Annotated in this window: 38 protein-coding genes and 1 pseudogene; 19 read left to right on the top strand and 20 right to left on the bottom strand. The window is 67.7% G+C overall.

The genetic code is table 11. The features are described from left to right. Positions 1–186 precede the first annotated feature (186 nt). From glgA to DBV14_RS18135, 5 genes are all read right to left on the bottom strand, one after another. Positions 187–1,665 (bottom strand): glycogen synthase GlgA, encoded by a 1,479-nt coding sequence (gene glgA / locus DBV14_RS18155; RefSeq protein ID WP_124460622.1) that lies wholly within the window; start codon positions 1,663–1,665, stop codon positions 187–189. 41 nt (positions 1,666–1,706) lie between these two features. Continuing rightward, positions 1,707–3,020, bottom strand: a complete 1,314-nt coding sequence (gene glgC / locus DBV14_RS18150) for a glucose-1-phosphate adenylyltransferase (protein ID WP_124460621.1) — start codon at positions 3,018–3,020, stop codon at positions 1,707–1,709. A gap of 80 nt (positions 3,021–3,100) precedes the next feature. Next, positions 3,101–5,179 (bottom strand): glycogen debranching protein GlgX, encoded by a 2,079-nt coding sequence (gene glgX, locus DBV14_RS18145; RefSeq protein WP_124460619.1) that lies wholly within the window; start codon positions 5,177–5,179, stop codon positions 3,101–3,103. A gap of 28 nt (positions 5,180–5,207) precedes the next feature. Beyond that, complete coding sequence (gene glgB, locus DBV14_RS18140; protein WP_124460617.1) at positions 5,208–7,382, bottom strand: 1,4-alpha-glucan branching protein GlgB; 2,175 nt, start codon at positions 7,380–7,382, stop codon at positions 5,208–5,210. Positions 7,383–7,387: 5 nt separating this feature from the next. Then, positions 7,388–9,067, bottom strand: a complete 1,680-nt coding sequence (locus tag DBV14_RS18135; RefSeq protein ID WP_124460615.1) for an alpha-glucosidase — start codon at positions 9,065–9,067, stop codon at positions 7,388–7,390. Positions 9,068–9,271: 204 nt separating this feature from the next. Here DBV14_RS18135 and DBV14_RS18130 point away from each other — a divergent pair, with 204 nt between their 5' ends. From DBV14_RS18130 to DBV14_RS33945, 3 genes are read left to right on the top strand one after another with little or no spacing between them, the layout of a single operon-like run. Then, the gene (locus tag DBV14_RS18130; RefSeq protein WP_124460613.1) at positions 9,272–10,729 is read left to right on the top strand and encodes a SidA/IucD/PvdA family monooxygenase; all 1,458 of its coding nucleotides are present in this window, start codon (positions 9,272–9,274) and stop codon (positions 10,727–10,729) included. Positions 10,730–10,738: 9 nt separating this feature from the next. Beyond that, complete coding sequence (locus tag DBV14_RS33950; RefSeq protein WP_124460611.1) at positions 10,739–11,260, top strand: CMD domain-containing protein; 522 nt, start codon at positions 10,739–10,741, stop codon at positions 11,258–11,260. After that, entirely contained in the window at positions 11,257–11,853 is a 597-nt protein-coding gene (locus tag DBV14_RS33945) for a peroxidase-related enzyme (protein WP_124460609.1), read from the top strand. Before DBV14_RS33950 ends, DBV14_RS33945 begins: the two co-directional genes overlap by 4 nt. Here the strand turns inward: DBV14_RS33945 and DBV14_RS18115 are convergent, their stop codons facing one another. Beyond that, positions 11,854–12,933: an NAD/NADP octopine/nopaline dehydrogenase family protein gene (locus tag DBV14_RS18115; RefSeq protein WP_124460607.1), complete on the bottom strand. Its 1,080-nt coding sequence runs from the start codon at positions 12,931–12,933 to the stop codon at positions 11,854–11,856. Beyond that, on the bottom strand, positions 12,926–13,900 hold the full coding sequence (locus DBV14_RS18110) for a tripartite tricarboxylate transporter substrate binding protein (RefSeq protein ID WP_124460605.1): 975 nt from the start codon (positions 13,898–13,900) through the stop codon (positions 12,926–12,928). The genes DBV14_RS18115 and DBV14_RS18110 overlap by 8 nt, the downstream gene beginning before the upstream one ends. 160 nt (positions 13,901–14,060) lie before the next feature. Between DBV14_RS18110 and leuS the strand changes: the two genes are divergently transcribed. From leuS to gshB, 8 genes are all read left to right on the top strand, one after another. Further along, positions 14,061–16,691, top strand: coding sequence for a leucine--tRNA ligase (gene leuS / locus DBV14_RS18105; RefSeq protein ID WP_124460603.1), 2,631 nt, complete (start codon positions 14,061–14,063; stop codon positions 16,689–16,691). 11 nt (positions 16,692–16,702) lie between these two features. After that, on the top strand, positions 16,703–17,242 hold the full coding sequence (lptE, locus tag DBV14_RS18100; protein ID WP_124460601.1) for an LPS assembly lipoprotein LptE: 540 nt from the start codon (positions 16,703–16,705) through the stop codon (positions 17,240–17,242). A gap of 32 nt (positions 17,243–17,274) precedes the next feature. Further along, complete coding sequence (gene holA / locus DBV14_RS18095) at positions 17,275–18,348, top strand: DNA polymerase III subunit delta (RefSeq protein ID WP_124460599.1); 1,074 nt, start codon at positions 17,275–17,277, stop codon at positions 18,346–18,348. Positions 18,349–18,422: 74 nt separating this feature from the next. Further along, positions 18,423–19,715 carry a glutamate-5-semialdehyde dehydrogenase gene (locus DBV14_RS18090; RefSeq protein ID WP_124460597.1) on the top strand — a complete coding sequence of 431 codons (1,293 nt, stop codon included), beginning with the start codon at positions 18,423–18,425 and terminating at the stop codon, positions 19,713–19,715. A gap of 95 nt (positions 19,716–19,810) precedes the next feature. After that, a complete protein-coding gene (gene gshA, locus DBV14_RS18085) occupies positions 19,811–21,127 on the top strand; it encodes a glutamate--cysteine ligase (protein ID WP_124460595.1) in 1,317 nt (438 codons plus the stop codon). 167 nt (positions 21,128–21,294) lie between these two features. Beyond that, positions 21,295–23,163 (top strand): potassium transporter Kup, encoded by a 1,869-nt coding sequence (locus tag DBV14_RS18080; protein ID WP_124460593.1) that lies wholly within the window; start codon positions 21,295–21,297, stop codon positions 23,161–23,163. 21 nt (positions 23,164–23,184) lie between these two features. Continuing rightward, positions 23,185–24,471 (top strand): benzoate/H(+) symporter BenE family transporter, encoded by a 1,287-nt coding sequence (locus DBV14_RS18075; RefSeq protein ID WP_124460591.1) that lies wholly within the window; start codon positions 23,185–23,187, stop codon positions 24,469–24,471. Continuing rightward, entirely contained in the window at positions 24,471–25,424 is a 954-nt protein-coding gene (gshB, locus tag DBV14_RS18070; protein WP_124460589.1) for a glutathione synthase, read from the top strand. The genes DBV14_RS18075 and gshB overlap by 1 nt, the downstream gene beginning before the upstream one ends. Here gshB and DBV14_RS18065 read toward each other — a convergent pair. From DBV14_RS18065 to DBV14_RS18045, 5 genes are all read right to left on the bottom strand, one after another. Further along, on the bottom strand, positions 25,417–26,685 hold the full coding sequence (locus DBV14_RS18065) for a PepSY domain-containing protein (protein WP_124460588.1): 1,269 nt from the start codon (positions 26,683–26,685) through the stop codon (positions 25,417–25,419). The two genes, gshB and DBV14_RS18065, sit on opposite strands and share 8 nt — an antisense overlap. Then, on the bottom strand, positions 26,685–28,889 hold the full coding sequence (locus tag DBV14_RS18060) for a TonB-dependent siderophore receptor (RefSeq protein WP_124460586.1): 2,205 nt from the start codon (positions 28,887–28,889) through the stop codon (positions 26,685–26,687). Before DBV14_RS18060 ends, DBV14_RS18065 begins: the two co-directional genes overlap by 1 nt. A gap of 119 nt (positions 28,890–29,008) precedes the next feature. Further along, on the bottom strand, positions 29,009–29,773 hold the full coding sequence (locus tag DBV14_RS18055; protein ID WP_124460584.1) for a class II glutamine amidotransferase: 765 nt from the start codon (positions 29,771–29,773) through the stop codon (positions 29,009–29,011). Between the two features lie 98 nt (positions 29,774–29,871). Then, the gene (locus tag DBV14_RS18050; RefSeq protein ID WP_124460582.1) at positions 29,872–31,014 is read right to left on the bottom strand and encodes an ABC transporter substrate-binding protein; all 1,143 of its coding nucleotides are present in this window, start codon (positions 31,012–31,014) and stop codon (positions 29,872–29,874) included. A 77-nt stretch (positions 31,015–31,091) separates the two neighbouring features. Then, positions 31,092–32,609 carry a DHA2 family efflux MFS transporter permease subunit gene (locus DBV14_RS18045; protein WP_124460581.1) on the bottom strand — a complete coding sequence of 506 codons (1,518 nt, stop codon included), beginning with the start codon at positions 32,607–32,609 and terminating at the stop codon, positions 31,092–31,094. 139 nt (positions 32,610–32,748) lie between these two features. On the opposite strand from DBV14_RS18045, the gene DBV14_RS18040 reads away from it, so the two are divergent. Further along, positions 32,749–34,116, top strand: coding sequence for a putative zinc-binding metallopeptidase (locus DBV14_RS18040; protein WP_124460579.1), 1,368 nt, complete (start codon positions 32,749–32,751; stop codon positions 34,114–34,116). Here DBV14_RS18040 and DBV14_RS18035 read toward each other — a convergent pair. Together DBV14_RS18035 and DBV14_RS18030 are read right to left on the bottom strand one after the other, a co-directional pair. Next, on the bottom strand, positions 34,107–34,337 hold the full coding sequence (locus DBV14_RS18035) for a cysteine-rich CWC family protein (RefSeq protein WP_124460577.1): 231 nt from the start codon (positions 34,335–34,337) through the stop codon (positions 34,107–34,109). The genes DBV14_RS18040 and DBV14_RS18035 overlap by 10 nt on opposite strands. Continuing rightward, positions 34,337–35,599 (bottom strand): 6-phosphofructokinase, encoded by a 1,263-nt coding sequence (locus tag DBV14_RS18030; protein ID WP_124460575.1) that lies wholly within the window; start codon positions 35,597–35,599, stop codon positions 34,337–34,339. The genes DBV14_RS18035 and DBV14_RS18030 overlap by 1 nt, the downstream gene beginning before the upstream one ends. Positions 35,600–35,804: 205 nt before the next feature. Here DBV14_RS18030 and DBV14_RS18025 point away from each other — a divergent pair, with 205 nt between their 5' ends. Then, positions 35,805–36,698 carry a DUF4261 domain-containing protein gene (locus DBV14_RS18025; protein ID WP_124460573.1) on the top strand — a complete coding sequence of 298 codons (894 nt, stop codon included), beginning with the start codon at positions 35,805–35,807 and terminating at the stop codon, positions 36,696–36,698. 39 nt (positions 36,699–36,737) lie between these two features. Here the strand turns inward: DBV14_RS18025 and DBV14_RS18020 are convergent, their stop codons facing one another. Both DBV14_RS18020 and DBV14_RS18015 read right to left on the bottom strand, forming a co-directional pair. Then, complete coding sequence (locus DBV14_RS18020; RefSeq protein ID WP_124460571.1) at positions 36,738–37,541, bottom strand: enoyl-CoA hydratase-related protein; 804 nt, start codon at positions 37,539–37,541, stop codon at positions 36,738–36,740. Between the two features lie 32 nt (positions 37,542–37,573). Continuing rightward, positions 37,574–37,897 (bottom strand): DUF2917 domain-containing protein, encoded by a 324-nt coding sequence (locus DBV14_RS18015; RefSeq protein WP_124460569.1) that lies wholly within the window; start codon positions 37,895–37,897, stop codon positions 37,574–37,576. Between the two features lie 82 nt (positions 37,898–37,979). On the opposite strand from DBV14_RS18015, the gene DBV14_RS18010 reads away from it, so the two are divergent. Continuing rightward, positions 37,980–38,915 (top strand): LysR substrate-binding domain-containing protein, encoded by a 936-nt coding sequence (locus tag DBV14_RS18010; RefSeq protein ID WP_124460567.1) that lies wholly within the window; start codon positions 37,980–37,982, stop codon positions 38,913–38,915. A 34-nt stretch (positions 38,916–38,949) separates the two neighbouring features. On the opposite strand, the gene DBV14_RS18005 is transcribed toward DBV14_RS18010, so the two are convergent. Further along, entirely contained in the window at positions 38,950–39,528 is a 579-nt protein-coding gene (locus DBV14_RS18005) for a fasciclin domain-containing protein (protein WP_124460565.1), read from the bottom strand. A gap of 416 nt (positions 39,529–39,944) precedes the next feature. Here DBV14_RS18005 and DBV14_RS18000 point away from each other — a divergent pair, with 416 nt between their 5' ends. Both DBV14_RS18000 and DBV14_RS17995 read left to right on the top strand, forming a co-directional pair. Then, entirely contained in the window at positions 39,945–40,172 is a 228-nt protein-coding gene (locus DBV14_RS18000) for a hypothetical protein (RefSeq protein ID WP_124460563.1), read from the top strand. Next, positions 40,165–40,944, top strand: a complete 780-nt coding sequence (locus DBV14_RS17995; protein ID WP_124460561.1) for a hypothetical protein — start codon at positions 40,165–40,167, stop codon at positions 40,942–40,944. Before DBV14_RS18000 ends, DBV14_RS17995 begins: the two co-directional genes overlap by 8 nt. A 12-nt stretch (positions 40,945–40,956) precedes the next feature. On the opposite strand, the gene DBV14_RS17990 is transcribed toward DBV14_RS17995, so the two are convergent. Then, positions 40,957–41,979, bottom strand: a complete 1,023-nt coding sequence (locus DBV14_RS17990) for a hypothetical protein (RefSeq protein ID WP_124460559.1) — start codon at positions 41,977–41,979, stop codon at positions 40,957–40,959. A gap of 46 nt (positions 41,980–42,025) precedes the next feature. On the opposite strand from DBV14_RS17990, the gene DBV14_RS17985 reads away from it, so the two are divergent. Continuing rightward, positions 42,026–42,466, top strand: a complete 441-nt coding sequence (locus DBV14_RS17985) for an EamA family transporter (RefSeq protein WP_124460557.1) — start codon at positions 42,026–42,028, stop codon at positions 42,464–42,466. Here DBV14_RS17985 and DBV14_RS17980 read toward each other — a convergent pair. Beyond that, on the bottom strand, positions 42,456–43,676 hold the full coding sequence (locus DBV14_RS17980) for an MFS transporter (protein ID WP_260397106.1): 1,221 nt from the start codon (positions 43,674–43,676) through the stop codon (positions 42,456–42,458). The genes DBV14_RS17985 and DBV14_RS17980 overlap by 11 nt on opposite strands. 256 nt (positions 43,677–43,932) lie before the next feature. After that, on the bottom strand, positions 43,933–46,107 hold the full coding sequence (locus DBV14_RS17975; RefSeq protein WP_124460553.1) for a malate synthase G: 2,175 nt from the start codon (positions 46,105–46,107) through the stop codon (positions 43,933–43,935). Positions 46,108–46,407: 300 nt separating this feature from the next. Between DBV14_RS17975 and hisC the strand changes: the two are divergent. Further along, positions 46,408–47,391: pseudogene (gene hisC, locus DBV14_RS17970) on the top strand (histidinol-phosphate transaminase); the annotation flags it as partial. An 80-nt stretch (positions 47,392–47,471) separates the two neighbouring features. Continuing rightward, positions 47,472–48,455: a Bug family tripartite tricarboxylate transporter substrate binding protein gene (locus tag DBV14_RS17965; protein WP_311732843.1), complete on the top strand. Its 984-nt coding sequence runs from the start codon at positions 47,472–47,474 to the stop codon at positions 48,453–48,455. The last annotated feature ends 61 nt before the right edge of the window (positions 48,456–48,516 follow it).

The raw sequence follows: 48,516 nt of genomic DNA, 5'->3' as shown, positions 1-48,516 counted from the left end.
TGGTGTACCGCTGATCAACGACCACTCTGATGACGCTCACGCGGATGGTGTGCTCTGCGCAGCGAAATAAAGGAGGAGCGAAGCGGGGGACATTCGCGGAGCAGAGCACACCGTCGGCGTGGGCGTCGCCCTGAAGAACAGCAGCCCTGGAGCCGAACACAACGCGGCGAACAGAAGAGCAGGAAGTCATCCCAAGGCCCGCCGATAAACGTCGACGTACTGCGCTGCGGCCGTAGCCCAGTCGGCCGGCTGTCGCATGGCGTTGCCGCGTACACGGCGCCAGTCGGGCGCCCGGTCGTACAGCGCAAAGGCGCGGCGCAGGGCGCGTGCGTAGTCGGCATCGGTGAAGTGGTCGAACACGAATCCCGTGGCCTGGCCGCTTGCCATGTCTTCCAGCGTGCTGTCCACCACCGTGTCGGCCAGCCCGCCCACGCGGCGCACCAACGGCAGGCTGCCGTACTTCAGGCCGTACATCTGCGTCAGGCCGCAGGGCTCGAACAGCGATGGAACCAGCGTCACGTCGCCGGCACCGAACAGCTGGTGCGCCAGCGTCTCGTTGTAGCCGATGGTCACGCTCACCGACTGCGGCGCCGCCGCCGCGCGTTGGCGAAAAGCTTCCTCCAGCCACGCTTCGCCGCTGCCCAGCAATGCCAGTTGGCCGCCCTGCGCCAGCAGCGTGTCGATGCCGCCCAGCACCAGGTGCAGGCCCTTCTGCTCGGTGAGCCGGCTCACCACGATGAACAGTGGCGCGTCTGGCCGCTCGGCCAGCCCGAGCTGGTGTTGCAGCACCGACTTGCAGCGCGCCTTGCCGGCCATGTGGCGGCCTTCGGGCGTGTGATAGCCCTGCACCAGCGCGGTGTCGGTGGCCGGGTTCCAGACCTGGTCGTCGACCGCGTTGAGGATGCCGCCGAGCACGCCGCTGCGCTGGCGCAGCAGGCCATCGAGGCCGCAGCCCTGTTCGGGCGTCTGGATCTCCTGGGCGTAGGTCGGGCTGACCGTGGTCAGCCGGTCGGCGTAGCACAGGCCGCCTTTCATGAAGGAGATCTGGCCGTGGTACTCGAGCCCGTTCATCTGGAACGCCGGAGCGGGCAAGCCCAGGTCGGTGAAGTTCCACGGCGCGAAGAGGCCCTGGTAGGCCAGGTTGTGCACCGTGAAGACGGTGCCCACGCGCGGGCCGTGCCACTGGCCGGTCTCGCGCGCGAAGTGCAGGTAGGCCGGCGCCAGCGCCGCATGCCAGTCGTGCGCATGCACCACCTCGGGCTGCCATTGCGGATCGAGCCCTTGCGCCAGTTGTGCCGCGGCCCAGCCCAGCAGGGCAAAGCGGCGGTGGTTGTCGCCGTACGGCTGGCGCGACGTGTCTTCGTAAGGGTTGCCGGGGCGGTCGTAGAGCGCCGGCGCGTCGATCACGTAGGCCGGAATCGGCGGCGCGCCGTCGATGGCGACGTGCCCCGCGCGCAGGCCGAAGCGCTCGCCCCACGGGGCCGTGAATTCGGCCAGCGGGGCCAGGTCGCGCACGCCCGCCACGATGGCCGGAAAGCCGGGCAGCAGCACGCGCGCGTCCTGCCCGGCGGCCATGAGCGCGATGGGCAGGGCGCCGGCGATGTCGGCCAGGCCGCCGGTCTTCAGGAGGGGAAAGAGTTCGGCACTGACCTGGAGGATTCGCATGGATGAAGGAAGGAGGGCGGGCGGTATCGGTCGTCGATCGGTCAGGCGGCAGCGGGTTCCGCCGCGAGCCGCTTGAGCATTTCGCGCGTGACCAGCACCACGCCGGTTTCGGTGCGCTCGAAGCGGGCGGCATCGGCCGCGGCATCTTCGCCGATGACCATGTCCTCCGGTATGACACAGGCGCGGTCGATGACCACCTTGCTCAGCCGGCAACCGCGCCCCACTTCGACGTCGGGCAGCAGCACCGCCTGCGAGATCGTGCAGAACGAGTGGATGCGCACGCCCGAGAACAGCACCGAGTCGGTCACCGACGACCCCGAGACGATGCAGCCGCCCGAGACGATGGTGTTGGTCGTGAGGCCCGGCTTGCCGTCGCGCCCGAACACGAACTTGGCCGGTGGCAGCTGGCGCTGGTAAGTCCAGATGGGCCAATTGGTGTCATAGATGTCGAGCTCCGGGGTGATCGAGGCCAGGTCGAGGTTGGCTGCCCAGAATGCATCAATCGTGCCCACGTCGCGCCAGTAGGCCTTGGCGTCCGGTCCGCGGGAGGCCCGCGTGACGCACGACATGCTGAACGGATGCGCCAGCGCACGGCCCTGCGCCACGGCGCGCGGAATGATGTCCTTGCCGAAGTCGTGGCTCGAATCGGGGTTGAGGCTGTCTTCCTCGAGCAGTTGGTAGAGGTAGTCGGAGTCGAACACGTAGATGCCCATGCTGGCCAGCGCCAGGTCGGGGTGGCCGGGCATCGCGGGCGGGTCGGCCGGCTTCTCGAGAAAATCCGTGATCTGGCGCCCATCGTCGATGGCCATCACGCCGAAGGCCGTGGCCTCCATGCGCGGCACCTCGATGCAGCCGACCGTGCAGCCCAGGCCGCGCTCGGCGTGGTCCTTCACCATGATGGAGTAGTCCATCTTGTAGATGTGGTCGCCGGCCAGCACCACCACGTAGTCGTGCGGGGTCGAGCGGGTCTGGATGATGTCGAGGTTCTGGAACACGGCGTCGGCCGTGCCGCGGTACCAGTGCTCGTCGCCCACGCGCTGCTGCGCGGGCAGCACGTCGACCATTTCATTGAGCTCGGCGCGCAGGAAGCTCCAGCCGCGCTGCAGGTGGCGCATGAGCGAGTGCGACTTGTATTGGGTTACGACCGCCATGCGCCGGATGCCGGAGTTCAGGCAGTTGGACAGCGCGAAATCGATGATGCGGAACTTGCCGCCGAAGTACACGGCCGGCTTGGCGCGCCGGTCGGTCAGTTGCTTGAGGCGGGAGCCCCTGCCACCGGCCAGCACCAGGGCGATGGTGCGGCGGACCAGTTGATGCGCCTGCAGGGGTTCCTGCGTGGTGAGCTGCTTGTCCATCCTGTGTCTCCGTTCGTTCGTTGGAATTCGGTCGTCAGAGTTTCTGCATCGAGACTAGCACCGCGCTGTGCCGCTGGCTCCTACGTTCTTGCAATCCTGAGGCTCGATGCGGGCACTTCCGCCGTGTCGCCAAGGGCTCGCGTTGCGTCGCCGTGGTCCTGTTCAGGGTCGGTGGCTAGGCAGCAGCGCCAGGCCCCCGGAGGCAGCCTGAAAGACACGGCCTCGGGCCCCGCATTCAGCAGCACCAGCCATGCGTCCGCGTCCTTCATCGCGGTGCTCTCGAACAGGACTGCAAGGGCCGTGCCCGAATGCCAGTCGCCCGAAGCCATCGGCTGGCCATCGGGGCGCAACCAGTGGATGCCGGGCGTTCCCCGTGGCGGCTCGGCCGGCCACCAGCGCGTGCTGCGCAGCGCCGGAGCCTCGCGGCGCAATGCCGCGAGCCGCGCCACGAAGTCGCGCGTGCGCGCCATCTCGCTGGCGGGGTCGGAAGCGCCGATCCATGCCAGCCAGGTGGTCTCGTTGTCCTGGCAATAGGCGTTGTTGTTGCCCTGCTGGCTGTGGCCCAGTTCGTCGCCTGCCAGCAGCATCGGCGTGCCCTGCGAGAGCAGCAGCGTGGCGAGCAGCGCGCGCTGCAGGCGGCTGCGTTGCGCCTGCACGGCGGGGTCGTCGCTCGGGCCTTCGACGCCGCAGTTGTTGCTCAGGTTGTGGGCATGGCCGTCGCGGTTGTTCTCGCCATTCGCCAGGTTGTGGCGTTCTCCGTAGCTCACGAGGTCGCGCAGCGTGAAGCCATCGTGCGCGGTGATGAAGTTGACACTCGCCGTCGGCGCGCGGCCGTGGTGTTCGAACTGCGTGCTCGAGGCCGCGAAGCGGTGCGCGAATTCGCCGAGACCCACAGCGCCTTCGCGCCCTTGCCGCAGCCAGAAGCCGCGCTGCGTGTCGCGGTAGCGGTCGTTCCATTCGAGCCATCCGGGCGGGAATTCACCGAGGCGGTAGCCGCCGGGCCCGATGTCCCACGGCTCCGCGATCAGCAGCGTGCGAGACAGCACCGGGTCTTGCGCGATGGCGGCGAAGAACGGCGCGCGCGGATCGAACCCGGTGCGCGCATTTCGCCCGAGCACCGGGGCAAGGTCGAAGCGGAAGCCGTCGACGCCGAACTCGCAGGCCCAGTGCCGCAGGCTGTCCATCGCCAGTTGCAGCACGCGCGGCTCGCCAAGGTTCAGGCAGTTGCCGGTGCCGGTCCAGTTTTCGTAGAGTGCGCGGTCGTCTTCGCGCAGGTGGTAGTACAGGGCGTTGTCGATGCCGCGCATCGACAGCGTGGGGCCCAGCTCATCGCTCTCGGCGCTGTGGTTGTAGACCACGTCGATCACCAGCTCCATGCCGCGCGCATGCACCGCGTCGGCCATTGCACGGAACTCGCTGGCAGGCGTGGTGCCGGGGCGGCCGCTCCAGTAGCGCGCCTCGGGTGCGAACCAGCCGATGGTGTTGTAGCCCCAGTAGTTGCTCAGGCCCATCGCCAGCAGGCGCTGCTCGTCGGCGCGGTGCTGCACGGGCATCAGGCTCAGCGTGGTGATGCCGAGGTGTTGCAGGTGGTCGAGCACCGCAGGTTCGGCAAGGCCTGCATAGGTGCCGCGCAATGCGGCCGGCACGCCAGGGTGCAAGCGCGTCCGGCCGCGAACGTGCAGCTCGTACAGCACGCGCTCGCCGGCCGCGACGCGTGCATGGCCTGGCGGAGTTGACGTGCCCGTGGCCGCCACCACTCGGCCCTTGAGTGCGATGGCGCCGTTGTCGCGCCCGTCCCGCTGGCCTGGCCGCGACGGGTCGTGTCCCAGGAACAGATCGCTCCCGTCGTAGCGACCCACGATCTCGCGCGCATACGGATCGAGCAGCAGCTTGTCGGGATTGAAACGTTGCCCTTCATGCGGCGCCCACGGACCGTGCACGCGATAGCCGTAGACCAGCCCCGCGCGCCCGCTGGGCAGCAGCCCGTGCCAGACGCCATCGGTGCAGGCAGGCAGCCGCAGGCGTTGTTGCTCGCTCTGGCCGGTGCCATCGAAGAGGCAGAGCTCGACGGCTTGCGCATTCGGCGCCACCAGCGCGAAGTTGACGCCGGCCGGAGAAAGCGACGCACCCAGGGGAAAGGGCGATCCGGTACTCAGCATGACCATGCGAGCGCGGAGGCCGCGGACATCAAGCCAGCACCCACATCACAGTCCCCAGCGGTGGCACGCTGACGGCAATCGAATCCGCCTTGCCGTGCCAGGGCACGGGCGCGCTCTCGACGACGCCGTTCCCCACGCCGCTGCCGCCATACACGGCGCCATCCGTATTGATGATCTCCCGATACGACCCCGCACGGGGAACCCCGAGCCGGTACGCATGACGCGGCAGGGGCGTGAAGTTGCACACCGCGATCACGAACGACCCGTCGCGCGCGCGCCGGACAAAGGCAAACACCGACTGGTCCGCGTCGTCATGCACGATCCACTCGAAGCCCGCGCCTTCGTTGTCCAGCTCGTGCAGCGCAGGAAAGTGCCGGTACACGTTGTTCAGGTCGCGCACCAGCCGCCGGACGCCCTGGTGCGGCGCGTGTTCCAACAGGTGCCAGTCGAGCCCGTGGTCCGCGTCCCATTCGGCGTACTGCGCGAATTCGCCCCCCATGAACAACAGCTTCTTGCCCGGGTACGCCCAGAGGTAGCCGTACAGATTGCGCAGGCCCGCGAACTTCTGCCATTCGTCGCCGGGCATGCGCCCGATCATCGAGCCCTTGCCGTGCACCACCTCGTCGTGCGACAGCGGCAGCACGAAGTTCTCGGTGTGCGCATACATCAGCCCGAAGGTGATCTGCTGGTGATGGTGCTTGCGGTACACCGGGTCGGTGCCGGCGTACGCCAGCGTGTCGTTCATCCAGCCCATGTTCCACTTGTAGTGAAAGCCCAGGCCGCCGTCTTCGGGTGGCCGCGTCACGCCCGGGAAGCTCGTGGATTCTTCCGCCAGCGTGACGGCGCCAGGCCGCTCCGTGCCCACCACCCGGTTCATGCGGCGCAGGAATTCGATGGCTTCGAGGTTCTCGCGGCCGCCTATCGAATTCGGTATCCACTCGCCCGCCTTGCGGCTGTAGTCGCGGTACAGCATCGATGCCACCGCGTCGACCCGCAGGCCGTCGACGCCATAGCGCTCCAGCCAGTACAGCGCATTGCCGACCAGGTAGTTGCGCACCTCGGTGCGCGCGTAGTTGAAGATCAGCGTCTGCCAGTCGTTGTGAAAGCCTTCGCGCGGGTCGGCGTACTCGTACAGCGCCGTGCCGTCGAAGCGGCCCAGGCCATGCGCATCGGTCGGAAAGTGCGCGGGCACCCAGTCGAGGATCACGCCCAGCCCCGCCGCATGCGCGGCTTCCACGAAATGGCGGAAGTCGCTCGGCGTGCCGAAGCGCGAGGTCGGCGCATACAGCCCGATCGGCTGGTAGCCCCACGACCCGTCGAACGGATGCTCGGTGATGGGCAGCAGCTCGATGTGCGTGAAGCCCATGTCGCGCGCATAGGGCACCAGCGTGTCGGCCAGCTCGCGGTAGTCCAGCCACTCGTGGCCGTTCTTGCGCCGCCACGAGCCCAGGTGCACTTCATAGATGCTGATTGGCGCATGGCGTTCGTTGGCCTGCGCACGGCCTTCGGGCATGGCCACCGGTGCCGGCAGCAGCGCCACGACGCAGGCGGTGTCGGGCCGCAGTTGCGATGAAAACGCGAAGGGGTCGGCCTTGCGCAGTACCTCGCCCTGCGACGACAAGATCTCGAACTCGTAGGCATCGCCCGTGGCCACGTGCGGCGCAAAAATTTCCCACACACCGCACTCGCGGCGCAGCCGCATCATGTGGCGCCGGCCGTCCCAGTTGTTGAAGTCGCCAACCACCGACACGCGCCGCGCGTTGGGCGCCCAGACCGCGAAAGCCACGCCCTTGACGCCGTCCATCTCGCGCAGGTGCGCGCCCAGCCGTTCCCAGGGCCGAAGGTGCGTGCCCTCGGCCAGCAGCCACACGTCGGTGTCGCCCAGCACGAACGGAAAACGGTAAGGGTCTTGCAAGCGCGAGCTGTGCGTGCCCCAGTCGACCTGGAACGAATAGCCCAGCCGGGCTTCCGCCGCCGGCACCAGTCCGCTGAACACGTCGGAGTCTTCCTGCCGCGTGAGCAGGGCCAGCGGCCATCCGGTGCGCGAATGCATCACGGCCACGCTCTGCGCGCCGGGCATCAGGGCGCGCACCAGCAGGCCTTCGCGCGTCTCGTGCGGGCCGAGCACGGCAAAGGGATCGCCGTGTTCGGCGCGCATCAGCGCGCGGACTTCGGATTCGGGCAGCAGCGGCTTCGAGCGCATGGTGGTCAGATTTGCTTTTCGCCGGCGGGTTCACCGAAGAAGACGCCATACGGCGCCAGCACCAGCATGCGCTTTTCGCCATCGGCCTGCACGCCGGCGGTCGATGCCAGCGGCTGGCCGGCGATCGGCACCAACCCGACGGGCAGGGGCATCGACACCGGCGCGCTTCCCAGGTTGAAGATCGCGTGAAGCGACCGGTTGCCGTCGCGCCGCTCGAACCACAGCACCGGCTCCGGCGCATCGAAAAACGCGATGCCGCCTGTGCGCAGCAGCGGCTGCGTGCGGCGCCAGGCCAGCAGCGCCTGGCTGAAGGCGAGCATCGAGCCGGCGTCGGCTGCCTGGCGTTCGACGGCCAACGGCAGGTGAGGGCCGTACAGCGGCAGCCAGGGCCTGCCGGTGGTGAAGCCGCCGTTCGGCGCGTCCGCCGTCCAGGGCATGGGCGTGCGGCAGCCGTCGCGGCCCTTGAACTCGGGCCAGAAGGCGCGGCCATAAGGGTCTTGCAGCAATTCGAAAGGCACTTCGGCTTCGGGCAGTCCCAGTTCTTCGCCTTGGTAGATGCTGGCGCTGCCGCGCAACGCCAGCAGCAATGCCAGCCAGAGCCGGTCGCGCCGTGTGTCGGTGGTGCCACCGTCGCTCCAGCGCGTGGCGACGCGTGGCACGTCGTGGTTCGACACTGCCCAGCAGCCCCAGCCGCCGGTCGGCGCCAGGGCGTGGTCGAGCGCCTCGACCTGATGGCGCAGGTGCTTCGCGCTGTGCTCGGCCGTCAGCAGGCTGAAGCTGTAGGCCAGGTGCAGGCGCTTGCCAAGCTCGGTGTACTGCGCCATGACGGGCGGGGCGTTCTCGTCGCCGACCTCGCCCAGCGCCACCGCGCCGTAGCCGTCGAGGAGCCGGCGCAGGTTTTCGAGAAAGGCCAGGTTCTCGGTCTGGCTCTTGTCGTACAGGTGCTGCTGCATTGCATAGGGGTTGTCCGCGCGCACCGTGCTGACCTCGCCCTGCGATTCCACCGAGGCCGGGGGGTTGTCGCGCAGCAGCGCGTCGTGGAACTGGTGGTTGCAGGCATCGAAGCGGAAGCCGTCGACGCCGCGTTCGCACCAGAAGCGCACCTCGCCCAGCAGCGCGTCCTGCACGGCGGGGCAATGGAAATTCAGGTCGGGCTGCTCGCTGAGAAAGCTGTGCAGGTAGTACTGCCTGCGGCGCGAGTCCCATTGCCAGGCCGAGCCGCCGAAGACCGACAGCCAGTTGGTGGGCGGCGTGCCATCGGGCTTGGGGTCGGCCCACACGTACCAGTCGGCCTTGGGGTTGTCGCGGCTCGCACGGCTTTCGACGAACCACGCGTGCTGGTCGGAGGTGTGCGAGAGCACCTGGTCGATGATGAGCTTCAGGCCCAGCGCGTGCATGCGCGCCAGCATGGCGTCGAAGTCGGCCAGCGTGCCGAAGATCGGGTCGACCGCGCGGTAGTCGGACACGTCGTAGCCGAAGTCCTTCATCGGCGAGCGAAAGAAGGGGGAGACCCAGACCGCATCGACGCCGAGCGCCGCCACGTGGTCGAGATTGGCGGTAATGCCGGGCAGGTCGCCGATGCCGTCGCCGTTGCTGTCCATGAAGCTGCGCGGGTAGATCTGGTAGATCACCGCGCCGCGCCACCATTCCCTGTTGCCGCCGTTGCCGCTGTCGCTGCTGCCCATGCCTGCCCCTGTGGTCTGAAAATCATTGTGGCATGCGAAATCCGGGCCAGTGGTACGCGCTTGCAAGTGGCCGCTTGCGCATCGCGACACCGTGAAGCTTTCTACACTGTGGGTCGTTTTGCATGCCCGCGCGCGCCTCTCGCCTCTCGCCTCTCGCCTCTCGCCTCTCGCCTCTCGCCTCTCGCCTCTCCCGATTTGATCCAGATGACTCCAGACCCCGTTTCTTCCCTCGCCGCGCTCGAAGCCCGGCTCGCCCAGGACCTCGAATACCTCGGCTGGCCCGGCCGCCAGTGGATGCCCGCGCAGCAACGGGGCGCTGACGGCGAAGCCGTGCTCGACGTGGTCGTCATCGGTGGCGGCCAGGCTGGCCTGGCCGCATGGGTCGGGCTTGCGCAGCAGGGCATTCGCGCCGTGGTGTTCGACCGTGCGCCCGCCGGCAACGAAGGCCCGTGGGCCACCACGGCGCGCATGGAAACGTTGCGCTCGCCCAAGGAGCTCACCGGCCCCGCGATGGGCCTGCCGGCGCTCACCTTCCGCGCCTGGTTCGAGGCCCGGTTCGGCCTCGAGGCCTGGACGGCCATGGACAAGATTCCGCGCCTGCAATGGATGGACTACCTGGTCTGGTACCGCCGCGTGATGTCGGTGGACGTGCGCAACGAGACCGCCGTGACCGGCATCCACCCGTTGCCCGATGCAACGGCGGTGCGCCTGGACCTGCGCACGCCCGAAGGACCGCGCAGCGTGCTGGCGCGCCGCGTCGTGCTGGCCACCGGCCGCGACGGGCTCGGCGGGCCGGCCATTCCCGCTTTCGTGAATACCCTGCCGCGCGGCAAATGGGCGCATTCGTCCGACGAGATGGACTACGGCCAGCTGCGCGGCCTGAGCGTGGGCGTGGTCGGCGCGGGTTCATCGGCCATGGACAGTGCGGGCACCGCACTGGAAGCCGGTGCGCACAGCGTCGAACTGCTGATCCGCCGGCCCGACCTGCCGCGTGTCAACAAGGGCAAGGGCGCAGGCGTGCCGGGGCTCACGCAGGGCCACTACGACCTGCCCGACGAACTGAAATGGCGCATTCGCCACTACATCAACGTGGCGAACGTGCCGCCGCCGCACGGCAGCACGCTGCGCGTGTCGGGGCATTCCAACGCCTTCTTCAATTTCGGCTGCCCGATCCTGTCGGCCGCGCCCGAGGGCGATGCGATGCGTGTATCGACCCCCAAGGGCGACTTCGTGTTCGACTTCCTGATCGTCTCGACCGGCTTCAAGGTCGATTGGGCCCACCGCCCCGAGTTCGACGGCATCGCATCGCACGTGCGAACCTGGAAAGACCGCTTCGTGCCCGCGCCCGGCGACGAAGACCAGGAACTGGCCGACTCGCCCGACCTGGGGCCGGTGTTCGAGTTCCAGCAGCGCGTGCCGGGCGCATGCCCGGGGCTCGAGCGCATCCATTGCTTCTGCTATCCGGCGGCGCTGTCGCACGGCACCGTGTCGGGCGACATTCCCGCCATCAGCGAAGGCGCCAAGCGGCTGGCCAGCGGCATCGCGAGCCTGTTCTACCGCGAAGACTTCGACTACCACTACGCCAACCTCGAGGCCTACAGCGAGCCGGAACTGTTCGGCGACGAATGGGTGCCCGCGCCGCCGCCGTCCGAACGAGGCTGAATGAACTTCATGACAAACACCACCGCTTCATTTCCCGCCGTCGACGTGATCGACGCCGCCGTGCCGTTGGCGCCGGCGCAATCCACCTGGGCACTGCGCCGGCAGCGCGAGAAGGTCGTCGCCGCGACGCAGGGCAGCTACGACGCGATGTTCGCTTCGACGGTCGAAGGCCTGTCGGTTGCCGAGCGCCTGCTGGTCGCGCTGCATGCCTGCCGCGTGTCGAAGGCCGGCAACCTGGCCGCGCACTACCGCGAACGACTCGTGGCGGAGGGGGCCGACGGCGGCGTTGTTTCCGCCGTCGACAGCGGCCAGCCCATGGCGGACGCGCGCCTTGCCGCGGTGCTGGCCTTCACCGGCAAGCTGATCGAGCGGCCCATCGAAGGGGACAGGGCCGCAGTCCAGTCGCTTGCCGACAGCGGCCTGCCGACACCCGCCATCGTTGCGCTGAGCCAGCTCATCGCGTTCCTGTCGTACCAGATCCGCGTCGCCGCGGGCCTGCAGGCGCTGGCGGCTGTGGAGGTGCCGGCATGACCGCACCGACCCGCATCAAGGGCTTCACCAACGAGGTGCTCAGCTGGAAGCCGTGGCTGGACATGGTGAATGTCGACAGCGCCACGCCGGCCCAGCTGGCCGCGCTGGACGAGATGAGCCCGCAGGCGCGCACATCGCCGTACTTCCTGGTGCTGGCGCACCAGCCCGAAATATTGCTGCAGCGCTCCATTGCCTTCAACGCGATCATGTTTGCGCCGGGCGGCATGCCGCGTGCCGAGCGCGAGCTGGGCGCCACGGTGGAATCGCGCGTCAACGGCTGCGTGTACTGCGCCTCGGTGCACGCGCAGCGCTTCGAGCAACTGGCCAAGCGCAACGACGTGATTTCCCAGGTGTTCGAGGAGCCGTCGTCCGCCGGCACCACGCCGCGCGAGAAGGCCATCGTCGCCTTCTCGGCGAAGCTGGGCGTCGAGCCGGACAAGGTGTCGGCCGACGACATCCGCGGGCTGAAGGAGGTCGGGCTGAGCGAGCTGGAAATTCTCGACCTGGTTCACTCGGTGGCACTGTTCGCCTGGGCCAACCGGCTGATGCTCAACCTCGGCGAGCCGATCTTCCCGGCGGACGCTGCGACGTAGCTACAGGCGCCCGAGCAGGCCGGCGACGGTTTCGTTCGCCAGGCCGAGCGGGGCCAGCAGGTCGTTCTCGCGCCGGAAGTCGATGCCGTTCACCAGCGAAGCGGCGTCCACGATGGTGCGCGTGGCGGGCGTCGGCACCCCGGCGATGTTTCCCAGCGCCTCGATGAACGCGAGGCCGTAGGGCATGTCCTCGGTCACGTATCGGGTGCCGGTGTCGATCGGGCCGGGCGGGCCGCCGCGCTTGGCGTGCAGTTCGGCGGCAATGTCCTCGAGCCGGGCCGATGCGGTGCCGAACGAGCGCGCGAAGTGTTCCTCGATGCCGCCCACCTCGATGCCGAAGGCGCGGGCCACGGCGCGCCGTTCCAGGTCCAGCGCCTCGATCGCCCGGGACACGCCGGGCGTCATGCAGTGGTACTGCGGCCAGTTCTCGGCACGCTCGATGCGCGTCCAGTTGAATACCGCGAGCGGGCCGTGCGATTGCGGGTTGACGTTGGCCAGGGCGCTGGCGAGCGCGCTGCCCTGCGGGTAGAAGCCATCGCCGAAGAGCGAGGTGCACAGCGCCACGGCCTCCGCCATCTGCGCGCCCGGCAGGGCCGACACCCCGACGGCCTTGCGCCGTGTCATGACCTTGACCTGTGTGCCGGATTCGCGGCGCGCCGTGAGCACGGTCGTGCCGAAACTGACGACGGTCAGCCGTTTGCCGGCGTTGCGGGCATTTTCGAAGAGGTAGAGCGACGAAAGCGATGCCATCGAACTCACGATGACGGCCTGCCCGTCGCGCAGGAACGGCAGCAGCGCATCCATCACAGGCCGATGGCCGTTGACGGGCAGGGCGAGCAGCAGCACGTCGGAGGCGTGGCACAGCTGCCCGGCGTCGTCGGCCACGTCGACCGTCACGCTGCACGGCTGCACGCCGCTGGCCTCCAGCGCCTGCGTGCGCAGGGCCTCGGCGCCCTGGCCGCCCGGCGACCAGAGCGTGACGGCGTGGCCCGCGTGGCGCAGCCAGGCCGCGCTGGCCAGCGCAATGGCGCCGGTGCCCGCGATGCCGACCCGTTGAATCTTTGTCGTGGTCTCAGTCAACTTTGATGGCACCTTGCTTGATCACCTTGGCCCAACGCTGGCTGTCTTCCGAAATCACCTTGCCCAGCGCCGCCGCGTTGCCGCAGGTATTGACCGCGCCCAGTTGTGCGAACCGCTGCTTCGTTTCCGGCAGGTTGCAGACCTCGACCAGCGCGGCGGAGAGCTTTTCGACGCTGGCGGCCGGCATGCGCGCGGGCGCCATCACGCCGACCCAGACCGGCACTTCCATGCCCGGCAGGCCGGTCGCGTCGCCGACGGTCGGGGCCGAGCCCATGCTGGGCAGCGCCACGCGGGAGAAGGTGCCGAGCACGCGCGCCTTGCCGCTGACGACCATCGGCTCGATCGAGGCCACGCTGGTGACGATCAGTGCCACCTGCCCGCCGAGCAGGTCGGTCAGCGCCGGCGCGGCGCCGCGGTAGGGCACGTGCAGCAGGTTCACGCCGCCGGCCTGGGCCAGCAGCGCACCCGTCAGGTGCGACACCGTGCCATTGCCCGTGGAGGCGTAGGTAACCTGCCCCGGCTTGGCCTTGGCGTCGCGCAGCACGTCGGCCAGTGTTTTGTAGGGACTTTCGGTGCGTACCGACAGCGTCATGGGCGTGTCGCCGACCAGGGCCACGGGCACCAGGTCGTGCACCGGGTCGTAAGGCAGCTTGGCCTGCAAATGCGGCGCGATGGTGATGGCGCCGCCCGTGGCCAACAGCACGGTGGCCCCGTCGGTCGCCTTGGCCACAGCGTCGGCGGCCACGATGCCGCCCGCGCCGGCCTTGTTGTCGATGATCACCGGCGCACCCAGCTTGTCGGTGAGCTTGGCGCCCAGGTAGCGGGCGATCACGTCCTGCGCGCCACCGGAGGCAAAAGGCACGACGATGCGCAAGGGCTTGTCGTTCTGCTGGGCCCACAGGGGCGTGGCGGCAAGGCCGACAGTGGCCGCAAGGCCCAGTACAAGGTGTTTCAGGCGCAGTTTCATGGTGATCCAGGGGGTGCGAAAACATGCCGGAGGGCAGGCGTTACCCGAGCAACACGCAGGTTACGTGCCCCAAGTCTAGAGTCTGGCGGCCGGACACTCGCCTGAAAGCGATAATCCGCCTTCCCCGGTGCGCCCCGCGCCGGGCTCTTGCCGAGCCGACATGAACCCCAGCTACAAACCCAGCGACGTCGAGTCCGCTGCCCAGGCGCAATGGAGCGCCGCCGATGCCTACCGCGTCACCGAAGACGCGAGCCGCAAGAAGTACTACGCCTGCTCGATGCTGCCGTATCCCAGCGGCAAGCTGCACATGGGCCACGTGCGCAACTACACCATCAACGACATGCTCACGCGCTACCTGCGCATGAGCGGCTACAACGTGCTCATGCCCATGGGCTGGGACGCCTTCGGCCTGCCGGCCGAGAACGCGGCGCTCAAGAACGGCGTGCCGCCGGCCAAGTGGACCTACGAGAACATCGCCTACATGAAGGGCCAGCTCCAGGCCATGGGCCTGGCCATCGACTGGAGCCGCGAGATCGCCACCTGCGATCCGAGCTACTACAAGTGGAACCAGTGGCTGTTCCTGAAGATGCTCGAAAAGGGCATTGCCTACCGCAAGACCCAGGTCGTCAACTGGGACCCGGTCGACCAGACCGTGCTGGCCAACGAGCAGGTGATCGACGGCAAGGGCTGGCGCACCGGCGCCACGGTCGAGCGCCGCGAGATCCCCGGCTACTACCTGAAGATCAGCGACTACGCCGAGGAACTGCTCGAACACACGCAGCACAAGCTGCCGGGCTGGCCCGAGCGCGTCAAGCTGATGCAGGAAAACTGGATCGGCAAGAGCGAAGGCCTGCGCTTCGCCTTCACGCACGACATCAGGGATGCGAGCGGCAAGCTCATCCAGGACGGCCGCATGTACGTTTTCACGACGCGTGCCGACACCATCATGGGCGTGACCTTCTGCGCCGTGGCGCCGGAACATCCGCTGGCCGCGCATGCCGCCACGCTCGATCCGAAGGTCGCGGCCTTCATCGAGGAATGCAAGAACGGCGGCACGACTGAAGCCGAGCTCGCCACACAAGAGAAGAAGGGCGTGCCCACGGGCCTGACCGTCAAGCACCCGATCACCGAGGAGCAGGTGCCGGTGTGGGTGGGCAACTACGTGCTCATCGGCTACGGCGACGGTGCCGTGATGGGCGTGCCCGCGCACGACGAGCGCGACTTCGCCTTCGCCAACAAGTACGGCATCGAGATCATCCAGGTGGTGCTGGTCGACGACGAGCCGCACTTCGACTATCACAAGTGGCAGGACTGGTACGGCGACAAACAGCGCGGCGTGACCATCAATTCCGACAACTTCAGCGGCATGGGCTACAAGGAGGCCGTGGCCGCCGTGGCGCATGCGCTGGGCCAGAAGGACCTGGGCGAACTGCAGACCACCTGGCGCCTGCGCGACTGGGGCGTGAGCCGCCAGCGCTACTGGGGCACGCCGATCCCGATCATCCATTGCGATGAACACGGCGCGGTGCCGGTGCCCGAGAAAGACCTGCCGGTGGTGCTGCCGACCGACTGCGTGCCCGACGGTTCCGGCAATCCGCTGAACAAGCACGAAGGCTTCCACGCCGGCGTGGTGTGCCCCGTCTGCGGCAAGGCCGCGCGGCGCGAGACCGACACCATGGACACGTTCGTGGATTCGTCGTGGTACTTCATGCGCTATTGCGATCCGAAGAACGACGAAGCCATGGTGGCCGGCGGCGCCGACTACTGGATGCCGATGGACCAGTACATCGGCGGCATCGAGCACGCGATTCTTCACTTGCTGTACGCGCGCTTCTGGACCAAGGTGATGCGCGACCTCGGCCTGGTGAAGGCCGACGAGCCCTTCAGCAAGCTGCTGACGCAGGGCATGGTGCTCAACCACATCTTCTACAACCGTGGCGAGAAGGGCGGCAAGAACTACTTCCCGCCTTCGGATGTCACGCCGGTGCTCGATGAGCAGGGCCGCATCATCGGCGGCACCCTGGCCGACGGGACGAAGCTGGAATACGGCGGCGTCGGCAAGATGGGCAAGACCGAACGCAACGGCGTCGACCCGCAGGACCTGATCGAGAAGTACGGCGCCGACACCGCGCGCCTGTACACCATGTTCACCGCGCCGCCCGAAGCCACGCTCGAGTGGAACGACGCGGCCGTGGAAGGCAGCTACCGCTTCCTGCGCCGCGTCTGGAACTTCGGCGCCGCGCAGGCGGACGTGGCTCCCGTCGCCCTGGCCGGCCAGGCCTTCGGCAAGGGCGCCCAGGCGCTGCGCCGCGAAGTGCACACGGTGCTGCGCCAGGTCGACTACGACTACCAGCGCATGCAATACAACACGGTGGTGTCGGGCGCGATGAAGCTGCTCAATGCGCTCGAAGGCTTCAAGCCCGACGGCAGCACGGGCGACGCGGCCGCGGTGCGCGAGGGCTTCGGCATCCTGCTGCGCTGCCTGTACCCCGCCACGCCGCACATCGCGCAACAGCTCTGGAACGAGCTCGGCTACGACAAGACGCTCGGCGGCCTGCTCGATGCAGCCTGGCCGACGGTCGACGTTGCCGCGCTTGAGCAGGACGAGATCGAGCTGATGCTGCAGGTCAACGGCAAGCTGCGCGGCAAGCTGCTGGTGCCCGCCGGCGCTTCCAAGGACGAGATCGAGAAGCTGGCGCTGGCCTGCGACGACTTCGTCAATTTCGCCGAAGGCGCGCCGCCCAAGCGCGTGATCGTGGTTCCCGGCCGCCTGGTCAACGTGGTCCTTTGAACGATAGAAGCATGAACACACGCAATGTCTCGCTGCCGCGCCGCGGCTTTCTCATCGGGCTCACGGCCGCCGGCGCCTCTTTGGGGCTGGCCGGCTGCGGCTTCGAGCTGCGCAAGCCGCCGGTCTTCGCGTTCAAGACGCTGTCGATAGCGGGCAGCACGGAGACGGCGAACAACACGGCAATGATCAACCAGCTGCGCCGCGAACTGCGGGCCACGGGCACCGTGACGCTGGTGCCTTCCGATGAGTCCAAGACGGCTGACGCGGTGCTCGAAATCCTCGCCGAAAACCGCGAACGCCTGGTCATCTCGACCAATTCCCAGGGCCTGCTGCGCGAGCTGCAATTGCGCCTGAGCATTCGCTTCCGGCTGCGCACGCCGGGCGGCAAGGACCTGCTTCCGGCCACCGAGGTCTCGCAGACGCGCGACCTGAGCTACAACGAAACCAGTGCGCTGGCCAAGGAAGGCGAGGCCGACCTGCTGTTCCGCGACATGCAGTCCGACATTGCGCAGCAGCTGATGCGCCGTCTGGCCGCCGTGAAAGAACTCTAGGCCACGGCCCTCGCGATTCGATTCAACTCTCCATGCAACTTGCCAGCGCCCAACTCGGTGCCCACCTACAGAAGGGCCTGAAGCCGCTCTACACGATCCACGGCGACGAGCCCCTGCTCGCGCAGGAAGCGGCCGATGCCATTCGCGCCGCCGCGCGCACGCAGGGCTACACCGAGCGCAGCTCGTACACCGTGGCCGGCGCGCATTTCGACTGGAGCGCGGTGCTGGCCGCCGGCGGTTCGCTTTCGCTGTTCGCCGACAAGCAGATCGTCGAGATCCGCATCCCCTCGGGCAAGCCCGGCAAGGATGGCAGCACCGCCCTGCAGCAACTGGCCGAGGGTGCGCCCGGCAACGACAGCACGCTCACGCTGGTGATGCTGCCGCGCCTGGACAAAGCCACGCGCACCGGCGCCTGGTTCTCGGCGCTCGAGAACAACGGCGTGAGCATCCAGGTCGATCCCATCGAGCGTGCCGCGCTGCCGCAATGGATCGCGCAGCGCCTCGGGCTGCAGAACCAGCGCGTGATGCCCGGCGACGAAGGCCAGCGCACGCTGCAGTTTTTTGCCGACCGCGTCGAAGGCAACCTGCTGGCCGCGCACCAGGAAATCCAGAAGCTCGCGCTGCTGCATCCCGCCGGTGAGCTCAGCTGGGAGCAGGTCGAGGGCGCGGTCAACAACGTGGCGCGTTACGACGTCTTCAAGCTGTCCGAAGCCGTGCTGGCCGGCAATCCGCAGCGCGTGGCGCGCATGCTCGACGGCCTGCAGGCCGAAGGCGAAGCCGAAGTGCTGGTGCACTACACGATTGCCGAAGACATTCGCGCCCTGAAGCGCGTGAAAGACGCCATGGCTTCCGGCCGTCCGCTGCCCATGGCACTGCGCGAGAACCGCATCTGGGGCCCGCGCGAGCGCGCCTTCGAGCGCGTGCTGCCGCGCCTGGACGACCGCATGCTCACCCGCCTGCTGCGCGCCGCCCACCTGGTGGACGGCATCTGCAAGGGGCTGAAGCAGCCCGACTGGCCCGCCAGCGGCTGGCAGGCCTTGCAACGGCTGGCGCTCATGCTGTGCCGCGCCTGCAGCAGCGCGCCGGCCGCCGCACGCCGCGCCTGACCCTTTCTTGATGGCTTGAGGCGCCAAAAGGCCCGCGTTGGCCGGGCCGAAGTTCCGCGTGGGAAAATGCCGACATGAATGCGTTCAACGTCAGCGAGCACATGCAGGCTCTCGGCCTGCAAGCCAAAACCGCTGCATTCCTCATGGCCCGTGCGGATGCAGCTACCAAAAACAGAGCATTGAAGGCGCTTGCGCGGCGCCTGCGCGAAGCCGGTCCGGTGCTGGACGCCGCCAACCAGAAAGACCTGGCGCGCGCCACGGCCGCCGGCCTTTCGGCGCCGATGGTCGATCGGCTCAAGCTCACGCCGAAGGTCATCGAAACCGTCGCCCTGGGCTGCGAGCAGCTGGCCGGCATGGCCGACGTGATCGGCGAAATCATCGGCATGAAGCAGCAGCCCAGCGGCATTCGCGTGGGCCAGATGCGCGTGCCGATCGGCGTCTTCGGCATGATCTACGAGAGCCGCCCGAACGTGACCATCGAGGCGGCCAGCCTGGCGATCAAGAGCGGCAACGCCGCCATCCTGCGTGGCGGCTCGGAAGCCATCGAATCGAACAAGGCGCTGGCGCTGCTGGTGTCCGAGGCGCTGGCCGAAGCCGGCCTGCCGGTCGAGGCGGTGCAACTGGTGCAGACCACCGACCGCGAGGCCGTGGGCCAGCTCATCGCCATGCCCGAATTCGTCGACGTGATCATTCCGCGCGGCGGCAAGGGCCTGATCGAGCGCATCAGCCGCGATGCCAAGGTGCCTGTCATCAAGCACCTGGACGGCAACTGCCACGTGTACGTGGACGACACGGCCGAGTTCGACATGGCGCTGCGCATCGTCGACAACGCCAAGACCCAGAAGTACAGCCCCTGCAATGCCGCCGAAGGCCTGCTGGTGTCGGCCGCGGTTGCCGAAGACTTCTTGCCCGAGATTGCCGCCATCTTCGCGGCCAAGGGCGTGGAGATGCGCTGCGATCCGGCGGCCGCCGCCATCCTGCGGGCCGACGGCGCGCTCGATGCGAAGGCCCGGGTGGTCGATGCCGTCGAGTCCGACTGGTCCGAGGAATACCTCGCCGCGGTCATCAGCATCAAGGTGGTGGCCGGCGTGGACGAAGCCATCGCGCACATCAACCGCTATTCGAGCCACCACACCGACGCCATCGTCACGCGCGACCACGTGCATGCACAGCGCTTCCTGCGCGAGGTCGACTCGGCCAGCGTCATGGTCAATGCGAGCACCCGCTTCGCGGATGGTTTCGAGTTCGGCCTGGGCGCCGAAATCGGCATCAGCACCGACAAGTTCCACGCCCGTGGCCCGGTCGGCATCGAAGGGCTGACCTCGCTCAAGTACGTGGTGCTCGGCCAAGGCGAAGTGCGGACCTGATGCGCGCCGCTCCCGCGGTCTTGTCATTGGGGCGGCCATCCCCAAATCCTACAATTCCGCTCCACCTTTAAGTACAAATCCAATAAGGCCGCCGCATGGTTCCGCATCTCGTCACAGCCCTGACCGGCCCGATCAACGAACTGGAGCAGCGGGTACTCGACTCGATGCCCGCCATCGAACGCTGGTTCCGGCTCGAATGGATGGAGCACACGCCGCCGTTCTACAGCGCCGTCGACATCCGCAACGCGGGCTTCAAGCTGGCTCCGGTGGACACCAACCTGTTTCCGGGCGGCTGGAACAACCTCACCAAAGAGATGCTGCCGCTGGCGGTGCAGGCCGCGCAGGCGGCCATCGAGAAGATCTGCCCGGAGGCGCGCAACCTGCTCGTCATTCCGGAAAATCACTCCAAAAACACCTTTTATCTCGCCAACGTCGCGCAACTGGTGCGCATCTTCCACATGGCGGGGCTCAATGTGCGCATCGGCTCGATCGATCCGGCCATCAAGTCGCCCAAGAAGATCGAGTTGCCCAACGGCGACACCGTGACCCTGGAGCCGGTGGTGCGCAGCAAGCGCCGCCTGGGCCTGAAGAACTTCGATCCCTGCACAATTCTGCTTAACAACGAGCTTTCCGCGGGAACGCCCGGCATCCTCGAAGACCTCCACGAGCAGTACCTGCTGCCGCCGCTGCATGCGGGCTGGTCAGTGCGCCGCAAGAGCAACCACCTGCACAGCTATGAAGAGCTGTCCAAGCGCTTCGGCAAGCTGCTGGGCATCGACCCCTGGCTCATCAACCCGATCTACGCGCGCGCCGAAGGCGTCGACGTGGCCGAGGGCCGCGGCATCGACGTGCTGACCAGCCACGTCGACGCGGTGCTGACCAAGGTGCGCCGCAAGTACAAGGAATACGGCATCAACGAGAAGCCGTTCGTGGTCGTCAAGGGCGGCCACAGCGGCAGCGGCAGCCCGGGCGTGGTGACCGTGCGCGACGCCAAGGATGTGGAAGCGCTGATCGGCAAGTCGCGCACCAATACGTCTTCGGCCGCCAAGACCAGCGCCGGCCGCGACCTGCGCGAGCCCACCGAACTGATCGTCCAGGAAGGCGTGCTCACCAACGAGCGCGTGCACAACGGCGTGGCCGAGCCGGTGGTCTACATGATGGACCGCTATGTGGTCGGCGGCTTCTACCGGGTGCACGCCGAGCAGGCGGCCGACGAAAACCTCAAGCTGCCGGGTGCCAGCTTCGTGCCCTTGGCTTTTTCCGAAAGTGCGCATCTGCCCCAGCCCGGCGCCAAGCCCGGCGCGAGCGCCCCGAACCGCTTCTACATGTACGGCGTGGTCGGCCGGCTGGCCATGGTGGCTGCCAGTTACGAGATGGAAGCCACCGATCCGGACGCTGAAATCTACGAATGATCGTGGGGGCGGGTTGCGGCGGCGGCGCGCAACGGCAAAATAGCGGCCCCACATCAAACGGAAACAAAAGGGCGGAGGGGATGCGTGGCACACGGATATCCGTCGTCATGGGTCCCCGGCGTGTCTGACGCGTCGATCTAGCAGCCTGCCCTTTTCCCATCGACCTCGTGTCAGCCCCCAAATCAATCTCAGCCGGCCTGATCGTCGGCGCCATCGGCGTTGTCTATGGCGACATCGGCACCAGCGTGCTGTATGCGGTCAAGGAAGTGTTCGGCCACGGCCACGTGCCGTTCACGGTCGAAAACGTCTACGGCATCCTCTCGATGTTCTTCTGGACGCTCACCGTCATCGTCTCCATCAAGTACGTGGTGCTGGTGCTGCGGGCCGACAACGAAGGCGAGGGTGGCCTCGTCGCCATGCTGGCGCTGGCCTCCCGGGCGGTGGCCGACAAGCCTCGCCTGCGCGGCGTGCTGCTGGCCATCGGCATCTTCGGCACCTCGCTGTTCTATGGCGACGGGGTCATCACGCCGGCCATCTCGGTGCTGTCGGCGGTCGAGGGCCTGGAGGTGGTGTCGCCGCACTTCAAGCATTACGTGATTCCCATCACCCTGGTCGTGCTGTTCTGCCTGTTCGCGGTGCAAAAGCGCGGCACGGCGGGCATCGGCAGGTTCTTCGGGCCGATCACGCTGGCATGGTTCGCCGCCATTGCGGTGCTGGGCGTGTGGCAGATCCTGCACCACCCTGAAATCATCAAGGCGCTGAACCCCTGGTACGCGCTGAAGTTCATCTGGAGCAATCCGGGAACCAGCTTCATCCTGCTCGGCGCCATGGTGCTGTGCGTGACCGGTGCCGAAGCGCTGTATGCCGACCTGGGGCATTTCGGCAAGCAGCCGATCCGCATCGCGTGGTTTTCGGTCGTCATGCCGGCGCTGACGCTCAACTACCTGGGCCAGGGTGCGCTGCTGCTGGAGAACCCCGAGGCCGTGAAGAACCCCTTCTTCATGATGGCGCCCGAGTGGGCGCTCATTCCGCTGGTGCTGTTGGCCACGCTGTCCACGGTGATCGCGTCGCAGGCGCTCATTACCGGCGCCTTCAGCGTCACGCGCCAGGTCATCCAGCTGGGCTACCTGCCGCGCCTGAACATCGAGCACACCAGCGTGCGCACCGCGGGGCAGATCTACATTCCGCTGGTCAACTGGGGCCTGTTCGTGGCCATCGTGCTGGCGGTGGTGATGTTCCGCACCTCGAGCAGCCTGGCCGCGGCCTACGGCATCGCGGTGACCACCGACATGCTGATCACCACCATCCTGACCTTCTTCGTGGTCCGGTACGCGTGGAAGCTGCCGCTGGCGCTGTGCATCGCATCGACCGCGGTGTTCTTCGTGGTCGACTTCCTGTTCTTCGCGTCGAACCTGCTCAAGCTGTTCGAAGGCGGCTGGTTCCCGCTGCTGATCGGCGGCTTCGTGTTCACGCTGATGATCACCTGGAAGGAAGGACGCCGGCTGATGGGCGAGGCGCAGCACGCCGACGCGATCGACCTCAAGGCCTTTCTCGATTCGGTGTTCGTGAGCCCGCCGGCGCGCGTCGACGGCACGGCGGTGTTTCTCACGGCCGAGCCCGGTACGGTGCCCAACGCGCTGCTGCACAACCTCAAGCACAACAAGGTGCTGCACGAGCAGAACATGTTCGTCACCGTGCGCAACCACGAGGTGCCCTGGATCCCGATGGACAAGCGCATCGAGATCGAGGCGCTGGGCCACCACTGCTGGCAGGTGATCGTGCACTACGGCTTCAAGAACGACATCGACCTGCCGCGCGCGCTCGACAACGCGCGCCTGCGCGGCTGCCAGCTCGAGCCCATGACGACCAGCTACTTCCTGTCGCGCGACGTCGTCATTCCCACGCTGGGCAGCGGCATGGCCCCATGGCGCGAGAAGCTGTTCGCGCAGATGCACCACAACGCCAGCGGCGCGGCGGCGTTCCTGGGCCTGCCCAACAACGCGGTGGTCGAACTGGGCTCGAAGATCGAGATCTGAAGTCGGCGGCACAATCGCCCGATGTCGTTCTTCAAAGACCTGAGCCTCTCGGCTTTCACCGCGGGTTTTGTCGCCGTGCTCGTGGGTTTCACGAGTTCGGTGGCCATCGTCTTCCAGGCCGCGCAGGCCTTCGGCGCCACGCCGGAGATGGCGGCTTCGTGGATGTGGGCGCTGGGCATCGGCATGGGGCTGGCCTCGGCGCTGCCCTCGCTCTGGTGGAAGAAGCCCGTGATGATTGCCTGGAGCACGCCCGGCGCGGCGGTGCTGGCCGTTGCCGGCATGGGCTACGGCATGGGCGAGGCGGTGGGCGCCTTCATTGTCTGCGCGGTGCTGATCGTGCTCGCCGGCGCCACCGGCTGGTTCGAGCGGGTAATGAACAAGATCCCGATGGCGATCGCTTCCGCGCTGCTGGCCGGCGTGCTCGCGCGCTTCGGCCTGTCGGCCTTCATCGCGGCGCAAACCGCGCTGCCGCTGGTGCTGCTGATGCTGGGCACCTACCTCGTCGCCAAGCGTTTGCTGCCGCGCTACGCGGTGCCGCTGACCCTGCTCGTGGCCATCGTCTTCGTGGCGGCGCGCGGCCAGCTGGCGTGGTCGTCGGTGCATTTCACGCTCACCTGGCCGGTGTTCACGGTGCCGGTCTTCACGTGGCAGGCCATCGTCAGCCTGTCGCTGCCGCTGTTCGTCGTGACCATGGCCTCGCAGAACCTGCCGGGCGTGGCGGCCATTCGTGCATCGGGGTACGGCGACCTGCCGGTCAGCAAGCTCATCACCATCAGCGGCCTGGCGACGCTGGTGCTCGCGCCCTTCGGCGCCTTTGCGCTGAACCTGAGCGCCATCACGGCCGCCATCTGCATGGGCCGCGAGGCGCATGAAGACCCGGCGCGGCGCTACACGGCGGCCGTGAGCTGCGGCGCCATCTACGTGGTGATCGGGCTGTTCGGCGCCGCCGTCACGGGCCTGCTCACGGCGTTTCCCAAGGAACTGGTCGCGGCCATCGCGGGGCTTGCGTTGCTGGGCACCATCGGCGGCGGACTGGCCGCCGCCGTGCGCGACGAGCCGCACCGCGAGGCGGCGCTGATCACCTTCCTGGTCACCTTGTCCGGTGTCACGCTGGTGGGCATCGGCTCGACGTTCTGGGGCGTGGTGGCCGGCGCCCTGGCGCTCGCCGTGCAGCAGATCGGCCGCGCACCTGTTGCTGCCTCCTCCGCGGAAAAGGCCCCGGCCGGCAAGGGCATCGCCGCTTCCGGCAACATCGCGCCAGACACCCAAGTGGCAGCCGCTCCCGGCGCCGGAAGAAAGAACGCCTGATGAAAAACATTCTCTTCGTCGCCGACCCGCTCGATCATTTCAAGATCTACAAGGACACGACCTTCTCGATGATGCGCGAGGCCCAGCGCCGCGGCCACCGCATCGCGGCGTGCCTGCCGCAGGACATCCAGTGGAAGTCGGGTGGCCTCGTTTCGGCCACGGTGCAGCAGATCACGCTGACCGGAGACAGCAAGGATTGGTACACCGTCGACATCACCGAGTCGAAGGCGCTGAAAGACTTCGACGCCGTGCTGATGCGCAAGGACCCGCCGTTCGACGCCGAGTACATCTACTCGACGCACCTGCTGCAGCAGGCCGAGCGCGAAGGCGCGCAGGTGGTCAATTCGCCGCGTGCGTTGCGCGACCACCCCGAGAAGCTCGCGATCATGGAGTTTCCGCAGTTCGTCACGCCCACGCTGGTCACGCGCAGCGCGCAGGCCGTGCGCGACTTTCATGCCGAGCATGGCGACATCATCCTGAAGCCGCTCGACGGCATGGGCGGCATGGGCATCTTCCGCGTCAAGCAGGACGCGCTGAACCTCGGCTCCATCGTCGAGACGCTCAACAAGGACGGCGCCGAGACCATCATGGTGCAGCGCTTCGTGCCCGAGGTGGTGCAGGGCGACAAGCGCATCCTGATCATCGCGGGCGAGCCGGCGCCTTTTGTGCTGGCGCGCATTCCGCAAGGCACCGAAGTGCGCGGCAATCTTGCCGCCGGCGGCAAGGGCGTGGCGCAGCCGCTCACGGCGCGCAACCGCGAAATCGCAGAGGCCATCGGCCGCGTGCTTGCGCCGCGTGGGCTGCTGCTGATCGGGCTCGACGTGATCGGCGATTCGGTGACCGAGATCAACGTGACCAGCCCGACCTGCTTCCAGGAGATCACCGAGCAGACCGGCTTCGATGTGCCGGCCATGTTCATCGACGCGCTGGAAAAGACCCTGCGCGCTACCTGAACGAAAGCGCCGCGCCGGCCTCGCGCTGGCGCCGCTCCTGCAGCCTGCGAGACCGCAGCTTGCGGGCCCAGATGACGATGCCCGTGACCGACAGCATCGCCACCATCAACCCCATGGCCGACATCAGGATGCGCCCCGGCAGCCCGAGGATGCGTCCGCCGTGCAGCGGCAACTGCAACTGCGCGAACACATCGGCGGCCGTGCCGTGCCACGGCCGGTTGCTGCCGATGATGTGGCCGTCGCGCCCGTCGAGGTACAGGTTCGACAGGCCCATGCCATCGCTGTCGTCGTGCGTGGCGTGGTCGAAGAACGAGATGTTGTAGAAGCCGCCGCGCGCGTTGTAGAACACACCGCCCAGCGGTGTCGTCCAGCCGCGGCGTCGGGCTTCGGCATCGGCCTGGGCCACGATCTCGCTGAAGCCGATGCGCGGTTCGATGCGCGTGCCCAGCGGCGCGCGCGGCACCAGCGCCGATGGCCCTGGCGTGGTCTTCGACACCAGCGAGAGCACCGGGTGGAACACTTCCTTGTAGAGGTTCAGCGAGAACGAAGTGAAGGCGATGACGATGATCAGCACCCAGATCCACAGGCCGCCCGCGCGGTGCAGGTCGAAGTTGAGCTTGTAGCCGCCGGCCGCCCAGCGCACGGTCCAGGCCGGCTTCCAGCGTTGCCACCAGACGGCGGCGGGCCGGTGCTCCGGGTGCACTGCCTTGCGCAGGCGCCGGGGCGTCGTGAGGTAGAGCGCGACGAAGCTGTCGAGCAGCCACACCAGCGCCACCGTGCCCATGATCCACCAGCCGATGCGGTCGGTGCCCCACATGGCGGGCACGTGCAGCATGTAGTGCAGCTTGCGCAAAAAAGGCATCAACGTCTCGGGCTTGAGCGAGACGGCGGTCGAGTCGCGGCGGCCGCGCACTTCGGCCGTAACTGGATCGACGAACACCTGGTTGTAGCCGAGCTTGAAGGGCTTGCCCGTGGCCGGATCGGTGCGCGGCTGCACGAAGTAGCCGGCCGCGTGGCCTTCTTCGAAACCGAGCGGAAGGTAGGCCACGCGCGCACGCGGGTCGTGCGCCTCGACCGCGGCGGCCAGCTCGAACGGGTCCTTGAAAGGGCCGCGCGACGTGGTGTCGTAGAGCTTGCGGTTGAGCCAGCCATCGATCTCGTGGTCCCACGAAATGACGGCGCCGGTCAGGCCCGAGACGATGAGAAACAGCGCGACCGCAAGCCCCGCCCAGCGGTGAACGGCGGTCGCGAAGGCGCGCATCAGAAGTCGATGGTGCCGCTCACTGCGAACGTGCGCGGTGCGCCCATCACCAGGTAGTTGGAGCCCTGCGTGCCGCCCACCGAAGCCCAGTACGACTTGTTGAACAGGTTGTCGATGCGCGCGCGCAGCGTGAGCGCGCGGCCGTTGCCCAGGTCGACCAGGTAGCGCGCGCCGATGTCGAATCGGGTCCAGCCCGGCACCTGTTGCGTGTTGGCCGCGTTGGCGTACTGCTTGGAGGTGTAGAGCAAGCGCGCATTCAGCGACAGGTTGCGCACGCCGGGCACGTCCCATTCGGCGCCGAGGTTGGCCTGTTGCTTGGCCACGCCGATGGCGGTGAGGCCGTCGGTGGCGCCGCCTTGCGTGTTCTTCTGCTTGGCGTCGAGCAGCGTCAGGCCGCCGAGCAGGCGCAGGCCCTTCACCGGTTGGCCGAACACCGAGAACTCCAGGCCCTGGTTGCGCTGCTTGCCGTACAGGCCGTAGGTCTGGCCCTGGTAGTAGTACGTCGGCTGGTCGGTGGTGAAGAACGCGGCGCTGGCACCGAGCGTGCCGCCGTCGTACTTGACGCCGATTTCCTTCTGCTTGGCCTGGTACGGGGCGAACACCTCGCCGGCATTGGTGACCGGACGGTTGTTCACCGTGCCGGGTGCCACATTGCCCTTGACCAGGGCTTCGATGTAGTTGGCGTAGGCCGACACGGTCGGCGTGATCTTGAACACGACGCCGGCCACCGGCGTGGTCTTGCTCTTGTCGTAGGTGCTCGTCTGCTTGAGCGTGTTGTAGGCGAAGCTGGTCTGCTCGATGGTCTGGCGGCGCACGCCGAGCGTGACCAGCAGGCGGTCTTCCATGAACGACATGGTGTCGGCGACGGCCACGCTCGAGGTGTCGATCTTGTCGGTCAGGCGCGGGTCGGCCAGCGTGTTGCCCACGAAGGCGCCGTTGGCGATCGGGTAAGCCGATGCGTAGGGCGCGTAGATGTTGTTGCGCACGCTGCCCGCCGAGATCGCGTAGGCGTTGTCGCGGTCGTTGCTGTACGTGGCCGCCGAGGCCACCACGCTGTGCTTCACCGGGCCGGTGACGAAGTTGCCGCGCACGCCGATCTCGGCGGTGCCGATGCGGTCCTTGCGGGTGTTGCTGAAGCGCGTGTTGCTGGTGTTGCCGAACGCGTCGACGAGGGTCGGGTTCGACAGCACGTTGTCTTCGCTGCTGCGGCGCACGCCGCCCGCGGCCCAGGCCGTGATGTTGTCGGTGATGTCGACTTCACCGCGGAAGGTGGCGAACTTGTCTTTTTCCTTCGAGTAGGTCCAGGGCTGCGCGAAGTTGCTCTTGGCGTCGGGCACGCGCGGGATCGGCAGCGTCGAAGAAGGCGTGAGGCTGGGGCGGCCGTCCTTCAGGTCGTAGTCCTGGTAGCCGAAGTCGGCCGACAGGCGCACGTTGCGGTTGCGCCAGTCGAGGCCGACGGCAAAGGCGCTGAGCTGCTGGCTCTCTTTGGTCACGCCCGTGCCGCCTTCGCGGCGCACGGCATTCACGCGAACGCCCAGGCTGTCGTCGGGACCGAAGCGGCGTGCCAGGTCGAGGTTCACGAAGCCCTGGCCGCCGGTCTGCACACCGAAGCCGACGCGCGTGAGCGGCTCGTTGGGCGCACGCTTGGGCAGCAGGTTGATCGCGCCGCCGATGCCGCTGCCGGCAGGGGCCGCGCCGTTCAGGAAGGTGTTGGCGCCGCGGAACACTTCCACGCGCTCGAAGAATTCGGAGGCGATGTACTGGCGCGGCAGCATGCCGTAGAGGCCGTTGTAGGAAACGTCGTCCGAGTACACGGGGAAGCCGCGCACCACGTAGAGCTCCTGGAAGTTGCCGAAGCCGCGCGCCTGGCGCACCGACGGATCGTTGAGCAGCACGTCGGCCACGCTCTTGGCCTGCTGGTCCTGGATCAGCTCGTTCGTGTAGTTGGTGCTCGAGAACGGCGTGCTCATCATGTCCTGGTTGCCCAGGATGCCGACCCGCCCGCCACGCGCCACCTGGCCGCCGGCGTAGGGCTTGGTCAGGCCTTCGGCCGATGCGTCGGCGCTGGCTTCGACGTTGACGGTGGCCAGGGTGCCGCTGGACGCAGGCTCGGCGGCCGGCGCCTGGGCCATCGCCGTCAGGGCATTGAGGGCGAGCAGCGACGCGACCGCGGTCGGGCGCAAATGGAAGAAATGAGCGGGCATGGACGGTTCGGTTGGCTGCAAATGAGAACCGTTATTATTCTCTTGTGCAACCCCGTCACTGATACTTTCTTGCACTGTTGCAAAAATGTGTCAGTCAAAAGGTTTCATTGAAACCCGGTTTATGCGGATCGCTGACCGTCCACGAACACGTGCAATTCACCCGGCGCAAAGGGCGTCCAGGTCTCGTTCGTGGTCAGCGGCGCGGTCACCACCACGGCCACGCGGTCGGTGGGTGTGGTGTGCTGCGCGAAGTCGATGGCCAGGTCTTCGTCCGACAGCTGCGCGGTCACGAAGGGATGGCGGCGCTCCACGTACCAGAGGTTGGTCGAGGCATGCGCCCACAGTGCCTGTCCGTTGGACAGCATGAAATTGAAGGTGCCGTGGCTCGCCAGTTGCGGTGCCAGCTCGCGAAGCGTGAGCGTGAGCTCTTCGACGCTGGGCACGCCCGCATGCGACTTGGCCAGCTCCTGCATCAGCCAGCAGAAAGCGTGCTCGCTGTCGGTGTTGCCCACGGGATGGAAGTTGCCATGCAGCCTGGGACGGAAATCCTTCAGGTCGCCGTTGTGCGCAAACACCCAGTAGCGGCCCCACAGCTCGCGCACGAAGGGGTGGCAGTTCTGCAGGTTGACCTCGCCCTGCGTCGCCTTGCGGATGTGCGCGATGACGTTGCGGCTTTGAATGGGGTAGCGCCGGATGAGCTCCGCCACCGGCGACTCGCACGCAGGCTGGTGGTCGACGAAGTGGCGCAGCCCGCGGTCTTCGAAGAACGCGATGCCCCAGCCGTCCGCATGGTGGTCGGTGCGGCCGCCGCGTTGCGCGAACCCCGTGAAGCTGAAGGTCACGTCGGTCGGCGTGTTGCAGTTCATCCCTAGCAATTGGCACATGGCAGCGATTAGACCGCGATTTGCGCGATACCCGCGATGCCCGGCCGACCGTGCCGCTTGTCCGACCTTCGCGTTGCGCCGTTTGTTGCTCCCGCAATTCAGCGCAGGAACTTGCCTTCCTTCGTCACGCGCACCATCTCGATGAAGCGCGAGCCCGTGTTGCTGGCCCCGGTGAAGTCGATCTCCATGTTCCCCACGCGCAGCTTCATGGTCTTGAGCGTGGCGTGCAGCCTGGCGCGCGTCAGCTCGCGGCCGGTGCGGCGCAGCGCCTCGATCATCACCAGCGCGTTGACATAGCCTTCGTAGCTCAGGTAGCCCACGTCCACCTTGGCGCGCTCGGCCAGTTGCCGGTAGTCGCGCGCCACGGCATCGACCTCGCTCCACGGGTACGGAACGATCTGCGAGATGGCCAGCCCGCTGGTCTTGTCGCCCACCAGCTTCGCGGTGACGTCGCCCGGCACGATCGACATGCCGTAGAACATCTGCCGTCCGCCCGCGGTCCATGCGCTCTTCATCACCTCGCCGCCGATGCCGCCGCCCAGGTACATGATCACGGCCTGCGCCTTGCTGTCCGCCAGCGCCTTGCCGGCCGCTTCGTTGCCCGATCCATCGCCCTTGACGGCCACGGCCGCCGCCGGCTGCAGCTTCAGCGAGGTCAGCGCCGCTTCGACCAGCTTGGCGACCTCGGCGCCGCCGGGGTTGTCGAGGTAGGCCACGCCGATGCGCGACACACCGATGGTCGTCAGGTGCTGCACCAGCGCCTGTGCTTCGCGCGCGAAGGTGGCACGCACGAAGTACCCCGAGCCATTGACCTTGTCGCGTGCCGAATCGGACACCGCGTAGCCGCCCACCATGGGCGCGCCGCTCTGGCTCAGCACCTTGGCAGCGGCGGCGGTGGTGCCCGAGCCCACGCAGCCGAAGAAGGCGAAGGCGCGGTGCTCGCCCAGCAGCTTTTCGTAGTTGGCAACGGCCTTCTCGGGCTTCAGCTCGTCGTCGAGCGAGACCAGCTTGATCTTGCGGCCCGACAGCCCGCCTTGCGCATTGACCGCATCGAAGGCCAGCCCGGCGCCGGCCATCACTACCTTGATGGGCGCCCCGAGCGGCCCGCTCAGGATGCCGGTGTGGCCGAGCACGATCTCGCCGTCGGTCACGCCACTTTCGGCGGCAAAGGCAACAGGCGAAAGAGGGCCGAGGCCGGCCACGGCCGCAGCCGAGGCGGCAAGAAAAATTCTGCGATGCATGAGGGGAAAACCGTTTCGCGATCTAGATACAACTGATAACAATTGAATGCGAAAGAGGCGCCTCCCACCGCCGGGGTTTACCCCGTGTTGCGCGCCGGCTCCTTGGGGCCCTCGCGCCGTCCCACGCGCAGTTGCCAGGCCGCGATGACCGCCAGCGCGCACAGCCCCGCCAGCATCGCGAACACCTCGTCGAAGGCCGCCAGCCGCGCCGGGCTGCTCATCGGATTGGCCAGCGAATCGCCATGCGCCGCCAGCCGCCACTCCAGCACGATGGCGCACAGGCTCACGCCGGCCGCGCCACCCAGCATGCGCACGAAGTTGATGGCGCTCGCGCCCTGCGGAATCAGCGGCTTGGCCAGCGGCCGCATCGAACCCAGGTTGAGCGACGGCAGGATGAAGCCCAGCCCGATGCGCCCGATGATCGCGAAGGCCACCAGCAGCCACAGCGCGCTGTCGAGCCGCAGCAGCATCATCAGCGCGAACGACGCGGCCAGCAGCACCAGGCCGATGGTCACCAAAATCCAGGTCGGATGCTTGTCGGCCAGCCGGCCCACCCCCGCGATGGTCACCGCCAGCACGATGCCCGCCGGCAGCAGGATGGTGCCCACGTGCGAGGCCGACAGGTGCAGCCCCACCTGCATGTACACCGGCAGCAGGTAGGTCGAGCCGAACAGCGCCGTGCCGTAGATGAACGCCACCACGCTGCCCATCGCGAACTGCCGGTACTGGAACAGCGCGAGGTTCATCAGCGGCGTGCCGCCCGAGGCCGCCAGCCGCCGCTGCCACCACACGAAGACGGCGAACGAAGCCAGCGCGCCGGCCAGCAGCAGGCCGGCCTGCAATGGCGAGTCGCCGCGCAGCTCGACCAGCCCGTTCAGCAGGCACAGCGTGCCCACCGTGCCCAGCGCCAGCCCGCGCGCGTCGAGCCCGCTGCCGCGCACCGCGGCCACGCCGCCCGGTGCCGTCTTGGGCACGAACTTGTAGGCCAGCCACAGCGAGGCCAGGCAGAACGGCACGACCATGAAGAAGATCGAGCGCCAGCCGAACAGGTCGACCAGCACGCCGCCGATGCTCGGCCCGATGGCCGGCGCCAGCACCACGCCCATGCCGAAGATGCCGCTCGCGCGCCCCTGCTCGTGCGGCTCGAAGGCACGCAGGATGATGATGGCCGGAATGGGCTGCACCACGCCCGCCGCCAGCCCTTCGGCCACGCGCGCGAACAGCACCAGCGAGAAGTTGTTGGCCAGGCCGCCCACGATGCCGCCGACGAGCAGCAGCACCATCGTGCCGACGTAGGTGCGCCGGTAGCCGTAGCGCGACAGCAGCCAGGGCGTGGTGAGCATCGACACCGTCATCGCCACCATGAAGCCCGAGCTCACCCACTGCGCGCGTTCCTGCCCGAGCGAGAAGTGGTGGCTCATGCCGGGGATGGCCACGTTGACGATGGTCGACGACATGATCGAGGCCATCGTGCCGACCATCACCGACAGCAGCAGGTACCAGCGGTAGCGCTCGCCATAGCGTTCGCGCAGCGTGCCGATGGAGGGCGGGGCCGGCGTGGTCGCGGCTTCTTCGGGTGTCTGTGGGGAGGTCATGGGGCGGCGGAATGTCTCGGGGTCCGCTCGGGGTCCGTCGTCCTACAAGCATATCGGTGTTTGCGCGGGCAGGGGCGCGCCGGGCGGTCGCACAATGCAGCGGCTGTCCCCTCCGCGTCAAGCCAAAGAAGACAACAACATGGACTCCCTTTTGAACGATTCCATCAGCGACCCGGCCGCCATGGCACCGGAGGCCATGCCCGCACCCACGCTCGCGACCGAGCTCGCCGCGCCCACCGTCAGCCGCGCCTACCGCTGCCAGTGCGGGCGCCCCGTGTTCCTGCGCAACAGCGAATGCCTGGCCTGCCACACGCCGCTGGGCTACGTCATCGACCGCCTGGGCGTCGTGCCGCTGGCACCGGCCGTGGGCGGCGGTGCGCTGCCCGACACCTTCACCGTCTTCGGCGATCCGCACGGCCCGACCTACCGCCGCTGCGCCAACCTCATGACCCCCGCGGCCTGCAGCTGGATGGTGCCGGCGTCGCGCGAGGGCGAGACCATTCCGCTCGACACGCAGGGCCTGGCGCCCGGCTACTGCCTGGCCTGCAGCGTCACGCGCACCATTCCCGATCTTTCGGTGGAGAGCAACGGCGAGCTCTGGCGCAAGCTCGAGCAGGCCAAGCGCCGGCTCATCTCGCAACTGCTCGCGCTCGGCCTGCCGGTGGTGAGCCGCCATGCCGACCCGGTGCACGGCCTGGCCTTCGACTTTCTCAGCAACATGCCGGGCGGCCCGCATGTGATGACGGGCCACGAGCACGGCGTGATCACCCTCAACGCCGAGGAAGCCGAAGACGCCGTGCGGGAGCGCATCCGCGCCGAGATGCGCGAGCCCTACCGCACGCTGCTCGGCCACTTCCGCCACGAGATCGGCCACTACTACTGGGACCTGCTGGTGCTGCCCACGCCATGGATCGACGACTTTCGCGCGCTCTTCGGCGACGACCGCGCCGACTACGCGGCTGCATTGCAAACGCACTACGAACAAGGCCCGCCGCCCGACTGGGCCGACCGCTTCGTCAGCAGCTACGCCAGCACGCACCCCTGGGAAGACTGGGCCGAGACCTGGGCCCACTACCTGCACATGGCCGACACGGCCGACACCGCCATGAGCTTCGGTGTCGACGCCACCAACGTCGAGCTGGCAAGCGACCTCTTCACCGCTGCCGATTTGTGGCAGCCCGAGCATCCCGATGCCGCGAAATTCCTGGACTTCATCAACGGCTGGGTGCTGCTGACCAATGTGCTCAACGAGCTGTCGCGCAGCATGGGGCAGCCCGACTACTACCCCTTCGTGCTGCCGCGCGCGGCGGTGGGCAAGCTGCAGTTCATCCATGGCGTGATCACCGGGCAGCGGCCCGGTTCGGCGCCGACGATGGTGGTGTCAAGCGACGTGGCGGCAACTGCGCTTGCAGAGCCTGCACCCGGACAGGTGCAGTCACCGTCGGAATCGGAATTGCCATCGCAATCCCAATTCCAAGCCCGGTCGCAAGGCCCCGGTCAGTCCTGAGCGGACGGCGTGCCCGCCGCGCAGCGCGCACAGATGCAGGCCATGCCTCGCATGGCTTCGGGAATGTTCGTCAGCGGCGCATTGCTGAAGTCGGCCTGCATGCACCAGCAGGGCGGCTGCGGCTGGCCCGTCTCGCGCTCGGTCTCCATGGCGCATCGGTTCGGCTCGCCGCACATCGGGCAGCGGCTGGCGTCGATGATCACCGCCGTGGTCGTGGCCATCACGCGATCTCGAAAGCCGGCAGCTTCTTCGGCACCGCAACGTTCCGCAGCGTCACGTACACCGGCAGGCCATTGCGGTACGCGGGGTAGTCTTCGCCCTCGATCAGCGGCAGCAGGTAGCGCCTGCATTTTTCGGTGATGCCGTAGCCGTCGTCCGAGATGAAATCGCGCGGCATCGGCTTCTCGACATTCGCCACCGATTCGAGCGGCGCGCTGCCCAGGCGGTAGGCGTACGGCACGTCGGACGTGCGCTCGATGGTCGGCATGACCGCGTTGCGGCCTTCGAGCGCCAGCTCCACCGCGCGCTGGCCCAGCTCGTAGGCCTGCTTCACGTCGGTGGCCGAGGCAATGTGCCGGGCCGCGCGCTGGAGGTAGTCGGCCACGGCCCAGTGGAACTTGTGGCCCAGCGCGTCCTTGATCATCTGCGCCACCACCGGCGCGGCGCCGCCCAGTTGCGCATGGCCGAAGGCATCGCGCGTGCCCTGCTCGGCCAGGAAGGTGCCGTCGGGGTGGTGGCAGCCCTCGGACACCACCACCGAGCAATAGCCGTGCTGCTTCACCAGTTCGTCGACGCGTGCGATGAAGCGCGGCTTGTCGAATTCGATCTCGGGGAACAGCACCACCACCGGAATGCCATGGTCCGCCGCCAGCCCGCCAGCCGCCGCGATCCAGCCCGCGTGCCGCCCCATCACTTCGAGCACGAACACCTTGGTCGACGTGGCCGCCATCGAGCGCACGTCGAACGAGGCCTCGAGCGTCGACACCGCCACGTACTTCGCGACCGAGCCGAAGCCGGGGCAGCAGTCGGTCAGCGGCAGGTCGTTGTCGATGGTCTTGGGCACGTGGATGGCCTGCAGCGGATAGCCCAGCGACTGCGACAGCTGGCTCACCTTGAAGCAGGTGTCGGCCGAATCGCCGCCGCCGTTGTAGAAAAAGTAGCCGATGCCGTGCGCCTTGAAAACCTCGATCAGCCGCTCGTATTCGCGGCGGTTCTTTTCGAGCGACTTGAGCTTGTAGCGGCACGAGCCGAACGCGCCCGACGGCGTGCTGCGCAGCGCCGCGATGGCCTCGGCCGATTCGGCGCCGGTGTCGATCAGTTCCTCGGTCAGCGCGCCGATGATGCCGTTGCGCCCGGCATAGAGCTTGCCGATGCGGCCGGGGTGCTTGCGGGCCGTTTCGATCACGCCGCAGGCCGACGCGTTGATGACCGAGGTGACACCGCCCGACTGGGCGTAGAAGGCGTTGAGGATGGCTGTGCTCATTGGGTGATTTCTCCGTGCTGGTGCGCGACGGTCATTGCCTTGGGACGGCCCAGGGCGCATGGCGGCAAACTCTTCGCGGGAGGGTCATTCTGGCGCAGTCGCGGGCTGGTGGCCAATGGCTGGCCGGCCCATCTCGCGCGATTTCAGCGCGATTACAGTTCGTTCCAGTCGATTGCAGCCAAACCACCATTTCAGGAGTTCGTGCGTGAGTATCTTTTCCCGTTTCTTTGGTCGCAAGGACGAGCCGGGCGATACCGGCGCATTGGTGGCCAACCCCGACTGCGAAGAGGGCGTAGCACTGACGGTCGTGTTCGCCGATGCGCTTCGCATCGACGTCGCCGCGCTCGCGCAGGCATTGCGCGCCTACCACCCCTCCACCGGCGACGCGCGCTGCGAGATCTCGGAAGAGCCCGGCACTTTCATTGCGCTGGCGGGCTGGAAGAAGCACGTGGTCCGCATGGTCGGCTTCGATGCACCCATGCCTGGCGAATCGGTCGAGGCCTGCGTGGCGCCGGCGCACTATCCGCAAGAGCTCAAGGCCCGGGTTCGCGCGCACCGCAGCCACGTCATTCTTTACTACGCGGGCTATGAGGCCTCGGTGCTCGAACAGTACGTGGCGCTGGCCACCGTGGCAGGCGCGCTGGCACGGCTCGGTGCACTGGCGGTGCTGAACGAATCGGCCCGGACCTCGCTGCCCGCGGGCGTGTTCGATGCCGACAACGAAGGCGACAGCATCGAACTGCTGCGGCACCTGGACCTGCCCGCGCTGTACTGCGGCTTCGTCAAGTACGAGGTCGAGGGCGTGCAGGGCGTGTGGATGCGCACCTATGGCGCGCATCATTTCGGCCACCCCGATTTCGCGGTGCTGGCCGAAGGCCACCACGAAGGAAGCAGGTACTTCGACCTGTTCGGCAATGTCCTGCGCTACCTGATCGACAGCGGCGCCGAGATGGGCGCCGGCCACACCATGCAGGTCGGCGAAGACAAGTTCCTGCGGCTGCGCGCGCCGCTTGAAGCGGAATACTTTCTGGACGGCCCCGAGGCCGTGCTGGTGGCCGAAGTGATCGGCGCCGACGAGATCCAGGCGCGCCCGCACTGAGCGTGCGCCAGGGCCGCGATCCGTCGCGTTCAGCCCCCTTCAGCGGCTCTCGAAAACCGGCGGCCGCTTCTGCAGGAACGCGCTCACGCCTTCGCGGAAACTGGGGCGGTCGATCAGGTCGCGCTGGCGCTCGCTTTCGTAGTGCAGCTGCTCCTTCAGCGTGTGGCGCTCGGACGCCTCGAAGGCTTCGCGTGCCTCCACCACTGCCTGCGCCGGCAGGCTCGCGAGGCGCTGCGCGATCCGGCGGGCCTCTTCGAGCAACTGCTCGTCGTCCACGCAGGCCCAGATCAGGCCCCATTGCACGGCACGCCCGGCGCCCACGCGCTCGTCGAGCAGCGCCATGCCCATGGCGCGGGCCCTGCCGGCGCGGCGCGGAATGGCCCAGGTGCAGCCCAGATCCGGCACGATGCCCAGCTTGGGCAGGAAGGGCAGGTAGAAGTAGGCGCTGCGCGCCGCGATGGTCACGTCGGCCGCGAGCGCCAGGCCCACGCCCGCACCGGCCGCCGGTCCGTTGACGGCCGCGACCACCGGAATCGGCAGCGTGCGCAGCGTTTCGATCAGCGGGTTGCTCAGCGCCTGCATGTTTTCAGCCGCTTGCGTGCCGAGCGATTTGCCGGCCTCGCCCGGCGCCATCGCGCTCAGGTCGGCGCCCACGCAGAAGGCCTTGCCGGCGCCGGTCAGGATCACGGCCCGCACCGCGCGGTCGTCGCGGATGCGCTCCAGCGTTTCCTTCAGTGCGGCCTGCAACCCGAGCGCGATCGGGTTCAGCTTGGCCGGCAGGTTCAGCGTGAGCGTCGCAATGCCGTCGGACAGTTCGTAGAGGATCGGTGCTTGGGAGTCCATGGCATCGAGGTTCGATGCCGATGGCACCCGGGTCAAGCCGGGGACAACCCGTGGGGCCGGAGTCGCCAAGGCGACCAGGCGCGGGCGGGGCGCGCCAGGGGCATGGCGGCGGGCTGCGCGTCCGACACGGTGATGCATGACGAGGTCAGCGCCGACACCAGGATGCGCCGGTGCTCGGTGCCGTCGAACCGGTCGCCGGCTTCCAGCACGATGTCGCGCGGATCGCGGTCCAGCGTGACCCAGACGGTGCCGCTTCGGCATTCGATGCCCACGCCCGCCCCATCGGGCACGGCGAAGACGGTGCGCGTCGGCAGGCTGACGTGGAAGCGGGAAGACGTAGCGGGTCGTGTGCTCATGGCAAGCTCCATTGCATTCGGGATACGAATGAATATAGTGATTCGATCCCCTGCTTACACGCGGTCATTCGGAACTCGTTGCATGCCTGTAGAGAATGCGAAACCCCCTGGCATCCCGAGCGGCGAGCTCCCGCCGCTCGAACTGCTGCGCAGTTTCGAGGCCGCCGCGCGCCGGCTCAGCTTCACCCTGGCGGCCGGTGAGCTGCACCTCACGCAGTCGGCCGTCAGCCGGCAGATCCAGCAGCTCGAAGCCAGCCTGGGCGTGCTGTTGTTCGAGCGCCGCCACCGCGCACTGGCGCTGACCGAGGCCGGCGGCGTGCTGCAACGCGCGGTCACCGACAGCCTGGAGCGGCTGCGCGACGCCACGGCGCGCGTGCGCGCCAGCGCCGCGCCGCGTCAGGTGGCCATCACCACCACGCCAGGCTTTGCATCGCTCTGGCTCATTCCGAAACTGGTGCGCTTCACCGGCACGCATCCGCAGGTCGACGTGCGCGTGTCGGCCACGCTCGACGTGCTCGACCTGGACGCGAGCCGCCTCGACCTCGCGGTGCGCTTCGCGCCCATCGGCCGCGGCGTGGGGCCGGCGCTGTTCGAGGAGTCGGTGATCCCGCTGTGCGCGCCGCAGGTCGCCGCGTCGCTGCGGGAGCTCTCGGACTTTTCCAGGCTCACGCTGCTCACCATCGAATACCCGGACCACAGCGAGGCCCCGACCACCGACTGGGAGCCGTGGCTCAAGGTGATGGGGCTGGAAGACCTGCGCATGAAGAGCACGCTGCGCTTCTCGCAGTACGCCGATGCGGTGGCCGCGGCGGTGGCGGGGCAGGGCGTGGTGATCGGGCGGTTGCCGCTGCTGCGCGAACTGTTGCGCGACGGCCGGCTCGTGGCGCCGCTCGGCGAGGGCGCCGCATCGCACCGCGGCTACTTCATCGAGATGTCCCGGCGCGCCGCGGGCAACCGCGACGCGCAGGACTTCGCGCAGTGGCTGCGCGACGAAGCCGAGGCTGCGCAGCGAACCTGAAGATCTGATGCAGGTCCGCTGCATCGGCGGGCGATCAGCCCGGCAGCAGCACCTTGTTCACGACGTGGATCACGCCGTTCGACTGGTACACGTTGGCGATCGTCACCATTGCGGTGCCGCCCTTGGCATCGGTCACCATCACGTTGCTGCCGCTCATCGTCGCGGTGAGCGTGCCGCCGCTGGCGGTCTTCAGCACGGCCTTGCCGCCGCCCGCGTTGATGGCGCTCATCAGGGCCGGGCCGTCCATCTTGCCGGGCACCACGTGGTACGTCAGCACCTTGGTCAGCGTGGCCTTGTTCTCGGGCTTGAGCAGCGTGTCGACCGTGCCGGCCGGCAGCGCGGCAAAGGCCGCGTTGGTGGGCGCGAACACGGTGAACGGGCCGGGGCTCTTCAGCGTGCCGACCAGGTCGGCGGCCTTCACTGCCGCGACCAGCGTGGTGTGGTCCTTCGAATTCACCGCGTTGTCGACGATGTCCTTCGTCGGGTACATGGCCGCGCCGCCGACCATCGGGTTCGACGACATGCCGCTGCTGCCACTGCCGCTCATGCCCATGCCGCCCGCGCAAGCGCCGAGCAGGACCGAAACGCCGACTGCAATCATGAGTTTTTTCATTGAAGGCTCCTGAATAGAAAGAATGGTTCTCGAGGTGTCTGTGGAAACCGCCAACAGCGCGGAGGCGCAATGCGCTTGAGATCAATACGGAGGGCGGATGCAACTGGATTCACGCGGCTATATCGCATGGGCATCACGTCGGCTTTGCGCCACAGCCCTTCTCGCCGCGCTTGCGCATCGGTTGCGTGCGCTACAGAATCCGCCCTTCGTTTTTCAGCAACAGTTTCTTTTTCAACCGCGCCTGGCGACTACCGACCTCCCGGGCGACACACCAACCCAATGAACCGTTTCCTGAACACCTGACCCGCACACCGACCGCCCCGGCCGGATGTGCATCCATGCACCCGCCGAGGCCCATCGACAAAGGCCCCGCGCAGCCATTCGCCGGGGCCTTTTTGTTTGTGGAGTGTGCGCACATGAGTGCTCAACGAAAGGCCCGCGACGACGAGAAACGTCTGGGCCGTTTTTATTTTTCGGTGCCGGCAACGGTACCGCGCAACCCCGTGGTGGCCGCGATGGCGCGCGGCGAAGCCAGCCAGGGCGCAGGGCGGCACCTGCGCACGCACCGTGCCGAACGGCGCGCGCAGAAGGTGGCCTTGCAGAAGGCCGCGCGAAGCCTTGGACGAGGGGGCGACGATGCGTGACGACATGGACAAGGTGATCGTCGAGCGGCCGCGCCGAGGGGGCGGGGTGCAAGGCGACGGCCGCACCTGGCGCAACAGCAAGGAGCGGGGTTCGCACCTGGGCATGAAGCGTGGCTACGGCCATCCGAAGTGGCTCAATGAAAACCTCGCGCCGCTCAAGCGCTGGCTGCACAAGCAGGTGCACCGGCCGTGGGACAAGGTGCATGCGGAACTGTGCAGCGGCATCGACCGCCGCAGCACCGTGCAGGCCCACATCTTCGTGCACATCGACGACTTCGTGGCGCGCGACGCGGTGATGCGTGACGGCGAGGTGCTGGTGGTTTCGCGGTGGATGAGCCGTGGCCGCGTGCCGCTGAACGAAGCGCCGCATGTCGAACTGTTCGTGCATCCGGTCACCGGCATCCTGCTGCCCAACCGGCGCCTGCGCGAGGCGCGGGAGGCACGCGATCGGGATCGGGCCGAACAGCACGGCAAAAGGCCGCACGCGGCCTGCCACGTCATCGACGAGTTCACGCAATGGCACCGCATCGACGGCTGCTGGTTCGAGGTCACGCTCGCGCCTTTCCCTCCACGAGCGGATGCGACGAAGCCGGAAGAGAAGCGCTACGACGTGTTGCGCCGCTGCGTGGTCGCGCGCAGCGGCGCTGTCCGGCATCCCTCCATCGGCATGTCCACGCACAAGGACCTTTACGGACGCAACGATGTCTACGCCGCTGCCAAGCGCCAGCTGAGCCGCCGCGAAGTGCGGGCGCGTCTTGGCGATGCGGCTTGAGGCTGCGCGTGTCTAGCTGTCGAGCTCGCGCTTGATCGACGCATTGCCGATCTTCTTGCGGCACAGCAAGCGGCGCGGGCCCGGTCCCGCGGCCATGCCGAGGTCGAGCAGCAGCGCGTCGCGCAGGCGGGCGTCCCCCGCGCGCAGCGACTTGTCGAGCGCATCGACCCTGGCGAGCAGTTCGTCGAAGGCGTCGTTGCCGTCAACACCCTCCGCTCGCGGGCCCTTGGCATAGGCCCGCACCAGCAGCTCTTCTTCCAGCCCCGGTGCCGAAGCGAACAACGCCGGGTGCGCGCCGATCCACGCGCGCATGGACTCCACGCTGGCCGTGTCCGCATGGCTGCGCATCGCCATCGCGCGATAGCCTTCGCCGAAGCCCTTGGCTTCGTCGCACAGGCGCAGCGCGGCGTCTATGCCTTGCCGCGCCGCCACCTGCTCGACCAGCAGTTCGCGGGCATCGACCAGCGTGTGCCGCTCCTGGCGCTGGCTGGCCTTCTTGTGCTTGCGCAGAAAGCCGTCGGTGTCGCCACGCCGTGCGTATTCCATCAGCAACACGCGGTCGGCGCGATACGCCATGTCGGGGCGCAGGCGCGGCGTGATCTCTTCTTCGACGCGCGCCATCTCGCCTTCCAACGCAAGGTCGGCCGCGATGTGCAGCAGGAGGTGGTCGCGCAGGATGTCGTCTTCCACCTGCAGCGTCCAGGCCAGCATTTCTTGCGCGCCGAGGCCGGCCGTGTCGAACAGCACCTCGACGCGGTCCTTCCAGGTCAGCCCGCTGCTGCCGCGGTTGCCTCGCAAGCGGTACATCATGTCGGCCCAGGGCGTGCGATAACCGCGGTGGCCGAGGTAGCCGCAACCCAGGCCCTTGCCGGCATAGGGCTCGGCGGCGAGCGCCTCGATCAGCGGCTGGATTTCCACCGCCAATGCGGCGAGCTGTGCTTTCTGATCATCGCTCGGGTGGTAGCCGAAGGCGTTGTCGAGGTTGATCGCGTGGATGCAGCGCGTGAGCGCGTCGTGAATGCGAGGGTTGTCCATCGGCGCGATGATAGGGTCGCGTCATCGACCGCAAAGGAAAAGCACCATGAACGCGTTTGCCGCATCCAACTGGTTCGTCTGGGCCGCACTGTCGGCCGTGTTCGCCGCCTTGACGGCCATCCTCGCCAAGCTGGGCCTGGCCGGTGTCGATTCCGACATGGCGACGCTGGTGCGCACCGTGGTCATCCTCGTGGTGCTCGCCGCCTTCGTGAAGGCCACCGGCAAATGGACCGACCCCTTTTCGCTGTCCCCGCGCACCTGGCTGTTTCTCGTGCTGTCGGGGCTCGCGACCGGCGCGTCGTGGGTCTGCTACTTCCGCGCGCTGAAGATGGGCAATGCCTCGCAGGTCGCGCCGGTGGACAAGCTCAGCGTGGTGCTGGTGGTGCTCTTCGCCGTGATGTTCCTCGGCGAGCGGCCATCCGGCCGCGAGTGGGCCGGCGTGGCGATGATTGCGGGTGGGGTGTTGATGCTGGCGATCAAGCGCTAGTCGGGCGCGCCGGCGTTGGTGCGCGCGGCAGCACAAGAAACGCAACCGTCCCCACCGCCAGCATGCCCGCCACCGTGAGAAACACCGCGCGAAACGGCTCGACGCCGTGCGCCACGGCCCACGACGCGGCCACGCCGGTCGTCCACTGCATCAGCGAGACACCGAGGAACATCGCCATGTTCATCAGCGCCATCGCGCGACCGGTCATGGCCGCGGGGTAGGCGTTCTTGGTGTACGCGTACTGCAGCACGCTGTAGCCCGAGAGCAGGCCGTAGAGAATCGGCAGGCCGATGTCGATGGCCCGCGAATGCGTGAGCGCCATCAGGCCGAACATCAGCGCGCCGGCGGACGCGCAGCCCATCATCCAGCGCGCGCGCCGTGCACCGCCGGGGTCCATCCGGCCGAACATCATCGGGCTGATCATGCCGGTGACGGTCATCACCAGCGCGACGTTGCCGCTGGCGACGAGCGAGAGCCCGTGGCGGTCGTGCAGCACCGGGCCGAGCCACAGGCCGCGCAGCGTGATGAAGGCCGCATACGACACGCAGGCAAAGCACACCAGCCCCAGCGTGTGCGGCATGGCGAACAGCGGCAGCAGTTCGCGCACGGCCTTGCGCAGCGACTGGCGCTCGGCAGGTTCAGCGGCATGCGGGTCCGCGAGATCCACCGCGCGCACGGGTTCGCGCACGCGCCAGAAGATGACGCCCCACGAAAGCACGGCGAACGCGGCCAGCACCGCATAGCCGGCGCGCCACGACGAGGCCTCGATCAGCAGGGCCAGCGGCGTGCCGGTGAACAGGATGCCCATGCCGGCCATGCTCATCACCAGCCCCGACATCGCAGTGAAGCGCGAGGCATCGAAATGCCGCGCGATGAACACGGTGCAGGCCAGGAACGCCGGCGCGCAGCCGACGCCGATCAGCGCCTGCCCCAGCAGCAGCATGCCGAAGCTCGACGACACGGCGCACAGCGCGGCCCCTGCCACGGCCAGCGGAAAGGCGGTCAGCACGGTGCGGCGCACGCCGAACATGTCGATCGACACGCCCATCGCGAGCTGCATGATGCCGAACATGAAGTGAAAGGTGCCGGCCCACATGCCGAGCTCTTGCGGCGTCAGGCCGAAGTGCTGGGTGAGCGGCGTGGCCATCATGGCGCCGACGGTGCGAAAGGCCTGGCTCAGCGCGAAGGCCGTGGCCAGCGCCACCAGCATCGCGGCCACCGAGGCCGACCAGCGGGGAGGAGGGGGCGTGTGGGGCTGGGGACCACCGGCGCGCGCCGGGGGCGGCGGTGCCGCGTTCGTGTTCATTGAAAGGGAAAGGCCTGAAAAGGGAGAGCGGCATGAATGCTAATTGCACGCGGCCTTTCATGCGGCCCTCCATGCAGAACGGCGCCCTTCGGCGCCGTTCGTTTTATGCCTTGCCGCCCGCTTCAGGCCCGGCGGAGTGCCGGGCCGAAGCAGCAAGGGATCAGGCTTCGCCCTTGACCTTCAGGCGCCATGCGTGCAGCAGCGGCTCGGTGTAGCCGCTCGGCTGCTCGATGCCCTTGAACACCAGGTCCTGCGCCGCCTTGTAGGCCGACGAGGTCGTGAAGTTGCCGGCCATGGGCTGGTACAGCGCATCGCCCGCGTTCTGCTCGTCGACCACCTTGGCCATGCGCTGGAAGGTTTCGTCGACCTGCGCCTTGGTCACCACGCCGTGCAGCAGCCAGTTGGCGATGTGCTGGCTGGAGATGCGCAGCGTGGCGCGGTCTTCCATCAGGCCGACGTTGTGGATGTCGGGCACCTTGGAGCAGCCCACGCCCTGGTCGATCCAGCGCACCACGTAGCCCAGGATGCCCTGCACGTTGTTGTCGATTTCCTGCTGGCGCTCTTCGGCGGTCCACTTGGCTTCGGCCGCGATGGGCACCTGCAGCAGCGCGTTGAGGATGTTGTCGCGCTCGGCGTCGGCGTCGATCTTCTCCAGCTCCTGCTGCACCGCGGTCACGCTCACCTGGTGATAGTGCAGCGCGTGCAGCGTGGCGGCGGTGGGCGAGGGCACCCAGGCGGTGTTGGCGCCGGCCTTGGGGTGGCCGATCTTCTGTTCGAGCATGGCGGCCATCAGGTCGGGCATGGCCCACATGCCCTTGCCGATCTGCGCCTTGCCGCGCAGGCCGCACGACAGGCCGACCAGCACGTTGTTCTTTTCATAAGCGCCGATCCACGCGCTGGACTTCATGTCGCCCTTGCGGATCATCGGGCCGCCCTGCATGGCGGTGTGCATCTCGTCGCCGGTGCGGTCCAGGAAGCCGGTGTTGATGAAGGCCACACGCGCGGCGGCTTCGGCAATGCAGGCCTTCAGGTTGACGCTGGTGCGGCGCTCTTCGTCCATGATGCCCAGCTTGACGGTGTTGGCGGGCAGGCCGAGCAGCTGCTCGACGCGGCCGAACAGCTCGCTCGCGAAGGCCACTTCGGCCGGGCCGTGCATCTTCGGCTTGACGATGTAGATGCTGCCGGTGCGCGAGTTGCCCTTGCGCTTCAGGTCGATGGTGGCGATGGTGGTCGTGACCACGGCATCGAGGATGCCTTCGGGGATTTCCTTGCCGCCCGTGTACAGCACGGCGGGGTTGGTCATGAGGTGGCCCACATTGCGCAGGAACATCAGCGAGCGGCCGTGCAGCTTGACGGGCTGGCCATTGGCACCGGTGTATTCGCGGTCGGCGTTCAGGCCGCGCGTGAAGGTCTTGCCGCCCTTGGCGACTTCTTCCGTCAGCGTGCCTTCGACGATGCCGAGCCAGTTCGAATACGCGACCACCTTGTCGGCCGCGTCGACCACGGCCACCGAGTCTTCGAGGTCGAGGATGGTCGAGAGCGCGGCTTCGAGCACCAGGTCGCTCACGCCGGCCGCATCGCTCTTGCCGATGGCGGTGCCGCGGTCGATGCGGATGTCCAGGTGAATGCCGTTGTGCTTCAGCAGCACGGAAGACGGTGCCGAGGCATCGCCCTGGTAGCCGATGAACTGCGAGGCATCGGCCAGGCCGGTGCTGCTGCTTTGCAATGCGACGACCAGTTGGCCGTCTTTCACGCTGTAGCCGGTGGCGTTCTTGTGCGAGCCGTTGGCGAGCGGCGCGGCCTGGTCGAGCACGTTGCGCGCGAACTCGATGACCTTGGCGCCGCGCACGGGGTTGTAGCCCTTGCCCTTTTCGGCGCCGCCGGTTTCGGGAATGGCGTCGGTGCCGTACAGCGCGTCGTACAGCGAGCCCCAGCGCGCGTTGGCGGCGTTCAGTGCGTAGCGTGCATTCAGGATGGGCACCACCAGCTGCGGGCCGGCCTGCAGCGCGAGCTCGGAGTCGACGTTCGCGGTCGTGGCCTTGGCGCCCTTGGGCTGCGGCAGCAGGTAGCCGATTTTCTCGAGGAAGGCGCGGTAGGCCGGCATGTCGGCGATGGGGCCGGGGTTCTTCTTGTGCCAGGCGTCGAGCTCGGCCTGCAGGCGGTCGCGCTCGGCGAGCAGCGCGATGTTCTTCGGCGCGAGGTCATGGACGATGGCGTCGAAGCCCTTCCAGAAGACGTCGCTGGCCACGCCGCTGGCGGGCAGGACTTTTTCTTCGATGAAGCGATGGAGCTCGGTCGCGATCTGGAGTCCGTGGGCGGAAGTGCGGGCAGTCATGTTTTCTCCTTGAGAGCGCAATACAAAAAATACAAAAAAACCGGAATGAATGGCGGATGCGGGGCAGAGGCCTGAAGAACCCGGGCAACGTCGGCCCCGATGGGAACTGCCCCAGGTTGTTCCATGGGTATGAACTTTATTCGATACCTCGTTGGTCAGTAAGAGCCGGAATCGGGATTTATCAATGACAAAAATAAAGGTAATCGGCGCGAATGCGGCTTTCCGTTCAAAGGGTAGGCACTGATGGGGCGGCCTTCAACGCCGGATATATTTAACTTCTTAAATAATAAATCGACCTTCGCAGCAATGATCCTCCTGGCTTCCAACGAAAACCCGCTCGGCATGCCCGAATCGGCTCGCCGCGCTGCGGCTTCCGCCCTCGAAGGTGCGGGCAACTACCCCGACGCCAATGGCACCGCGCTGAAGAACGCGCTGGCCGCCAGGCTCGACGTGCCGCCCGAATGGCTCACGCTGGGCAGCGGCTCCAGCGAAATCCTGGAGCTCGCGGCGCAGGTGAGCCTGAAGCCGGGCGAGGGCGTCGTCTATTCGCAGTACGGCTTCATCGTCTATGCGGCGGCCACGGCGCATGCCCATGCCCATGCCACCGTCGTGCCATCGCGCGAGTACGGGCACGACCTCGATGCGATGCGCGCCGCCATCGGCGACGACACCAAACTGGTGTTCGTCGCCAACCCGAACAACCCCACGGGCACTTTCATCGATGCCGCGCCGCTGCTGGCTTTTCTGCAGTCGGTGCCCGCGCACGTGACGGTGTTGCTCGACGAGGCCTACACCGAGTACCTGTCGCCCGCGCAGCGCTACGACAGCATCGAATGGGTGCGGCGCCTGCCCAACCTGATCGTGGCGCGCACTTTCTCCAAGGCCTTCGGCCTGGCGGGTTTGCGCATCGGCTACGGCGTGTCGCAGCCCGCGCTGACGGCGCGCATGAACGCGCAACGCCCCCGCTTCAACGTGACGACGCCGGCCCAGGCCGCGGCCGTGGCCGCATTGGGCGACGCCGAATTCCTGGCGCGCACCTACGAAATGAACACCGCCGGCCGCGACCAGCTCGCCGCGGGTTTTACCGAACTGGGCCTGCCGTACATCCCTTCGTCGGGCAACTTCCTGATGGTGCAGGTCGGCGACGCACAGGCTGTGCATGCGCGCCTGCTGGCCGCCGGCATCGAGGTGTCGCTGCTCGGGCCCTATGGCCTGCCGCAGTGGCTGCGCGTGAGCATCGGCCTGCCCGAGCAGAACAAGGCCGTGCTGGCCGCGCTGCGCTGACGACCCATCGCCCATCGCCCGCCGCTGGCCGTCCAGCCCGTTGAGCCCGTTCCGAAGACAACCACCCTGAGGAGACCGTGATGATGCCCATGAAACGCCGCCAGTTCGCAGCGCAGGCCGCTGCCGTCATCGCCACCACGGCCTTCGCGCCGACGGTGGTTCTTGCGCAGCAGGACCGCGTGGTGCGCATCCTGGTCGGCTTTCCGCCGGGTGGGTCGGTGGACGTGGTGGCGCGGGTGCTGGCGGACAAGATGCGCGTGTCGCTCGGGCAGAACGTGGTCATCGACAACAAGCCGGGCGCGGCCGGCCGGCTTGCGCTGGCCGAGCTCAAGCGCTCGCCGCCCGATGGCAACACGCTGGTCTTTTCGCCGAGCGGCGCGATGGTGATTCACCCGTGGCTGTATTCGAACCTGGGCTACGACCCCGCAAAAGACTTCACGCCGATCGCGCTGGGCAGCACCTTCGATTTCGCGGTGACGGCCGGACCGGGCGCGCCGGCCGGCGACCTGAAGACGGTGCTGGCCTGGATGAAGGCCAACCCCGCCAAGGCCAACTACGCGACGTCGGGCGCGGGCACGGTGCCGCATTTCGCGGGCCAGTTGCTGGGGCAGGCGGCGGGCGTGCCGATGACGCACGTGGCGTACCGTGGCGGCGCCCCTGCCGCGCAGGACCTGATCGGTGGGCAGGTGCCGCTGATGGTCGACACGGCCTCGGAAACCATCGAGCACCATCGCGCGGGCAAGGTCCGCATCCTCGCGGTGACGGGCGAGCAGCGCAGCCGGGCGCTGCCCGATGTGCCGACGCTGAAAGAGGTGGGCATCAACGTGACGGCCGACGCGTTCTTCGGCCTGTACGGCCCGCCAGGAATGTCGCCCGAACTCGTGGCGCGAATCGACAAGGCGGTGGCCGATGCGCTGCGCATGCCCGATGTGCAGGACAAGATCTATTCGCTGGGGCTCGTGCCTGCGCATGCGGGGCCTGCTGAACTCGCTGCGATCCAGGCTTCGCATCTGAAGCGCTGGGAGATGCCTATCAAGAACTCTGGCTTCAAGGCGGAGTCCTGAGGGCTTGGGTCAGGTTGGGGGTGCTGTTCAGTTGCCTTCAGGGCGACGCTCACGCCGACGG

Origin of the sequence: Variovorax sp. KBW07 (assembly GCF_003852515.1) — a bacterium.
Taxonomy (GTDB): Bacteria; Pseudomonadota; Gammaproteobacteria; order Burkholderiales; family Burkholderiaceae_C; genus Variovorax.
Note: the sequence above shows the minus strand (reverse complement) of the source record. Positions and strands in the feature narration are given on the sequence as shown.

Bases quoted from the DNA above. Each gene is read 5' to 3' on its own strand.
- glgA (WP_124460622.1), bottom strand. From the start codon at position 1,665: ATGCGAATCCTCCAGGTCAGTGCCGAACTCTTTCCCCTCCTGAAGACC.
- glgC (WP_124460621.1), bottom strand. From the start codon at position 3,020: ATGGACAAGCAGCTCACCACGCAGGAACCCCTGCAGGCGCATCAACTG.
- glgX (WP_124460619.1), bottom strand. From the start codon at position 5,179: ATGCTGAGTACCGGATCGCCCTTTCCCCTGGGTGCGTCGCTTTCTCCG.
- glgB (WP_124460617.1), bottom strand. From the start codon at position 7,382: ATGCGCTCGAAGCCGCTGCTGCCCGAATCCGAAGTCCGCGCGCTGATG.
- DBV14_RS18135 (WP_124460615.1), bottom strand. From the start codon at position 9,067: ATGGGCAGCAGCGACAGCGGCAACGGCGGCAACAGGGAATGGTGGCGC.
- DBV14_RS18130 (WP_124460613.1), top strand. From the start codon at position 9,272: ATGACTCCAGACCCCGTTTCTTCCCTCGCCGCGCTCGAAGCCCGGCTC.
- DBV14_RS33950 (WP_124460611.1), top strand. From the start codon at position 10,739: ATGACAAACACCACCGCTTCATTTCCCGCCGTCGACGTGATCGACGCC.
- DBV14_RS33945 (WP_124460609.1), top strand. From the start codon at position 11,257: ATGACCGCACCGACCCGCATCAAGGGCTTCACCAACGAGGTGCTCAGC.
- DBV14_RS18110 (WP_124460605.1), bottom strand. From the start codon at position 13,900: ATGAAACTGCGCCTGAAACACCTTGTACTGGGCCTTGCGGCCACTGTC.
- leuS (WP_124460603.1), top strand. From the start codon at position 14,061: ATGAACCCCAGCTACAAACCCAGCGACGTCGAGTCCGCTGCCCAGGCG.
- lptE (WP_124460601.1), top strand. From the start codon at position 16,703: ATGAACACACGCAATGTCTCGCTGCCGCGCCGCGGCTTTCTCATCGGG.
- holA (WP_124460599.1), top strand. From the start codon at position 17,275: ATGCAACTTGCCAGCGCCCAACTCGGTGCCCACCTACAGAAGGGCCTG.
- DBV14_RS18090 (WP_124460597.1), top strand. From the start codon at position 18,423: ATGAATGCGTTCAACGTCAGCGAGCACATGCAGGCTCTCGGCCTGCAA.
- gshA (WP_124460595.1), top strand. From the start codon at position 19,811: ATGGTTCCGCATCTCGTCACAGCCCTGACCGGCCCGATCAACGAACTG.
- DBV14_RS18075 (WP_124460591.1), top strand. From the start codon at position 23,185: ATGTCGTTCTTCAAAGACCTGAGCCTCTCGGCTTTCACCGCGGGTTTT.
- gshB (WP_124460589.1), top strand. From the start codon at position 24,471: ATGAAAAACATTCTCTTCGTCGCCGACCCGCTCGATCATTTCAAGATC.
- DBV14_RS18065 (WP_124460588.1), bottom strand. From the start codon at position 26,685: ATGCGCGCCTTCGCGACCGCCGTTCACCGCTGGGCGGGGCTTGCGGTC.
- DBV14_RS18060 (WP_124460586.1), bottom strand. From the start codon at position 28,889: ATGCCCGCTCATTTCTTCCATTTGCGCCCGACCGCGGTCGCGTCGCTG.
- DBV14_RS18055 (WP_124460584.1), bottom strand. From the start codon at position 29,773: ATGTGCCAATTGCTAGGGATGAACTGCAACACGCCGACCGACGTGACC.
- DBV14_RS18050 (WP_124460582.1), bottom strand. From the start codon at position 31,014: ATGCATCGCAGAATTTTTCTTGCCGCCTCGGCTGCGGCCGTGGCCGGC.
- DBV14_RS18045 (WP_124460581.1), bottom strand. From the start codon at position 32,609: ATGACCTCCCCACAGACACCCGAAGAAGCCGCGACCACGCCGGCCCCG.
- DBV14_RS18040 (WP_124460579.1), top strand. From the start codon at position 32,749: ATGGACTCCCTTTTGAACGATTCCATCAGCGACCCGGCCGCCATGGCA.
- DBV14_RS18035 (WP_124460577.1), bottom strand. From the start codon at position 34,337: ATGGCCACGACCACGGCGGTGATCATCGACGCCAGCCGCTGCCCGATG.
- DBV14_RS18030 (WP_124460575.1), bottom strand. From the start codon at position 35,599: ATGAGCACAGCCATCCTCAACGCCTTCTACGCCCAGTCGGGCGGTGTC.
- DBV14_RS18020 (WP_124460571.1), bottom strand. From the start codon at position 37,541: ATGGACTCCCAAGCACCGATCCTCTACGAACTGTCCGACGGCATTGCG.
- DBV14_RS18015 (WP_124460569.1), bottom strand. From the start codon at position 37,897: ATGAGCACACGACCCGCTACGTCTTCCCGCTTCCACGTCAGCCTGCCG.
- DBV14_RS18010 (WP_124460567.1), top strand. From the start codon at position 37,980: ATGCCTGTAGAGAATGCGAAACCCCCTGGCATCCCGAGCGGCGAGCTC.
- DBV14_RS18005 (WP_124460565.1), bottom strand. From the start codon at position 39,528: ATGAAAAAACTCATGATTGCAGTCGGCGTTTCGGTCCTGCTCGGCGCT.
- DBV14_RS18000 (WP_124460563.1), top strand. From the start codon at position 39,945: ATGAGTGCTCAACGAAAGGCCCGCGACGACGAGAAACGTCTGGGCCGT.
- DBV14_RS17995 (WP_124460561.1), top strand. From the start codon at position 40,165: ATGCGTGACGACATGGACAAGGTGATCGTCGAGCGGCCGCGCCGAGGG.
- DBV14_RS17990 (WP_124460559.1), bottom strand. From the start codon at position 41,979: ATGGACAACCCTCGCATTCACGACGCGCTCACGCGCTGCATCCACGCG.
- DBV14_RS17985 (WP_124460557.1), top strand. From the start codon at position 42,026: ATGAACGCGTTTGCCGCATCCAACTGGTTCGTCTGGGCCGCACTGTCG.
- DBV14_RS17980 (WP_260397106.1), bottom strand. From the start codon at position 43,676: ATGCTGGTGGCGCTGGCCACGGCCTTCGCGCTGAGCCAGGCCTTTCGC.
- DBV14_RS17975 (WP_124460553.1), bottom strand. From the start codon at position 46,107: ATGACTGCCCGCACTTCCGCCCACGGACTCCAGATCGCGACCGAGCTC.
- DBV14_RS17965 (WP_311732843.1), top strand. From the start codon at position 47,472: ATGATGCCCATGAAACGCCGCCAGTTCGCAGCGCAGGCCGCTGCCGTC.